This window comes from Pseudomonas azerbaijanorientalis, assembly GCF_019139795.1.
Taxonomy (GTDB): Bacteria; Pseudomonadota; Gammaproteobacteria; order Pseudomonadales; family Pseudomonadaceae; genus Aquipseudomonas; species Aquipseudomonas laurylsulfatiphila.
In genome coordinates this window covers 4,119,840-4,175,896 of sequence record NZ_CP077078.1, presented here as the reverse complement: position 1 = coordinate 4,175,896, position 56,057 = coordinate 4,119,840, and the positions used below count along the sequence as shown (strand labels likewise).

Here is a 56,057-nt window from a genome sequence, read left to right as displayed (position 1 = left end):
GAGAAGTCGACGCCGTTCGGCAGCCCTTGACGCTTGGTACGCAGACGCTCGTCCACGCCGTGCAGGTCATAGAGCATGACGTACGGCTTGGGCAGGTTACGCAGGAAAGTCAGGACTTCGACGAGTTTGGCGCGGGCAACCCAAAGCACCGGCATGCCGGTGCGGGTAGGCTGGGCGGTGAACGCCTCCGGGCCAAAACGGTTGTTCAGTTCGACGACCACATCCTGGTCGTCTGCCTTGTAAGGCGGGATGTACAGAGCACTGCCTGTAGTCATGGTTATTTATCGCTTTCGGTCAACGTAAAGAATGAAGCCAGGTTCTCGTTCTATATAAGAAGCAGATCTGGATCAGACTTCGTCGGGGCTGCGCAGGTTGGTTACCTGAATACGCTGTTCGCGGCGCTTTTCCTTCTCGGAAGGCATCTCGGCGCGATACACGCCTTGATCGCCAACGACCCAGGAAAGTGGGCGACGCTCCTGGCCAATCGACTCCTGCAACAGCATCAGGCCTTGCAGGAAAGCTTCAGGGCGGGGCGGGCAGCCAGGCACGTAGACGTCCACGGGCAGGAACTTGTCCACCCCTTGAACGACGGAGTAGATGTCGTACATGCCACCGGAGTTGGCACACGAACCCATGGAAATAACCCATTTAGGCTCGAGCATTTGCTCGTAGAGACGCTGAATGATCGGCGCCATCTTGATGAAGCAGGTACCGGCGATAACCATGAAATCCGCCTGGCGCGGCGATGCCCGGATAACCTCGGCGCCAAAGCGCGCGATGTCGTGGGGCGCCGTGAAGGCGGTGGTCATTTCCACGTAGCAGCACGAAAGACCGAAGTTATACGGCCACAGGGAGTTCTTGCGCCCCCAGTTGATCGTGCCGTTGAGCACGTCTTCGAGCTTGCCCATGAAAATGTTTTTGTGGACTTGATCTTCTAACGGATCGGAAACGGTTTCCCGCTGGCCAATCGGATACTGCTCGTTAGGAGCATCGGGGTCGATCCTGGTGAGATTGTATTGCATTGCCAAAGCCTCATTGTTTCAGCTTCGCTTGCCGCTTGCGCCGAGCTTCCGGAGCCCAGTCAAGGGCGCCCACTCGGAATAGGTAGACAAGGCCTGCCAACAGAATTGCTATGAAAACGAGAGCTTCGACGAATCCGGTCCAGCCGCTTTCGCGGACGGACACAGACCATGCAAAGAGAAAGAGGGCTTCGATATCGAAGATCACGAAGAGCATCGCGACCAGATAGAATTTGGCTGAGAGCCGCAAGCGGGCGCCACCTGTAGGTAGCATGCCGGACTCGAACGGTTCGTTTTTGCTGCGGCCCCAGGCTTTTGACCCGAGGAGGCTGGAGACGCCCAGCATGAAGGCACAGAGGCCGACGACGCCTAGAAGGAAAATGGCAAAGCCCCAGTTGTGGGCCATGAGTCCTGTCGCTTCGGGCATGCTGGTAATCCTTAACAGAGAGCAAAGGTCTCTGAGCTTGAATAGAAACAAAAGCAGTGACGATATGTCGCAGCAATCAATCCCGCTGATTTTATGGCTAAACACCCGGCAAGTAAAATTCCCATAGCGAAATTATTTATAGGAATAAGGACATAGCGAGCCATAAAGGCCCTGCAGCCCATGCGTTACGGGCATTAGCGGACATTTCGTCAATTATGTTTTGTAGGGAATGTAACGAACATAGTTGCAGCTAAATGATAATCAATATTGTTTGGCTTGGTTTTTAATCTGCTTATCCTTCAGATGCTCGGGAAGTTGTCTTATATGGGCGTTACTGCAAGTAGCGACGGTGAGCGTTTTAGCGGATTTTTCTGACAGTGATAGCGCTCTGGATCAATGTTTCCATGGTCACCAGCATCACCTGTAGGAGCGAGCCCGCTCGCGATGGTGGTCAACGATGACGCAGGAGGCCTGAAAACCCGCGGTGTCCTCAGGTTCATCGCGAGCAGGCTCGCTCCTACAGGGGGGGGCATTGAGTCGCAGGCAAAAAAACGCCCCGAACCAGGCGGTCGGGGCGTCAGATGTGCAGCGTTGCGGTTAGCTTTCTATCGTGTCCGCAGCGGCTGTTTACTCAAGAAGCAGATCAGTGGAACTGTTCTTCTTCAGTCGAACCGGTCAGTGCGGTTACCGAAGACGAGCCACCCTGGATCACGGTGGTCATGTCGTCGAAGTAGCCGGTGCCCACTTCCTGCTGGTGGGCCACGAAGGTGTAACCCTTGGCGGCGTCAGCGAATTCCTGCTCTTGCAGCTTCACGTAGGCAGTCATGTCGTTGCGGGCGTAGTCGTGCGCCAGGTTGAACATGCTGTGCCACATGTTGTGAATGCCGGCCAGGGTGATGAACTGGTGCTTGTAGCCCATGGCGGACAGTTCGCGCTGGAACTTGGCGATGGTCGCGTCGTCCAGGTTTTTCTTCCAGTTGAAGGAAGGCGAGCAGTTGTACGACAGCAGTTGGTCCGGGTATTCCTTCTTGATCGCTTCAGCGAAGCGACGAGCCTCGTCCAGGTCCGGCTTGGCGGTTTCGCACCAGATCAGGTCGGCGTACGGAGCGTAGGCCAGGCCGCGAGCGATGGCCTGGTCCAGACCGGCGCGCACTTTGTAGAAGCCTTCCTGGGTACGTTCGCCGGTTACGAATGGCTGGTCGTACGGGTCGCAGTCGGAAGTCAGCAGGTCAGCGGCGTTGGCGTCGGTACGAGCCAGGATGATGGTCGGAGTACCGGCGACGTCAGCTGCCAGGCGGGCAGCGGTCAGCTTCTGCACGGCTTCCTGGGTAGGAACCAGTACCTTGCCGCCCATGTGGCCGCATTTCTTCACGGAAGCCAGCTGGTCTTCGAAGTGAACGCCGGCGGCGCCTGCTTCGATCATGCTTTTCATCAGCTCGTAGGCGTTCAGTACGCCGCCGAAACCGGCTTCGGCGTCAGCCACGATCGGTGCGAAGTAGTCGATGTAGCCAGCGTCGCCAGGGTTCTTGCCGGCTTTCCACTGGATCTGGTCGGCACGACGGAACGAGTTGTTGATGCGCTTGACCACGGTTGGAACCGAGTCCACCGGGTACAGCGACTGGTCCGGGTACATCGATTCGGCGGAGTTGTTGTCCGCAGCAACCTGCCAGCCCGACAGGTAGATCGCCTGGATACCGGCTTTGACTTGTTGCACAGCCTGGCCGCCGGTCAGGGCGCCCATGCAGTTGACGAAATCTTTCTCAGGACGGAAGGCTGGCTTGGCACCCTGGGTGACCAGGTTCCACAGCTTCTCGGCGCCCATTTTTGCAAAGGTGTGCTCAGGTTGAACCGAGCCACGCAGGCGGACGACGTCAGCAGCGGAGTAAGTGCGTGTCACGCCTTTCCAGCGCGGGTTTTCAGCCCAGTCTTTTTCGAGGGCTGCAATTTGCTGTTCGCGTGTCAGTGCCATGGGAGATAAACCTCGTCGCGTCTTTATGAAAAGTTGTTCTGCGGTGGAAAATTCCTGCGCTCGCTGACCAGAAGCTTAAGCGGTCAAGTCGGATTCGGCGGGGAGGGCGACGGGATGAACGACGGGCTCGAGGGGAAGTGAGCAGGTAAAGGCGAACTGCGGGCGCATTCGGGCGTCGTGGGCCTTGGTACGAACATCAGTGTGGTGCCGGGTTACCTATTACGCTTCCGTCCCTCGGGACAACTTCGTTCCAGTCGACAACCTCGTCAAACACACCTTGTGGGCGGTACAGACACGAAGCGGTTCGCGGGGTAGGTGCGAACGTCGCCTCGAAGGCCCTTGCCAGGGCCCCTGATTAGCGGGAGCGAGGCCATCATGCCTTCGCTTTTTTGGCCCGTCAAACGTTTTGTAGTGCTTTTTTTCAAGCACTACATCTTTGGTCTAATACGACTCGTCAGTCAGTTTTTGGTGATTTAGTCCAAGGTGTCGACTTTCACCCGCAAAGTCATGTCGTTGCGGCTCTGGGTTGAGTAGCTGCGGGTCTGGCCCTGTTTGTCGGCCTGGGTCTGGCCATTGACCCCGGCCAGCAGGATCCACTCACCGAGGTGGCCGGTGACGGTTGTGTCGGTACTTTGTACGTTCACTACATCGGGACGTTCCTGGCTCATGCGGTCACGATTGGTGCTGATCGAGAGGTGAACGATGTCGCCGGTGACGTTTGCGGTGACGTAAAAGCCCTGGGTGACGTTGCGGTATTCGGTCTGGCTGCGCAGGTCGCCATAGCCATCGGTCTGCGAACTGGTCAGGGGCACGCTCTGGCCGACCTGGATCAGCGCCGGTGTGCCTTCGCTGGCCTGCACTTGCTGAATTCCGCCGTCACGGCTGTCGGTGCTGTAGTTGATGATGCGGGTCTGGGCTGGCTTGGCGCCGTTCACCGAATAACCCTGGTCACCCTGGAAGTTGTTGTCGCTGGTGTCGACAGTGATCAGCAGGCGCTTGGGTGTCGTATCGAGTTGGGAAAGAAGGGCCTTAAGTTCGTCGATCTTGCGCTGATCGGCGTTGACGATGAGTTGATTGCCGTAGGCGCTGACCTGTCCATCCTTACCGATGAAGTCCTGCGCCACCGGCAGAAGATCGGCGCTGGTGCGGTAGTTCAGGGGCACGATTTCGGTGGCTGCCATGACCGAAAAACTGCAGGCTACCAGCAGGGTGCTGAGCAGGGGGCGTAGGGACATATCCGTTATCTCCGGCTTTGTGATTTGTGTAGGAGCGAGCTTGCTCGCGATGGTCGTGAACGATAATGCGTGAAGCCTGACACCCCGCGGCGCTCTCAGGTGCATCGCGAGCAAGCTCGCTCCTACAGGTGCATGTGTTGATATTGCCAGTTTGTCGGCCTGTAGTGGCGCTAGTTGAATCCTGGACAGCAAAACGCCCCGGCATCGTGTGATGTCAGGGCGTTTTGTGGTGTTCTTGAGGCTGCTATCGCGAGCAAGCTCGCTCCCACAGGGATCGATGGTGTTGCCAGAATCTTCAGCAACTCACAAATCTATTGTGGGAGCGAGCTTGCTCGCGATGTAGGCGACTCGGTCTCAGGCCGAATGCCGAACCATGTCCACATGCGGAATCCCGGCTTCCAGGAACTCCTCACTGACCAGGTTAAAGCCCAGGCGCTCATAGAACGCCGTGGCTTGTACCTGGGCGCTGAGCATCTGCTGCTTGAGTCCGCGCTCTTCGGCTTCGCCGATGACCGCTTGCATCAGCGCATCGCCGACTTTCAGGCCGCGCCAGTCCTTGAGTACCGACACCCGGCCGACATGTCCATCGGGCAACAGGCGGGCGGTACCGATTGGAAAGTCGCCTTCGTAAGCGAGGAAATGCACTGCATCAATGTCATCGGCGTCCCATTCCAGTTCTGGCGGAACGGATTGCTCGGCAACGAACACCGCTTCACGAATGCGCCGAATCTCGGCGTTGTCCTTTTGCCAGTCTGCGACACGTACGTGAATCTTATTCATCGGCAAACCCCAGGCTTCCTTGCTTGACCAGTTCGCACAACAGGCCGCGGCCGTCTTCATCGCTCAACCATTCGCCGAGGTTGTCGGCGTGCAGCGCGTCGGCGGCGCAGATCATCTTCAGCAGTTCGCGCAGTTTGCCCGGCAGGTAGCGGCTCTGGCCGCTGGCGAACAGCAGCAGGTCGTCATCGACTTCGGACCATGCCAGGCGCGCGCTCGGGTTGCGAATCAGGATCGCGCCTTGCTCCAGGGCGGACATGAAGTCCTCTTCTTCGACGTCTTCCGGACCCACCACCAGTTCCGGGTAGCGTGGCTCGGTCATGAACTGGCCGAACCAGGTCAGCAGCAGGCGCTCGTCGCTCATGTGCTCGGCCAGCAGGCCTTTGAGGCGGTCGAGTGCATCGCGCTGGATCTGGTGAGGATCGGCAGTCGGCAAGGCGTCGGCGTCGGTGTAGCGTTCTTCGTCCGACAGGAACTGGCTGAGGAAGTCAGTGAAGTGGGTCAGCACTTCAGCGGCGCTCGGCGCGCGAAAGCCGACCGAGTAGGTCATGCAGTCATCCACGGCGACGCCGCAGTGGGCCAGGCGCGGCGGCAGGTAGAGCATGTCGCCCGGTTCAAGCACCCATTCATCGGTGGCTTCGAATTCGGAGAGGATGCGCAGGTCGGCGTGGGCCAGCATCGGGCTCTCGGTGTTGCACATCTGGCCGATCTTCCAGTTGCGCTTGCCGTGGCCTTGCAGCAGGAACACGTCGTAGTTGTCGAAGTGCGGACCCACGCTGCCGCCTGGTGCGGCGTAGCTGATCATCACGTCGTCGATGCGCCAGCTCGGCAGGAAGCGGAAATTTTCCAGCAGTTCGCTGACTTCCGGGACGAATTGATCCACGGCCTGAACCAGCAGGGTCCAGTCACGTTCAGGCAGCTTGCTGAATTCATCTTCGGCGAACGGGCCGCGACGCAACTCCCATGGACGCTCGCCATTCTCGATGATCAGGCGCGATTCGACTTCTTCTTCCAGCGCCAGGCCGGCCAGTTCGTCGGCGTCGATCGGGCTTTCGAAATCAGGAATCGCCTGGCGGATCAACAGCGGCTTTTTCTGCCAGTAATCGCGCAGGAATTCCCGTGCCGTGATGCCGCCCAGAAGTTGAAGAGGAATATCAGGATTCATGTGTAACCTATTGAAAAAATGCACTTTTCAGACGGGAATAAAAACGCCCGGCGCGGCCGGGCGTCTTCAAAGGGTCTAGCGATCGATCAGATGCGTCTGGCTTGTTCCACAGCATTGCCGATGTAGTTCGCCGGGGTGAGCAGTTTCAGCTCGGCCTTGGCGGCGGCTGGCATGTCCAGGCCGTCGATGAAAGTCTGCAGCGCTTCAGGGCTGATGCCCTTGCCGCGCGTCAATTCTTTCAGTTTTTCGTACGGGTTTTCGATGTTGTAGCGACGCATTACGGTCTGGATTGGCTCGGCCAATACTTCCCAGCAAGCGTCCAGGTCAGCGGCAATCTTCTGCTCGTTGAGCTCAAGCTTGCTGATGCCCTTGAGGCTGGCTTCGTACGCGATCACGCTGTGGGCGAAGCCGACGCCGAGGTTGCGCAGTACGGTGGAGTCGGTCAGGTCGCGCTGCCAGCGGGAGATCGGCAGCTTGCTCGCCAGGTGCTGGAACAGTGCGTTGGCGATGCCCAGGTTGCCTTCGGAGTTTTCGAAGTCGATCGGGTTGACCTTGTGCGGCATGGTCGACGAACCGATTTCGCCAGCGATGGTGCGCTGTTTGAAGTAACCCAGGGAGATGTAGCCCCAGATGTCGCGGTCGAAGTCGATCAGGATGGTGTTGAAGCGGGCGATCGCGTCGAACAGTTCGGCAATGTAGTCGTGCGGTTCGATCTGCGTGGTGTACGGGTTGAAACCCAGGCCCAGTTCGTCTTCGATGAAGGCGCGGGCATTGGCTTCCCAGTCGATCTCAGGGTAGGCCGACAGGTGGGCGTTGTAGTTGCCGACGGCGCCGTTGATCTTGCCCAGCAGCGGTACGGCAGCGACTTGAGCGATCTGGCGCTCCAGACGGTAAACCACGTTCGCCAGTTCTTTGCCCAGGGTGGTCGGCGAGGCCGGCTGACCGTGGGTGCGCGACAGCATTGGCACGTCGGCGAAGCGGATGGCCAGTTCGCGGATGGCGTTGGCGGTCTGGCGCATCAGCGGCAGCATCACGTCATCACGGCCTTCGCGCAGCATCAGGGCGTGGGACAGGTTGTTGATGTCCTCGCTGGTGCAGGCAAAGTGGATGAACTCGCTGACCTTGGCCAGCTCCGGCAGCTTGGCCGCTTGCTCTTTGAGCAGGTATTCGATGGCCTTGACGTCGTGGTTGGTGGTGCGCTCGATCTCTTTGACGCGCTCGGCGTGCTCCAGAGAGAAGTTTTCCGCCAGGGCGTTGAGCACAGCGTTGGCTTCGGCGGAGAACGCCGGCACTTCGCTGATGGCAGGGTGAGCGGCCAGGCGCTGGAGCCAGCGCACTTCAACCAGAACGCGGGCACGGATCAGGCCGTACTCGCTGAAAATTGGGCGCAGGGCCTGGGTTTTGCCGGCGTAGCGGCCGTCAACAGGGGAAACCGCAGTGAGCGAAGAGAGCTGCATGGGGTGTTCTCGGACAGTCGGGCAACGAAATGGGGCGCGTATCATACATGAAAAAATCCGCCGGTCCGTCGCCAACTGACCGGCGTATTACGCGTATTGCTAAGTTCTGTTCTGTCGATGCGGGTTATTCGTTACGCATCAAGGGGTAAAGCTCTTTGAGCAATTTGCGACGGCTGATCACCAGCTGCCAGCGATGACCGCCCAATTGCCGCCACAGGCGTGCAGAACGGATGCCGGCCAGCAGCAGGGCACGAATTTTCGAGGCGTTGCTCGGTTGTTGCAGGTTGCGCATGTCGCCGTGCACCTGGATACGTTGGCGCAGGGTGCTCAAAGTATCCTGGTACAGCGCGCCGCAGGCGGCGATCACGTTTTCGTGTGCCGGGCCGAAGTGTTCGACCTGGGACTGGATCTGCGGCAACCGCTTGCCGATCACCTCGAGCATGTCCTCGCGCTTGGCCAGTTGGCGCTCAAGACCGAGCATTGCCAGGGCGTAGCGCAGTGGCTCGCGCTGCAGGGTGCTTGGGTCGCGCTCAAGGGCGCCGATCAGGGCGCGATAGCCTTCGCGCAGGTTGATGTCATCGCCGCCATAGACTTCCAGGGTGTCCTTGGGGTCGCGGATCAGCAGGCTGCCGAGCATGCAGCTCAGGCCGGCCTCGTTGGTCTGGCCGCTCTTGGCAATCCTGTCCACCAGCACGGCGGCGAGAAACACGCCGCCCAGTGCTGTCAGTTGCTCCTGAATCGGGTTCATAGGGCCTGGCCCTTGCTCGTCCACGGCTCGGCTACTTCAATCACGCCGCCGCCGAGGCAGATCTCACCGTCGTAGAACACCACGGACTGGCCCGGAGTGACCGCGCGTTGCGGGTCATCGAAGGTCGCGCGATAACCGGTGGCGGTTTTTTCCAGGGTGCAGGGCTGGTCGCTCTGACGATAACGAACCTTGGCGGTCAGCTTGCGTGGCTGGCTCAAGTCGATCGGGTTGACCCAGTAGATATCGGAAGCGAGCAGGGCGCGGGAGAACAGCCACGGGTGGTCATTGCCCTGGCCAACGATCAGCTCGTTGTGCTCCAGGTCCTTGATCAGCACGTACCACGGCTCGTCGCTGGCGTCTTTCAGGCCGCCGATGCCCAGGCCCTGGCGCTGGCCGATGGTGTGATACATCAGGCCATGATGACGGCCGATGATTTCACCTTCGGTGGTCTTGATCTCGCCCGGTTGTGCCGGCAGGTACTGTTTGAGGAAATCGCTGAAACGGCGCTCGCCGATAAAGCAGATCCCGGTGGAGTCCTTCTTCTTCGCGGTTGCCAGCTCGTACTTTTCGGCAATCGCGCGCACTTGCGGTTTTTCCAGCTCGCCGACCGGGAACAGGGTCTTGGCGATCTGTTCGCCGCCGACGGCGTGCAGGAAGTAGCTCTGGTCCTTGTTCGGATCCAGGCCCTTGAGCAGTTCGGTGCGACCATCGATGTCGCGGCGACGCACGTAGTGGCCGGTGGCGATCAGGTCGGCGCCAAGCATCATGGCGTAGTCGAGGAACGCCTTGAACTTGATTTCGCGGTTGCACAGGATGTCCGGGTTCGGCGTGCGTCCGGCCTTGTATTCGGCCAGGAAGTGCTCGAACACATTGTCCCAGTACTCGGCGGCGAAGTTGGCGGTGTGCAGCTTGATGCCGATCTTGTCGCACACGGCCTGGGCGTCCGCCAGGTCATCCATGGCGGTGCAGTATTCCGTTCCATCGTCTTCTTCCCAGTTCTTCATGAACAGGCCTTCCACCTCATAGCCCTGCTCGATCAGCAGGAGGGCGGAAACGGAAGAGTCCACGCCGCCGGACATGCCGACAATGACGCGCTTCTTTTGTGTGTCAGAAGGGGCTGGATCACGCATAGGGATTCAATGAGTGTCTTGAAAAAGGACGCGATTCTAACAGGCCGGAGCCTGCATGGCTAAAGAGAAGGACGGATCAATTCAAGGCCGAAGTGAATGCCTGCCAGATAGTCATCGATGCAGCGCATGATCAGCTCGCTGCGCCAGTTGCCGCGCTGCTCGATTAATTCCTCGCGGGTCAACCACTTGGCGCCGACGATGCCGTCGTCCAGTTGATAATCGGGGTGGTGTTTCAGCGGTTTTGCGATGAAGCAGACCCGCTGGTAGGTTACGCCGTTGCTCGGGGCGGTGTAGAGGTAAATGCCCAGTACGCCGGTCGGTTCGACGTCCCAGCCGGTTTCCTCGAGGGTTTCGCGCACGGCGGCTTCGGTCAGGGTTTCGTTCGGATCCAGGTGGCCGGCGGGCTGGTTGAGCACCACGCGACCGTGCTTGAGTTCTTCGACCATCAGGAAGCGGCCATTGTCTTCGACGATGGTGGCGACGGTGATGTGGGGTTTCCAGTCCATGAGATCTCCTCGAAGTTGAAATGCTGTCCCTGTGGGAGCGGGCTTGCTCGCGAAAGCGGTGGGTCAGTCAATGAAGGTGTTGAATGATAAACCGCTTTCGCGAGCAAGCCCGCTCCCACATTGGTCCGTGTGTCACCGGTAAATTGTGTGAAGGCCAGAAAACACAAACCCCGGCACAGGGCCGGGGTTTGTGGTGCTTCCTTGCAACCTTAAACCAACGCTGCAACCGCCGCGTTGAAGGTTGCGCTTGGGCGCATGGCTTTGCTGATCAGCTCGGCGTCGGCGTGGTAGTAACCGCCGATGTCCACTGGCTTGCCCTGAACGGCGTTGAGTTCGGCAACGATGGTCGCCTCGTTCTCGGTCAGGGTTTTGGCCAGGGTCGCGAACTGCGCTTGCAGTGCAGCGTCTTCGGTCTGGGCGGCCAGGGCTTGAGCCCAGTACAGCGCCAGGTAGAAGTGGCTGCCGCGGTTGTCGATGTTGCCGACTTTGCGCGATGGCGACTTGTTGTTGTCCAGGAACTGGCCGGTGGCCTGGTCCAGGGTCTTGGCCAGTACCAGCGCCTTTGGATTGTCGTAGGTCACGCCCAGGTGTTCCAGGGACGCGGCCAGGGCCAGGAATTCACCCAGCGAATCCCAGCGCAGGAAGTTCTCTTCCAGCAGTTGCTGAACGTGCTTTGGAGCCGAACCGCCGGCGCCGGTTTCGAACAGGCCACCGCCGTTCATCAGCGGCACGATCGACAGCATCTTGGCGCTGGTGCCCAGTTCCATGATAGGGAACAGGTCGGTCAGGTAGTCGCGCAGTACGTTGCCGGTCACCGAGATGGTGTCCTTGCCTTCGCGGGTGCGCTGCAGGGTGAACTTCATGGCGTCGACCGGCGACATGATCTGGATGTCCAGGCCGGCAGTGTCGTGATCCTTCAGGTAGGCCTGAACTTTCTCGATGACCACGCCGTCGTGGGCGCGCATTGGGTCCAGCCAGAAAATCGCCGGAGTGCTGCTGGCGCGAGCACGGTTGACCGCCAGTTTGACCCAGTCCTGGATCGGTGCATCTTTGGTCTGGCACATGCGGAAGATGTCGCCGGCTTCGACCGACTGCTCCAGCAGCAGGTTGCCCTTGCTGTCGGTGACGCGAACAACACCGTCAGCCTTGATCTGGAAGGTCTTGTCGTGGGAGCCGTACTCTTCGGCTTTCTTCGCCATCAGGCCAACGTTCGGCACGCTGCCCATGGTGGTCGGGTCGAATGCGCCGTTGGCTTTGCAATCTTCGATCACGGCCTGGTAGATGGTCGCGTAGCAACGATCCGGGATCACGGCCTTGGTGTCGTGCAGCTGGCCGTCGGTGCCCCACATCTTGCCGGAGTCACGGATCATCGCCGGCATCGAGGCGTCGACGATGACGTCGCTCGGCACGTGCAGGTTGGTGATGCCTTTGTCGGAGTTGACCATCGCCAGGGAAGGGCGAGCGGCGTAGACCGCCTGGATGTCAGCTTCGATGGCCGCTTGCTGTTCGGCAGGCAGGGCCTTGATGCGAGCGTACAGGTCGCCGATGCCGTTGTTCAGGTTGAAGCCGATCTGTGCCAGCACGTCAGCGTGCTTGGCCAGTGCGTCTTTATAGAACTCGGCAACGATCTGGCCGAACATGATCGGGTCGGAGACCTTCATCATGGTGGCTTTCAGGTGAACCGACAGCAGTACGCCTTGTGCCTTGGCGTCTTCGATTTCGGCGGCGATGAAGCGGCGCAGGGCGTTTTTGCTCATGACCGCGCAATCGAGGATCTCACCGGCTTGCACGGTAGTCTTTTCTTTCAGGACGGTGGCGGTGCCGTCTTGAGCGATCAGTTCGATTTTCACGGCGTCAGCGGCGTCGATCAGGGCGGCTTTTTCGCTGCCGTAGAAATCGCCGGTGCTCATGTGCGCGACGTGGGACTTGGAGTCCTTGGCCCAGGCGCCCATTTTGTGCGGGTGCTTGCGCGCGTAGTTCTTGACCGACAGCGGAGCGCGACGGTCGGAGTTGCCTTCACGCAGAACCGGGTTCACGGCGCTGCCCTTGACCTTGTCGTAGCGCGCCTTGGCTTCTTTGTCGGCGTCGCAGGTCACGGTTTCCGGGTAGTCCGGCAGGTTGTAGCCCTGGGCTTGCAGCTCTTTGATCGCGGCTTGCAGTTGTGGAACCGAAGCACTGATGTTCGGCAGCTTGATGATGTTGGCTTCAGGCGTAACGGCCAGGGCGCCCAGTTCGGCGAGGTGGTCGGCTACGGCTTTGTCACCCAGTTGCTCGGGGAAGCTGGCCAGGATGCGCCCTGCAAGAGAGATATCGCGGGTTTCAACGGCGATATCAGCCGAGGCGGTGAAGGCCTCTACGATAGGCAACAGTGAATAGGTGGCGAGGGCAGGAGCTTCGTCGGTGAAGGTATAGATGATCTTCGAGCGGGTGGGCATATTCGGATTAACTCTCTCTTCTTTGCTAAAGCGTGCGCAGAAACTCGAGGGCGCCGGGTAAGCGCGTTCGTTCAAAGTCATCCATGAGCCGAATATCGAGGTTTCGTTGCTGTGATGTTGGGTGCATCAGTGGGGCGTCAAGCAGTCGGGCTGCGGTAACAGACCGACTAATCCGGCGTAAACACTCGTCGTAGAGCTGTTCAGACCGTCGTGACCCTTTAGTCAGCGGCGGCATTATACATAGGTAGCTGGCAATCTGCCGATGGTTCATATGCAACCAATGTCGTCCATTGGTCTAAAGGTCGCAGGGGCGAGGAGGGCGTAAGGTCATTCGTCGTGCTTGAGTTTGGCGTTTTTCCCTTTGCTTTCAGGCTTGTAGGCCGCTGGTTGTGCGGGTTTGCGGCATATGGATAGAACATAGGGTTTGCGCGCCGATTCAACTGGGTTACGCTCGAACCAAGCCAGATGTTCAATCCAATCAATGGAGTTCAGCATGGGTTACAAGAAGATTCAGGTTCCAGCCGTCGGCGACAAAATCACCGTCAATGCAGACCATTCTCTCAATGTTCCTAATAACCCGATCATCCCCTTCATCGAAGGCGACGGCATTGGCGTCGACATCAGCCCGGTCATGATCAAGGTTGTCGATGCTGCAGTTAAGAAGGCTTATGGTGGCGAGCGCAAGATTTCCTGGATGGAGGTGTACGCCGGGGAAAAAGCGACTCAGGTCTACGACCAGGATACCTGGCTGCCTCAGGAAACCCTGGACGCGGTCAAGGATTACGTGGTTTCCATCAAGGGCCCGCTGACCACTCCGGTCGGTGGCGGCATCCGTTCGCTGAACGTGGCCCTGCGTCAGCAGCTCGACCTGTACGTCTGCCTGCGCCCGGTGCGCTGGTTCGAAGGCGTGCCCAGCCCGGTCAAGAAGCCGGGCGATGTCGACATGACCATCTTCCGCGAGAACTCCGAAGACATCTACGCCGGCATCGAGTGGAAGGCCGGTACGCCGGAAGCCACCAAGGTTATCAAGTTTCTTAAAGAAGAAATGGGCGTCACCAAGATCCGTTTCGACGAGAACTGCGGTATCGGTGTCAAGCCGGTTTCGCTGCAAGGCACCAAGCGTCTGGCGCGCAAGGCCCTGCAATATGTGGTCGACAACGATCGCGACTCGCTGACCATCGTGCACAAAGGCAACATCATGAAGTTCACCGAAGGTGCCTTCAAGGAATGGGCCTACGAAGTGGCGGCTGAAGAATTCGGTGCGACCCTGCTCGACGGCGGTCCGTGGATGCAGTTCAAGAACCCGAAAACCGGCAAGAACGTCATCGTCAAGGATGCCATCGCCGACGCCATGCTCCAGCAGATCCTGCTGCGCCCGGCCGAATACGATGTGATTGCGACCCTGAACCTGAACGGTGATTACCTCTCCGACGCCCTGGCGGCGGAAGTGGGCGGTATCGGTATTGCACCAGGGGCCAACCTGTCCGACACCGTGGCCATGTTCGAAGCCACCCACGGTACGGCGCCGAAGTACGCCGGCAAGGACCAGGTCAACCCGGGTTCGCTGATCCTCTCCGCTGAAATGATGTTGCGCCACATGGGCTGGACCGAAGCGGCCGACCTGATCATCAAGGGCACCAATGGCGCGATTTCCGCCAAGACCGTGACCTATGATTTCGAGCGTCTGATGGAAGGGGCGAAACTGGTGTCGTCTTCCGGTTTCGGTGATGCGCTGATCTCGCACATGTAAGAACACGCAGGTACACAAAAACCGCCTGATTCAAGAAGTTGAGTCGGGCGGTTTTTTTATGACTGGATGACGCGGCGGTATTAAACCGAAACGGTCTGCTCAGGTGACGGTGTCGCGGTTTTCGAGGCGTCCACCGGGTTACCGATGTTGACCGCGTGAAGGCCTTTGGGCCCCTGGATGATCTCGAATACGACAGCTTGCCCGGCTTTCAGGGTTTTATAACCTTCCATTTTTATGGCCGAGTAGTGGGCAAACAGATCCTCTGTCTTGCCTTCCTCGTTGATGAATCCGTAACCCTTGGCGTTGTTGAACCACTTCACCTTGCCGACTGCCATACCCAACTCCCTCTGCAACAGACTCCATCACTGGAGTATCATCCACTACATCCGCAGTCGAACCTGTAAATAAGTTTGACTCCGCGGACCTTTTTTACCCACTGTGGGCTCTATTGGTTGTAACACCCTTTTGCCGATAGTCAAGCTGACCGGCAGTCGGAGTTGAAATCGCTGATAGCCGCCCCCACCACTGTATTTGAACAACTGACGAACCTTTCTTTCCATGCATGCAATCAGCCAGATTCGACTAACATTCAATCAGGATCGCCCTGATTTACACGACGACGATTCCGCAGGCATTGCTGTTCAGGAGGCAAAGCCTGCTCTACAGGCGCCGCCAATGTACAAGGTGGTTTTGTTCAATGATGACTACACACCGATGGATTTCGTCGTCGAAGTGCTCGAGGTGTTTTTTAACCTGAATCGCGAGCTGGCGACCAAGGTCATGCTGGCCGTCCATACAGAAGGACGGGCAGTATGTGGAGTGTTTACCCGCGACATCGCGGAGACCAAGGCCATGCAGGTCAACCAGTACGCCAGGGAAAGCCAGCATCCGCTACTCTGTGAAATCGAGAAGGACGGTTAATCGCCGACCACTTGGGTATGAGGTGAAGCTATGTTAAACCGCGAGCTCGAAGTCACCCTCAATCTTGCCTTCAAGGAAGCCCGTTCGAAGCGTCATGAGTTCATGACCGTCGAACACCTCCTGCTGGCCCTATTGGACAATGAGGCTGCCGCCACCGTTCTGCGCGCGTGCGGCGCAAACCTCGACAAACTCAAGCATGACCTGCAGGAGTTCATCGACTCCACCACGCCATTGATCCCCGTGCATGACGAGGATCGCGAAACTCAGCCAACCCTGGGCTTCCAGCGTGTACTGCAACGTGCTGTGTTTCACGTACAGAGCTCGGGCAAACGCGAAGTGACTGGTGCCAACGTGCTGGTCGCGATCTTCAGTGAGCAAGAGAGTCAGGCGGTGTTCCTGCTGAAACAGCAGAGCGTTGCCCGCATAGATGTCGTCAACTACATCGCCCATGGCATTTCCAAGGTGCCGGGGCATGGCGATCACTCTGAAGGTGAGCAAGATATGCAGGACGACGAGGGCGGTGAGTCTTCTTCCTCGGGCAATCCCCTGGATGCTTATGCCAGCAACCTCAACGAACTCGCGCGCCAGGGTCGTATCGATCCCTTGGTGGGGCGTGAGCTGGAAGTCGAGCGTGTCGCACAGATCCTGGCGCGTCGACGCAAGAACAACCCGCTGCTGGTGGGCGAGGCGGGGGTGGGTAAAACCGCGATCGCCGAAGGCCTGGCCAAGCGCATTGTTGACAACCAGGTGCCGGACCTGCTGGCCAACAGCGTGGTTTACTCCCTCGACCTGGGTGCCTTGCTGGCCGGTACCAAATACCGTGGCGATTTCGAGAAGCGCTTCAAGGCGTTGCTCAATGAGCTGAAGAAACGGCCGCAGGCGATCCTGTTCATCGACGAGATCCACACCATCATTGGTGCGGGTGCTGCGTCCGGTGGCGTCATGGATGCCTCGAACCTGCTCAAGCCGCTGCTGTCCTCGGGTGATATCCGTTGCATCGGATCGACCACCTTCCAGGAATTTCGCGGCATCTTCGAGAAGGACCGTGCCTTGGCCCGGCGTTTCCAGAAGGTCGATGTGTCGGAGCCTTCGGTTGAAGACACCATCGGCATTCTGCGCGGCCTGAAGGGGCGTTTCGAAAGCCATCACAATATCGAATACAGCGATGAAGCCCTGCGCGCGGCTGCCGAACTGGCTTCGCGTTACATCAACGATCGTCACATGCCGGACAAGGCGATCGATGTGATCGACGAGGCGGGTGCTTACCAGCGCCTGCAACCGGTCGAGATGCGAGTCAAGCGCATCGAAGTGCCTCAGGTCGAAGACATCGTCGCGAAAATCGCGCGGATTCCGCCAAAACACGTCACCAGCTCCGACAAGGAACTGCTGCGTAACCTCGAGCGTGACCTGAAGTTGACCGTATTTGGTCAGGATGCCGCGATCGACTCGCTGGCAACCGCGATCAAGCTGTCCCGTGCCGGCCTCAAGTCCCCTGACAAGCCTGTCGGTTCGTTCCTGTTCGCAGGGCCTACCGGTGTCGGTAAAACCGAAGCGGCGCGTCAGTTGGCCAAGGCGCTGGGGGTCGAGCTGATTCGCTTCGACATGTCCGAGTACATGGAGCGCCACACCGTATCTCGCCTGATCGGTGCGCCTCCGGGTTATGTCGGGTTCGACCAGGGCGGTCTGCTGACCGAAGCCATCACCAAGCAACCACACTGCGTGCTGTTGCTCGATGAAATCGAGAAAGCGCATCCGGAAGTCTTCAACCTGCTGCTGCAGGTCATGGACCACGGTACCTTGACCGATAACAACGGGCGCAAGGCGGATTTCCGTAACGTGATCGTCATCATGACGACCAACGCCGGTGCCGAGACAGCTGCTCGTGCTTCGATCGGTTTCACCTTCCAGGACCACTCGTCCGATGCGATGGAAGTGATCAAGAAGAGCTTCACGCCGGAATTCCGCAACCGTCTGGACACCATTATCCAGTTTGGTCGCCTCAGTCATGAGGTCATCAAGAGCGTGGTGGACAAGTTCCTTACCGAACTTCAGGCGCAGCTGGAAGACAAGCGAGTGTTGCTGGAAGTCACCGATGCGGCCCGCAGCTGGCTGGCCGAAGGTGGCTACGACGCGGCGATGGGTGCTCGCCCAATGGCTCGCCTGATCCAGGACAAGATCAAGCGTCCACTGGCGGAGGAGATTCTCTTTGGCGAACTGGCCGAACATGGCGGTGTGGTGCACATCGACATCAAGGATGGCGAGCTGACCTTCGAGTTCGAGACCACGGCCGAGATGGCCTGACGTTAAACCGCCACAAAGCAAAAAGGCGTCGAAAGGCGCCTTTTTGTTGTCTGTAGGTCATGCACAAATCCAGTGTGGGAGCGGGCTTGCTCGCGAAAGCGTCGGCATATCCAGCATCCCTGTGTCAGACAGATCGCATTCGCGAGCAAGCCCGCTCCCACAGGGTTTGGTGTGAAGGCAGCTAAATCGCGCACAAACAAAAACGCCCGGCATAAGCCGGGCGTCTTGTATTGACCAGATTAGCGGGCGCGGTAAGTGATGCGCCCTTTGCTCAAGTCATAGGGAGTCAGCTCTACGCGCACTTTGTCGCCGGTAAGAATACGGATGTAGTTCTTGCGCATCTTGCCGGAGATGTGCGCGGTTACGACGTGCCCATTTTCCAACTCCACACGAAACATGGTGTTGGGCAGGGTGTCGACGACAGTGCCTTCCATTTCGAAGCTGTCTTCTTTCGACATGCAGTAAAGCCCTCGGTGTCCAATGAATGGCCCGGTGCAACTGCGCCAGGCAAAAGCGGCGTGCATTGTGCCCGAAAAGAGGGGTTTAAGCCAAGGGGTTTAGGGGCGTCTCTAGTTTAGAACCACCCAGCGCTGATTAATCAGCAACTCAATAGGGCGATATTGAGTCTTGTAATTCATTTTTTTGCAGTTTTTGATCCAGTAGCCGAGGTAGACCGCCTCCAGCCCCAGTCGCCTGGCCTCGGCGATTTGCCACAGGATTGCATAGCGCCCAAGGCTGCGACGCTCTTCGGCTGGCTCGTAGAAGGTGTAGACCGCCGAAAGACCGTTCGGCAGCAAATCGGTGACGGCGACGGCCAGCAGCTGGCCGTTCAGGCGAAACTCATAAAACCTTGAAAACGGCAGGTCTCGCACCAGGAAGGTCGAAAACTGGTCGCGACTTGGCGGGTACATGTCGCCATCGGCGTGACGCTGTTCGATGTAGCGCTGGTAAAGCTCGAAGTACTCTTCGTTGAAGCGGGGCTTGGCCGGGCGCACCTGCAAGTCCGCGTTGCGCTTGAAGATTCGTTTCTGTTGCCGGTTGGGCGTGAACTGCCCCACGGGGATGCGCGCCGGAACGCAGGCATTGCAATTCTGGCAATGCGGCCGGTAGAGATGATCGCCACTGCGACGAAACCCCATCTCCGACAGGTCTGCATAGACATGCACATCCATGGGCTGGCTAGGGTCGAGGAACAGGGTTGTGGCCTGCTCATCGGGCAGATAACTGCAAGAGTGCGGCTGAGTGGCATAGAACTTCAAACGCGCCAACTCGGTCATGATCAACCCTCGGGATAATGCTTTTGAATAAGTGTAAGCCACGCGCGCAAATGTCGCTCAGCAAACCCAGGTGGCATGGTTGGGTTGGTCCAGATATCCGGCCAGATAGCTGGCAAACTCACGGCGGGGGATGGCCCGGGCTCCGAGGCTGTGCAGGTGATCGGTCGGCATCTGGCAATCAATCAGTACAAACCCCGAGTCTTTCAGATGTCGGACCAGGGTGGCAAAGCCGAATTTCGAGGCGTTGTCAGCGCGACTGAACATGGACTCGCCAAAAAACAACCGGCCCATCGCCAGGCCATACAGGCCGCCGACCAGTTCCTCCCCGTCCCACACTTCCACCGAGTGCGCGTGACCACGCCTGTGCAGTTCGATGTAGGCCTCTTGCATCGCTTCGGTGATCCAGGTGCCGTCGGCGTAATCCCGGGGAGCCGCACAAGCGCGGATGACGGCGGCGAAGTCCTGGTCGAAGGTCACTTGATAGCGTTGCTGGCGCAGCAGTTTGTTCAGGCTGCGCGAGACGTGCAATTCGTCGGGAAACAGAACCGTGCGCGGGTCCGGAGACCACCAGAGAATCGGCTGGCCTTCGGAAAACCATGGGAAGCAGCCGTGGCGATAAGCCGAGATCAGCCGATCGGCGGACAGGTCACCACCGGCAGCCAGCAGCCCGTTGGGGTCGCGCATGGCCTTTTCCAGCGGTGGGAAATGCAAGGTGTTGCGTTGTAACCAAGTCAGCATGGCATCCGGGCTTGCAGAAGGGGAGGGCAGTGGCGGGCGTTTGCCCGCCGTAAAGTTTGCCTTCAAACGGCAGGAATGTCGTCGAGGTATTTTTCGGCGTCCAGCGCCGCCATGCAACCGGCCCCGGCAGACGTAACGGCCTGGCGATAAACATGATCGGCCACGTCGCCGGCGGCAAACACACCTGCAATCGCCGTGGCGGTAGCATCGCCTTCGCTGCCGCCCTTGACCAGCAGATACCCGTCGCGCATTTCCAGTTGCCCGATGAACAGGTCAGTGTTGGGTTTGTGGCCGATGGCGATAAACACCCCGGTCAGCGGCAGCTCTGTGGTTTCACCCGTTTGGCTGTCCCGCAGACGGGCCCCGGTCACGCCACTGGCATCGCCGAGCACTTCGTCCAGATTCTGGTTCCAATGCAGGCGAATATTGCCGTTGGCGGCTTTTTCGAAGAGTTTGTCTTGGAGGATTTTCTCCGAGCGCAGTTTGTCGCGTCGATGGATCAGGTGCACTTCCTTGGCGATGTTCGACAGGTACAAGGCTTCCTCGACCGCCGTGTTGCCGCCGCCGACCACCGCGACCACCTGGTTGCGATAGAAGAACCCGTCACAGGTCGCGCACGCCGACACCCCTTTGCCAGCAAAGGCTTCCTCCGACGGCAGGCCCAGGTATTGCGCGCTGGCGCCCGTGGCAATGATCAGGGCGTCGCAGGTGTAGGTGCCGCCATCGCCAATCAGCTCGAATGGCCGTTGTTGCAACTTGGCGGTATGGATGTGGTCGTAAACGATCTCGGTGGCAAAGCGCTCGGCGTGTTTTTGCATGCGCTCCATCAGCACGGGGCCGGTCAGGCCTTCTACGTCGCCTGGCCAGTTATCGACTTCGACGGTGGTGGTGAGCTGGCCACCTGCCTGTATGCCGGTGATGACAACGGGCTTGAGGTTGGCGCGGGCGGCATAAACGGCTGCGCTGTAACCGGCAGGGCCGGAGCCCAGGACAATCAGGCGGGAATGCTTCGCTTCGCTCATAAAAACACCTCATAAGCCTTTGTCACAAAAGACAATGCATGCTCAAATTGAATAGCATGTCATGTGCTGTTGACTATGCTACACCCAAGGGTCTCAAGCATGGCGTCGTGCGTACAAACCCGTACAATGCCCTGCGTGTTACATATATTCAGTGCGCACCGTGTTTATAAAAGCCGGGACGCAGTGTTAAAAGTAGTCCCGGTTACCTGTGTTAACTTTTTTACCTGCCTGGATTGGGCGGTTTTTTAGACATTCAACAGATGGACGCGCCATTGGCGCAGGAAAAGAAGCGTTTTGAAGAAATCCACCGCAGCACCTAAACCAGCCGTCGTACCGCTCTGGCGCCAGCACTTGCACTACCGACTCAAGGAAGGTGCGCTGATCGCCATCGGTGCCCTGTGCCTGTTCCTGATGATGGCCTTGCTGACCTATGGCAAGGATGATCCGGGCTGGAGCCATAACAGCAAGATCGACGACGTGCAGAATTTCGGCGGGCCCGCGGGCTCCTACAGCGCCGATATCCTGTTCATGGTGCTGGGTTACTTCGCCTACATTTTCCCGTTGCTGCTGGCGGTCAAGGCGTACCAGATCTTCCGTCAGCGTCACGAGCCTTGGCAGTGGAGCGGCTGGCTATTCTCCTGGCGCCTGATCGGCCTGGTGTTCCTGGTGCTGTCGGGTGCCGCGCTGGCCCATATCCATTTTCATGCCGCGACCGGTCTGCCGGCAGGTGCGGGCGGGGCGCTGGGCGAAAGCCTCGGCGAACTGGCGAGGAACGCCCTGAATATCCAGGGCAGTACGCTGCTGTTCATCGCGTTGTTCCTGTTCGGTCTTACGGTGTTTACCGACCTGTCGTGGTTCAAGGTGATGGACATCACCGGCAAGATCACCCTCGACCTGTTCGAACTGTTCCAGGGCGCGGCCAATCGCTGGTGGGCGGCCCGTACCGAACGCAAACAGCTGGTCGCCCAGCTGCGTGAAGTCGATGACCGTATGGATGAAGTGGTTGCGCCGACAGTCACCGACAAGCGCGAACAGGCCAAGGTCAAGGAGCGGTTGATCGAGCGTGAGCAGGCCCTGAGCAAGCACATGTCCGAGCGCGAGAAGCAGGTGCCGCCGGTGATTGCGCCCGCGCCGCCAAAACCTGCCGCGCCGAGCAAACGCGTGGAAAAAGAGAAGCAGGCGCCACTGTTCGTCGACAGCGCCGTTGAAGGCACCTTGCCGCCGATCTCGATTCTTGATCCCGCGGAAAAGAAACAGCTCAATTACTCGCCCGAATCCCTGGCGGCGGTCGGTCACCTGCTGGAAATCAAGCTCAAGGAGTTCGGCGTCGAAGTGACCGTGGACTCGATCCACCCGGGTCCGGTGATTACCCGTTACGAAATCCAGCCCGCCGCTGGCGTCAAGGTCAGCCGCATCGCCAACCTGGCCAAAGACCTGGCCCGTTCCCTGGCCGTGACCAGCGTGCGCGTGGTGGAAGTGATTCCGGGCAAGACCACGGTCGGTATCGAGATTCCCAACGAAGACCGGCAGATCGTGCGTTTCTCCGAGGTATTGTCGACCCCCGAGTACGACAACTTCAAATCCCCGGTCACCCTGGCCCTGGGCCACGACATCGGCGGCAAACCGGTCATCACCGACCTGGCGAAGATGCCGCACCTGCTGGTGGCCGGTACCACCGGTTCCGGTAAGTCGGTGGGCGTGAATGCGATGATCCTGTCGATCCTGTTCAAGTCTGGCCCGGAAGACGCCAAGCTGATCATGATCGACCCGAAAATGTTGGAACTGTCGATCTACGAAGGCATTCCGCACCTGCTGTGCCCTGTGGTCACCGACATGAAGGACGCCGCCAACGCCCTGCGCTGGAGCGTTGCCGAGATGGAGCGTCGCTACAAGCTGATGGCCAAGATGGGTGTGCGAAACCTGTCGGGCTTCAACGCCAAGGTCAAGGAAGCCCAGGACGCCGGCGAGCCGTTGAGCGATCCGCTGTACAAGCGCGAAAGCATCCACGACGAAGCGCCGCTCCTGCAAAAGCTGCCGACCATTGTGGTGGTGGTCGACGAATTCGCCGACATGATGATGATCGTCGGCAAGAAGGTTGAAGAACTGATCGCGCGTATCGCCCAGAAGGCGCGTGCGGCCGGCATTCACTTGATCCTCGCGACCCAGCGTCCGTCGGTGGATGTGATCACCGGTCTGATCAAGGCCAACATCCCGACCCGCATGGCGTTCCAGGTATCGAGCAAGATCGACTCGCGGACCATCATCGACCAGGGTGGCGCCGAACAACTGCTGGGCCACGGTGACATGCTGTACATGCCGCCGGGCACCAGTCTGCCGATTCGTGTTCACGGTGCCTTCGTGTCCGACGATGAGGTTCACCGCGTGGTGGAGGCCTGGAAGCTGCGGGGCGCGCCGGAATACAACGACGACATCCTCAATGGCGTCGAAGAGGCGGGCAGCGGCTTCGAAGGCAGCAGCGGGGGCGGCGACGGTGACGATCCCGAGGCCGACGCGCTGTACGACGAAGCGGTCCAGTTCGTGCTGGAAAGCCGTCGCGCCTCCATTTCCGCGGTTCAGCGCAAGCTCAAGATCGGCTACAACCGCGCCGCGCGCATGATCGAAGCCATGGAAATGGCCGGGGTCGTGACGTCCATGAACACCAACGGTTCGCGTGAAGTCCTGGCCCCAGGCCCGGTGCGTGACTGACACGAATATGAAAGGGTGGCGCCCTTTGGCGCCGCTCGCAATCCCACGAATGTTATGAGGACTCCCATGCGTCTGATCCGCATGCTGTTGCTGCCGGTACTGGCTTTGACCACGCTCCAGGCTAACGCCGATGACAAGGATGTGGCACGCCTGACCCAACTGCTGGAAAAATCCCAGACCCTGACTGCGCGTTTTTCGCAACTGACCCTTGATGGCACCGGCACCCAGTTGCAGGAAACCTCCGGCGACATGTCCCTGCAGCGCCCGGGCCTGTTCTACTGGCACACCGATGCACCGGCCGAACAGACCATGGTGTCCGATGGCAAGAAGGTCACCCTGTGGGATCCGGACCTGGAACAGGCCACCATCAAGAACCTCGACCAGCGCCTGACCCAGACCCCGGCCTTGCTGCTGTCCGGTGACGTGTCCAAGATCAGCCAGAGCTTCGACATCAGCGCCAAGGAAGCCGGCGGCGTGATCGACTTCACCCTGAAGCCGAAGACCAAGGACACCCTGTTCGACAGCCTGCGCCTGTCGTTCCGCAATGGTCTGGTCAACGACATGCAACTGATCGACAGCGTGGGCCAGCGCACCAATATCCTGTTCACCGGGGTGAAGGCCAACGAGCCGATCCCGGCGTCCAAGTTCAAGTTCGACATCCCTAAAGGGGCGGACGTGATCCAGGAATAAAACGCAGAACCCCTGTAGGAGCGAGCCTGCTCGCGATGGACTCAAGGACCCCGCTGGGTGTCAGGCTGCCAGCGTTATCGTTAACGTCCATCGCGAGCAGGCTCGCTCCTACAAGGGATAGAGAATCAGTGAGGTTTTGTAGATAGTCATGGACCTGTTTCGCAGCACCCCCATCGCCCAGCCCCTGGCCGCTCGCCTGCGCGCGGCCAACCTGGACGAGTACGTCGGTCAGGAACACGTGCTCGCTCGCGGCAAGCCCTTGCGCGAAGCGCTGGAGCAGGGTGCCCTGCATTCGATGATTTTCTGGGGGCCGCCGGGCGTGGGCAAAACCACCCTGGCGCGACTGCTCGCGGAAGTCTCGGATGCGCACTTCGAAACGGTCTCGGCGGTGCTGGCCGGGGTCAAGGAGATCCGTCAGGCGGTGGAAATCGCCAAGCAGCAGGCCGCGCAGTACGGCCGCCGCACCATACTGTTCGTCGACGAAGTGCATCGTTTCAACAAGTCCCAGCAGGACGCGTTCCTGCCCTATGTCGAAGACGGCACGCTGATTTTCATCGGCGCGACCACGGAAAATCCTTCGTTCGAACTCAACAACGCCTTGCTGTCCCGCGCCCGCGTCTACGTGCTCAAGAGCCTCGACGAAGCGGCCCTGCGCAAACTGGTGCAGCGCGCGCTGACCGAAGAGCGGGGCCTGGGCAAGCGCAACCTGACCCTCAGCGATGAAGGTTTCCAGATGCTGCTGTCGGCCGCGGACGGCGATGGTCGACGCCTGCTCAACCTCCTGGAAAACGCCTCGGACCTGGCCGAAGACAACAGCGAAATCGGCACCGAGCTCCTGCAGAGCCTGCTCGGCGACACCCGTCGACGCTTCGACAAGGGTGGCGAAGCCTTCTACGACCAGATATCCGCGCTGCACAAATCGGTGCGCGGCTCCAACCCAGATGGCGCGCTGTACTGGTTCGCGCGCATGATCGATGGCGGTTGCGACCCGCTGTACCTGGCCCGGCGCGTGGTGCGCATGGCCAGCGAAGACATCGGCAACGCCGACCCGCGCGCCCTGAGCCTGTGCCTGGCGGCCTGGGAAGTGCAGGAGCGTCTCGGCAGCCCCGAAGGCGAACTGGCGGTGGCCCAGGCCATCACCTACCTGGCCTGCGCGCCAAAAAGCAACGCGGTGTACATGGGCTTCAAGACCGCACTGCGCGCCGCCGCCGAACATGGCTCGCTGGAAGTGCCGCTGCACCTGCGCAACGCGCCGACCAAGCTTATGAAGCAATTGGGCTATGGCGACGAATACCGCTATGCCCACGACGAGCCGGATGCTTACGCCGCCGGGGAAGACTATTTCCCCGAAGAACTCGACCCGATTCCGTTCTATCAGCCGGTGCCCCGTGGCCTGGAGTTGAAGATCGGCGAAAAACTCAACCACCTGGCAAAACTCGACCGTTTAAGCCCCCGGCAGCGGAGAAAATAGTGCTTCCCTTGATCGTTGCGGTTTCCGTCGGCGGGATGGCCGGCACGCTGTTGCGCTTTGCCACGGGCAACTGGATCAACGCGAATTGGCCGCGGCACTTCTATACCGCGACGCTGGCCGTTAATATCGTGGGCTGTTTGCTGATCGGCGTTCTATACGGTCTGTTTTTGATACGCCCGGAGGTGCCCATCGAGGTGCGCGCCGGGTTGATGGTCGGCTTCCTCGGGGGGCTGACGACTTTTTCATCCTTTTCACTGGATACGGTGCGCCTGCTGGAAAGCGGGCAAGTGCCGCTGGCCCTGGGCTATGCGGCGCTCAGCGTATTCGGCGGGCTGCTTGCCACCTGGGCCGGCCTGTCCTTGACCAAACTTTGATAAACGAGAAACCGACATGCTCGATTCCAAACTGTTACGTAGCAACCTTCAGGACGTAGCGGACCGCCTGGCATCCCGTGGCTTTGTGCTGGATGTTGCGCGCATCGAAGCGCTGGAAGAACAGCGCAAGACCGTCCAGACCCGCACCGAAGCACTGCAGGCTGAACGTAACGCGCGCTCCAAATCCATCGGTCAGGCCAAGCAGCGTGGCGAAGACATCGCGCCGCTGATGGCGGATGTCGAGCGCATGGCGGGCGAATTGAGCGCCGGTAAAGTCGAACTGGACGCGATCCAGACCGAACTGGACTCGATCCTGCTGGGCATTCCCAACCTGCCGCACGAATCCGTGCCGGTTGGCGAAGACGAAGACGGCAACGTCGAAGTGCGCCGTTGGGGGACCCCGACTGCCTTCGATTTCCCGGTTCAGGACCACGTGGCCCTGGGTGAGAAGTTCGGCTGGCTGGACTTCGAAACCGCCGCCAAGCTGTCCGGCGCCCGTTTCGCCCTGCTGCGTGGCCCTATCGCCCGTCTGCATCGTGCCCTGGCGCAGTTCATGATCAACCTGCACGTCACCGAGCACGGCTACGAAGAGGCCTACACGCCTTACCTGGTCCAGGCCCCGGCGCTGCAAGGTACCGGTCAGCTGCCGAAGTTCGAAGAAGACCTGTTCAAGATCGCCCGCGAAGGCGAAGCCGACCTGTACCTGATCCCGACCGCCGAAGTGTCGCTGACCAACATCGTCGCCGGTGAAATCGTCGATTCGAAACTGCTGCCGATCAAGTTCGTCGCCCACACGCCGTGCTTTCGCAGTGAAGCCGGCGCATCGGGTCGTGATACCCGCGGCATGATCCGTCAGCACCAGTTCGACAAGGTTGAAATGGTGCAGATCGTCGAGCCGTCGAAGTCGATGGAAGCGCTGGAAGGGCTGACCGCCAACGCCGAGAAAGTCCTGCAACTGCTGGAACTGCCTTACCGCACCCTGGCGCTGTGCACCGGCGACATGGGCTTCAGCGCGGTCAAGACCTACGACCTGGAAGTGTGGATCCCGAGCCAGGACAAGTACCGCGAAATCTCTTCGTGCTCCAACTGTGGCGACTTCCAGGCCCGCCGCATGCAGGCGCGCTTCCGCAACCCGGAAACCGGCAAGCCGGAACTGGTACACACCCTGAACGGCTCCGGCCTGGCAGTGGGTCGCACCCTGGTGGCGGTGCTGGAGAACTATCAGCAGGCCGACGGTTCGATCCGTGTGCCCGAGGTTCTCAAGCCGTACATGGGTGGTCTTGAGGTCATCGGCTAAATGAAATATCTGCCGCTGTTTCACAACCTTCGCGGCAGTCGTGTGTTGGTCGTCGGCGGGGGGGAAATTGCCTTGCGCAAATCCCGCCTGCTGGCCGATGCCGGTGCGCAGCTGCGGGTGGTTGCACCTGAAATCGAAGCGCAACTGCGCGAACTGGTTGCCGGCAGCGGTGGCGAGTGCCTCTTGCGTGGCTACGCCGAGGCGGATCTGGACGGTTGCGGGCTGATCATTGCCGCCACCGACGACGAAGCGCTCAACGCACAAGTCTCCGCCGATGCCCATCGGCGTTGCGTGCCGGTCAACGTGGTGGACGCGCCGGCCCTGTGCAGCGTGATCTTCCCGGCCATCGTCGACCGCTCGCCGCTGATCATTGCCGTGTCCAGCGGTGGCGATGCGCCGGTGCTGGCACGCTTGATCCGCGCCAAGATCGAAACCTGGATTCCTTCCACCTACGGTCAACTGGCCGGTCTGGCGGCGCGTTTTCGTCACCAGGTCAAAGGTCTGTTTCCGGATGTGCAGCAGCGTAGGGCATTCTGGGAGGATGTTTTCCAGGGCCCGGTTGCCGATCGGCAACTGGCCGGGCAGGGTGCTGAAGCCGAGCGTTTGCTCCAGGCGAAAATCGATGGTGAAGCTCCTGTTGCGACCGGTGAAGTCTATCTGGTGGGCGCAGGGCCAGGTGATCCCGATCTGCTGACGTTCAAGGCACTGCGTCTGATGCAGCAAGCCGACGTGGTGCTGTACGACCGTCTGGTGGCGCCGGCGATTCTCGAACTGTGCCGTCGCGACGCCGAGCGGGTTTACGTCGGCAAGCGCCGTTCCGATCACGCGGTGCCGCAGGACCAGATCAACCAGCAATTGGTGGACCTGGCCAAACAGGGCAAGCGTGTAGTGCGACTGAAGGGCGGCGATCCGTTCATCTTCGGTCGTGGCGGTGAAGAGATCGAAGAACTGGCGGCCCATGGCATCCCGTTCCAGGTCGTGCCGGGGATCACGGCGGCCAGTGGTTGTGCGGCTTATGCCGGGATTCCGCTGACCCACCGCGATTACGCGCAATCGGTGCGCTTTGTCACCGGGCACCTGAAGGACGGCTCAACCGATTTGCCGTGGGCCGATCTGGTCGCTCCGGCACAGACGCTGGTGTTCTACATGGGCCTGGTGGGCTTGCCGATCATCTGCGAGCAGTTGATCAAGCATGGTCGCGGTGCTGATACCCCTGCGGCGTTGATCCAGCAGGGCACAACGGTCAATCAGCGGGTGTTTACCGGAACCCTGGCCGACTTGCCACAATTGGTGGCGGAGCATGAAGTGCATGCGCCGACGCTGGTGATCGTCGGTGAAGTGGTGCAACTGCGCGAGAAACTGGCGTGGTTCGAAGGGGCTCAGGGGCAGGTCTGAAGTCCGAGTTGCCCCCATTCGCGAGCAAGCCCGCTCCCACATTGGATTCGTGAACGACACAAATCCCTGTGGGAGCGGGCTTGCTCGCGAAGAGGCCCTCACATCCACCGCAAAGCTCAGCTCAGACACAGGCCTTGCGCCAAACCCCTTTCCCGCTCAACCGCTCCCTGTCATGGGCCAGGGTAAAGTCCTGCGCCGGCCCCTTGGGCACCACACCCGTCGGGTTGATGGTGCGATGGCTTGCGTAGTAGTGGTGCTTGATGTGTTCAAAATCCACCGTCTCGGCAATCCCCGGCCACTGGTAGATCTCCCGCAGCCAGTTCGACAGGTTCGGATAATCCGCAATCCGCCGCAGGTTGCACTTGAAGTGCCCGTAGTACACCGCATCGAAGCGAATCAGCGTGGTGAACAGGCGGATGTCCGCTTCGGTCAGGTATTCGCCAGCCAGATAGCGGTTGGCGCCCAGCAGCAGCTCCAGGCGGTCCAGTTCGGCAAACACCTCATCGAAGGCTTGTTCGTAAGCCTGTTGCGAGGTGGCAAACCCGGCGCGGTACACGCCATTGTTCACCGCCGGATAAATCCGCTCGTTCAACGCATCGATCTCACCGCGCAGCGGCGCCGGGTAGAAGTCCAGGTCGTTACCGGTCAGATCGTCGAAGGCGCCATTGAACATGCGGATGATTTCCGATGATTCGTTGTTGACGATGCGTTTGTGCTGTTTGTCCCACAGCACCGGCACGGTGACCCGGCCGGTGTAGTTAGCGGTATCGGCGGTGTAGCGCTGGTGCATGAAGTCGAAGTGATCGAGCTTGTCGCCGGTGGAGCCCAGGGCTTTGTCGAAGGTCCAGCCGTTTTCCAGCATCAGCCAACTGACCACCGAAACGTCGATCAGGCTTTCGAGGCCTTTGAGTTTGCGCAGGATCAGGGTGCGATGGGCCCACGGACAGGCCAGGGACACGTACAGGTGATAGCGACCGGGTTCTGCGGCAAAACCGCCGACGCCGCTCGGTCCCGGCTTGCCATCTGCGGTCAGCCAGTGGCGACGCTGCGCCTGCTCACGCTGGAACGCGCCGTCCTTGCTGCTTTCGTACCACTTGTCCTGCCAGCGGCCATCGACTAACAAACCCATGTTCAAGACTCCAGAAGCCAATATTCTTTGGAGTCGAGTCTATTCCCATGGGTTCGAACAAAAAGCGCAAAGATCGGGCGCGAATGATCGGTTAAATCGATTTGTTGCGCGCGGCCCAGTATTGTTCGGCGGTTTCAAAGGCCTGTTCGCGGCTCTGGCCGAGTCCTCGCAGGGCCAGGGCCATGGTCGAGATCAGGGCCATTTGCGGGTAACTGTCGACCACGTCGCCACGCCACACCGCTTTCAAATGCTCGGGATCGAGCGAGGCGGGTTTGACGTGACGCTGCGCCGACAACTGCGGCCATTCCTCGTCCCAACTTTCGCCGTCAGTGGTGCCGTACAGATGGCTGTCGGCGTCCGGGTTGATCTCGATCTCGCCGCCATCGCCCTTGATCACGATCGCGGTATCGCCGAGCAAGCCGCTGGCATCGCGATGCACGGCCTGATAGCCGGGGTGGAAAATGCTCTGCAGGCCGCAACGCGCACCCAGCGGATTGAGAATCCGCGCCAGCGAGTGGATCGGCGAGCGCAGACCGAGGGTGTTGCGCAGGTCGATCATCCGTTGCAGCTGCGGTGCCCAGTCCACCAGCGGCATGAAGGCCAGGCCGCCGTTATCCAGTGCCGAGCCGACCTGTTGCCAGTTGCGGCACAGCGGGATGTTCAACTCACCCAGCAGTTGCTCGCTGTACAGGCGACCGGCCGTGTGGGCGCCGCCGCCATGCATGAAAATCCGCACGCCGTTTTGCGCCAGGCACTTGGCCGCCAACAGGTACCACGGCAAGTGCCGTTTCTTGCCGGCGTAGGTCGGCCAGTCCAGATCCACCGCCAGCGCCGGAGGGTTCAGGCGTTCGCGCAAGGCTTCGGTGAACCCGGCCATTTCCTCGGCGCTTTCTTCCTTGTGCCGCAACAGCATCAGGAATGCGCCGAGCTGGGTTTGCTCGATCTTTTCATCGAGCACCATGCCCATGGCTTCGCGGGCTTCGACCCGGGTCAGGTCACGGGCGCCGCGCTTGCCTTTGCCAAGGATCCGCACGAACTGGGCGAACGGATGCTCGGCGGGCGTTTCGAGGGTCAGTGCTGGGTAATCGGTCATAAGCAATTCGTCGGTTTGGGCAGGCCCGCCAGCTTCGCGGCGAGTTTGGCGGGGGTGCCTTTGAACAGTCGGTTCAGGTGCAGGCTGTTGCCTTTTTCCGGGCCGAGTTTCAATGCGGTGTACTTGATCAACGGGCGGGTGGCCGGTGACAACTGGAACTCGGCGTAGAAACTGCGCAGCAGGTCGAGGACTTCCCAGTGTTCGGGCGTCAACTCGATATCTTCGGCAGCCGCCAGGGCACTGGCCACATCGGCAGACCAGTCATTCAGTTCGACCAGGAAGCCGTCCTTGTCCAGCTCGATGGCGCGGGCACCGACCGTCAATGCATTCATAGCCAACTGTTGACCTTGTCATAGTGAATCGACATTTCGACGAAGGCCGGGTAATCGATCGCCTGGGCCCAGTCCGGAACCACCAGCGCACGGGCCTGGGCATCTTCGGCCAGGACGAACAGTTTCAGGCCACGGGTGCTGAGTGCCGTGAACGGCGCGGTGCCTGGCTGCAACGCATAGGCGGCATCGCCGGACAGCAGCAAGCCGTCGTTGGCGCCGATCACGCGCAGGCAACTGGTCAGGCGTTCGTCGCCGAACGGGGAGTGAGACAACACATGCAAAGTCGACATCAGAGGGTGATCACCTGGTCGTAACGGTCAATGAGGGCGGTGATTTCGTGGGCGGCCAACACCTGGGCTTCTTCCAGCGACAGGCCGCTCGGGTCGAGGCCGCGCCGGGCGATGCTGTCGCCACAGGCGAACAGTTCCTCGACACCGAACATCGGCAGGGCTTGCAGGTTGGCGCTCAGGTCTTTTTGTTGCAAGGCCCTGGCGTTCTGGCTGGCGGCGAGCTGGAACACGCCGTCATCGAGAAACAACAGGCCAATCGGCAGATCGAAGGCACCGCCGGCCAGCACGATATCCAGCGCTTCCCGCGCGCCCGGGCCGGACCATGGCGACTGGCGGCTGATGATCAATATGGATTTGGCCATGTCATGCGCCTCCGAAACAGATCAGGCGGTCGGCATCCTGCGCCGCGTCATGCAATTGGCCGAGGCCGGACAATTCCCACGGCGCACCGACGGCAACGGCCTCGCGCTGATAGCGCCGGGCTTCTTCTTCATTCAAGACGCCACGACGCAGGGCGGCGGCGATGCACACCACGCCATCGAGTTGATGGTCGCTGACAAAGGCGCGCCATTGCTTGGGCAAGTCCGCTTCATCCTGGGGCGTGACCACGCTGGCGGACGCGTTGTAGACACCGTCCTGATAGAAAAACAGCCGGACGATCTCATGCCCGCCGGCCAGCGCCGCTTGGGCGAATAGCAGGGCGCGGCGCGAGGAGGGCGCATGGGCGGCGGAAAACACGGCGATGGCGAACTTCATGACAGACTCGATCAGCGAAACTGCGGCCATGATAAAGCTTTATCGGCGGGGCGGCCAAAGTGATGTTGTCTGTACGGGCCTCTTCGCGGGCAAGCCCGCTCCCACAGTGATCTATGCCATGCCAACGATTGCGGTATGACCACAAAACCTGTGGGAGCGGGCTTGCTCGCGAAGAGGCCCGCACAGACAACACAAGACTCAGCGCGGCATGTACCCCAACTGCCAGCGCCGCGGGATCTTCAATGACAATACCCCGAGCGCGGCAGCCAGCAGGCCACTGGCAAACAACGCCTTGAGTCCCAGGTGATGTTCCAGCACGGCACCGAGTACCGCACCGGCGAACATGCCGGTCCATGGGATCAGTTGCACGCGCCAGCCGTTACGGCGCTCGCCGAGCATCCAGCGGCCCAGTCCGCGGCCGAAACGCGACAGGGCTCCGGTAACGTAAGTCAGGCCCACCGGCAGGCCGTTCACTTCTTCCACCGCGGCGTTGAGCATGCCCATTGCAATGATCGCCGCCAGCAGGGCCGGCAGTTGCGCCTCATAAGGCCAGGCTGCGGCAGCGCACAGCAGGGTGGCGATGCACAACAGCAGCGGCAGGGCCCGGCGGCGACCCAGGCGACTGACGATAATGCCCAGCGCGTTGCCGACGATGAAGGTGGCAACGAGTATCACCAGGCGCAGGGTCAAGCCAAGGTCGCCAGTGCTGATGGCGACAGCCATCCGGGTGGTGTTGCCGCTCATGAACGAGACGAAGTCGCCGCTGGCCATGAAGCCGATGGCGTCGGTCATGCCGGCGAGTACCGAGAGCATGGCCACCAGGCTCAGGCCTATGCGCCCGCGCCATTTCTGCGTGTGCAAGTGACCGGGGCTGGCGTGGGTCCTGGCGGTGTTGGGCAGCATGGGCGACGGTATCCTTGAACAGTGCTTAGGGTTTTATCCCATTCAACTCGCAATACTCGAGCCAGTCCATGCCTGCCATTTCCGCGACTTCCCGGTGCACTTCCAGGCGCTGCGCTTCGTAGTCCTCGGCCGTAGCAGCCGTCAGTTGCAGCGTCAGCTCCCAGGCGAACAATCCTTGTCGTTCCGCCTCGGCTTCGAAGGCTTCGTGCAAGCGTTCGTCGCGGTACTGCGCCGAAGTTTCACCCTTGGCCTGGGCCTGCAACGGGTTGAGGTTGTCGAGGTCGTAGCGCAACTCGGGGCGTTCGTCGAGAAACCGCTTCAGTGCCTGTTCATGTTGCTGCTCGGTTGCCGCCATGGTCGCTCCTTGAGAACGAATTACGAGGATTGCTTCTTGCTGGCCTTGGCTGCTGCCGCCAGGCATTCGAGGGCAAACTGCTCGGTGTAGGTCATCTGGATTGGCGTGGTTTCGCCTTTGACGGTTCTTTCGCCGTCGAGGATGTAGCGAATCCGCTTGTCGGTGACGCCGATTCGCTTGGCGATCCAGGACGGCGTCTGCCCGATCTGGCTGATCAGCTTGTCGGCATATTCAGTGCTCGGTTTGTAGAACTCGGCATTAGGTGTCATCAGATTTCCAGTCAGGGGTGCGATGGGGCGTTATTGGCGCGACAGGGTGCGCGAATCGTTGTGCGCTGTCGCGGTATAAATGCAGTAAAGCAGAACGATACGGGCTGCCGGGGTGATAAAGTCCGCTTTTTCCCGATGAGTGAATGCAATGCGAATTCTGATGGTGGCGCTGGCCGTGACGTTGCTGGCCGGATGCGCCAGCTCGGCGATGAACGACGCCCGCACCAAAGCCCCGTACAAGACCCTGAACTCGGAAAAACCGGGAAAGGACGTCGCCCAGTGCGTGCAGTTTTCCTGGCAGGACGAGGCTGTGTTCGGCGTTGATGCCGCCGCCTATCTGGAACCTGGCGAGAAGGGCGGCACGACCGTTTATACCCGTTCGGCGGAGTCCTTCGTCGACGTGACCAGCGATGCCTCGGGCACGGTGTTGAGCTACTACGCACAGAAGGATGATTTCGTGGCCAAGCGCCGGTTGGCGGCGTTGGCGACTTGCCTCTGATCTGACGCTGTACCCCTGTAGGAGCGAGCTTGCTCGCGATGGTCGTCAACGAAAACGCTGGGTGCCTGACACCCCGCGGCGTTCCGGTTTTTTTCGCGAGCGAGCTCGCTCCTACAGGGGGGCGGTATGGATCAATAGCTCAGGCGCTTCTGGAAGAAAAAGTGCTTGTGGCCTGGCGGGTAATCGGCAATGTGCCCGATCTCGCTGTAGCCGCATTTCTTGTAGAACTCCGGCGCCTGGAATTCGAAGGTTTCCAGCCACAGACCGACGCATTCCTTTTCGCGCGCAAGGTCTTCGGCCATCTGCATCAACCTGGTGCCCATGCCTTGTCCCCGGGCCTGTTCCGGCACCGCCAGCAAGTCTATGAACAACCACTGATAAAACAACCGGGCGTAAACGCCGCCGACGATTTCGTCGTTGTCGTCGCGTATCAGCAATGCGATATGTTCCGGTGGCGGGCTTGCAGACTTCGAGGCGTTGTAGGCGCGCAACGGCACGAGGATCGCCTCGCGCTCTTCGGTGCTGGGGTTGTGCTTGCGTTCGATACGCAGGTTCATGGCTATATCCTTATGGCAGTGAAGCCGCAGCCTATCCCGGTTGCAGCGATTGTTCCATCCCCGGAAAAGTTGAACCGTCGCCAACGCACAGCTGTCATTCCTTAAGACGCGTCACTCCAGACGCCGCTGATGAGGACAACGCCCCGTGAACATTTTTGAAGCCTTGCGCGAAAGCCACGAACGCCAACGGACCTATGCCAAGGCGCTGATCCGTACCAGCGGCGATACGCCTGAGCGGGTCGAGGCGTACAAGCAACTCAAGTCAGAATTGCAGGCTCACGCCACGGCCGAAGAGCGGCATTTCTACATTCCGCTGATGAAGTTCGACAACGGGGTCGACCTCAGCCGTCATGGCATCGCCGAACATCACGAAATGGACGAAATGATGGAGGCGCTCGATGACACCGAAATGTCCAGCCCGGCCTGGCTGGTGACCGCGAAGAAGCTCTCGGAGAAGGTGCATCACCACCTCGAGGAAGAAGAGCAGAAGTTCTTCCAGATGGCCGGCAAGCTGCTCGACGACAAACAGAAAGAGTCGTTGGCCGGGCAATACGAGAAGGAGTACAAGGCGCAACTTGCTTGAGGAGGCAGGTTTTCACCTAACATGTGCACTCTCTGACAAATAACAGGACGCGTTGTCATGTCGAACACAGCCGAGCGGGTCAACATCCTGGAGTCCCAGGTGTTGTCCCACGACTGGTACCTGCTGAAGAAAATCACCTTCGATTACCAACGCAACAACGGCGAGTGGCAACGCCAGACGCGTGAGGTCTACGACCGTGGCAACGGCGCGGCGATTCTCTTGTACAACCGCGAAAAGAAAACCGTGGTACTGACCCGGCAATTTCGCCTGCCGGTGTTCGTCAACGGTCACGACGGGCTGTTGATCGAAGTGGCGGCGGGGTTGCTGGAAGGCGCGGCGCCTGAAGACCGCATCCGCGATGAAGCGGAGGAGGAGACGGGTTACCGCGTGCACCATGTGCAGAAGGTGTTCGAAGCGTTCATGAGCCCCGGTTCGGTGACGGAAAAACTGCACTTCTTCATTGCCGAATACGACGCCAGGTCGAAAGTCAGCGACGGTGGCGGGCTGGAGGCGGAAACCGAAGAACTGGAAGTGCTGGAGTGGGCGTTCGACGATGCACTCGAAGCGTTCTACCGTGGCGAGATCTGCGACGCCAAGACCATCATGCTGCTGCAGTATGCGGCGATGAAAAACCTTTTCAATCAATCCTGATCTCCCCGTAGGAGCTGCCGCAGGCTGCGATCTTTTGATCTTTTAAATGCAAGATCAAAAGATCGCAGCCTGCGGCAGCTCCTACAAGGTCAAAAGCCGGGCAGGCGCGCGGTGCCGGGCGTTTGCCCGCCTTCAAGGGTGAGCAACAACGCCTTCGCTTCCAGCCCGCCGGCAAACCCGGTGAGCTTGCCCGACGCACCAATCACCCGATGACACGGCGCCACGATCGAAATCGGGTTCTTGCCATTCGCCGCACCCACCGCCCTGACCGCCGCCGGGTTGCCGATCTGTTCGGCGATCTGGCTGTAGCTGCGGGTCTCGCCGAACGGGATGGTCAGCAGCGCCGCCCAGACCTTTTTCTGAAATTGCGTGCCGGCAAAGTCCAGTTCCAGTTCGAAGCGATCGCGGGTGCCGGAAAAATATTCGCTTAGTTGCGTGGCGGTGCGCATCAGGATCGGATTGTCCGGCGCCTCGCTCATCGGGCCGAGGCGCACCCGCCCGGGTTTGTCGTTTTCCCAGAGGATGGCTGCCAGTCGCGAACCGTTCGCCACCAGCTTCAACTGGCCGACCGGTGAAGCCACGGTGATGCAGGTATAGGTCATGCCAGGGCTCGCGGGAAATTGCTGAACAAGCGTTAAGGATACTGTGTCGACGAGGAGGCGCAATACGTAATCCCGACCATACTTGCTCACTGATTTTGAAGCGTTCCCCTGATTAATAACAAGAAGAGACCGACTCATGATGTACGAACCTTTTGCCAAATCGCTGATTGCGACCTCATTGGCTCTCAGCTGCCTGACTGCTCACGCCGCCTCCGTGGCCCCGGCGACGGGGGAAAACGGCATGGTGGTCACCGCCCAGCACCTGGCCAGCCATGTGGGCGTGGATGTGCTCAAGAACGGCGGCAACGCGGTCGATGCAGCGGTCGCGGTCGGCTATGCGCTGGCGGTGGTGTACCCCGCGGCAGGCAACCTCGGCGGCGGCGGTTTCATGACCATTCAGTTGGCGGACGGGCGCAAGACCTTCCTAGACTTCCGTGAAAAAGCGCCGCTGGCCGCCACCGCCAACATGTACCTGGACAAGGACGGCAACGTCGTTCCCGATCTCAGTACCCGTGGCCACCTGGCCGTGGGTGTGCCGGGCACCGTTTCGGGCATGGAACTGGCGCTGTCCAAGTACGGCACCAAGCCGCGCAAGGAAATCATCGCTCCGGCCATCAAGCTGGCCGAAGACGGTTTCGTACTGGAGCAGGGCGACGTCGATCTGCTGGACTACGCCACCGACATGTTCAAGAAGGACATCAAGGATTCCGGCTCGATCTTCCTCAGTAACGGCGAGCCGATGCAGGTCGGCCAGAAGCTGGTGCAAAAGGACCTGAGCAAAACCCTGCGGGAAATCTCCGAGAAAGGCGCCGACGGCTTCTATAAGGGCTGGGTGGCCGACGCCATCGTCACCTCCAGCCAGGCCAACAAGGGCATCATCACCCAGGCCGACCTCGACAAATACAAGACCCGCGAACTGGCGCCCATCGAGTGCGACTACCGTGGCTACCACGTGGTCTCGGCACCGCCACCGAGCTCCGGCGGCGTGGTGATCTGCCAGATCATGAACATCCTCGAAGGCTATCCAATGAAGGATCTGGGCTATCACTCGGCCCAGGGCATGCACTATCAGATCGAAGCCATGCGCCACGCCTATGTGGACCGCAACAGTTACCTGGGCGACCCGGATTTCGTGAAGAACCCGATTGCCCACCTGCTGGATAAAAACTACGCGACCAAGCTTCGCGAAGCGATCAAACCACAAAAAGCCGCGGTGTCGAGTGAGCTCAAGCCCGGCGTAGCGCCCCATGAAGGCAACAACACCACGCATTACTCCATCGTCGACAAGTGGGGCAACGCGGTGTCGGTGACCTACACCCTCAACGACTGGTTCGGCGCGGGCGTGATGGCGAGCAAGACCGGGGTCATCCTCAACGATGAAATGGACGACTTCACCTCGAAAATCGGCGTGCCGAACATGTACGGCCTGGTGCAGGGCGAGGCCAACGCCATCGCACCCGGCAAGGCGCCGCTGTCGTCCATGAGCCCGACCATCGTCACCAAGGACGGCAAAGTGGTGATGGTGGTCGGCACTCCGGGTGGCAGCCGCATCATCACCGCGACCTTGCTGACCATGCTCAACGTGATCGACTACGGCATGAACATCCAGGAAGCGGTGGATGCACCGCGTTTCCACCAGCAGTGGCTGCCGGAGGAGACCAACCTGGAAGCCTTCACCACCAGCCCGGACACGGTGAAGATCCTCGAAAGCTGGGGGCACAAGTTTGCCGGTCCACAGGACGCCAACCACCTGGCGGCGATCCTCGTCGGTGCGCCGTCCCTGGGTGGCAAGCCGGTGGGCAAGAACCGTTTCTACGGGGCGAACGACCCACGGCGTAACACCGGGTTGTCGCTGGGTTACTGAGGGTTTCGTCCGGAGGGGGACGGGCTTATGTTCGTCCCCTGAACCATCGACCGTTCAAGGAAGGAAATCATGACCACTGCGTTGTTAATCATCGACGTCCAGCAGGCTTTGTGTTCCGGTGAGTACGAGTGTTTCGAGATCGGACGAGTCATCGACACCATCAATGACCTGTCTGCCCGAGCGCGCAAGGCTGGCGTGGCCGTGGTGCTGATCCAGCACGAAGAAACGGGCAGCCCGCTGGCGCATGATGTTCCCGGCTGGCAACTGGCCGCAGGGCTGCAAACCTCGCCCAAGGATCATCGCGTGCGCAAGACCACCCCGGATTCGTTCTACAAGACCCACCTGCAAAATCTTTTGCCGGTGCAGGACTTCGAGCGCCTGGTCATCTGCGGCTTGCAAACCGATTACTGCATCAATACCACCGTGCGCCAGGCCCTGAAACTGGGCTATGACGTGGTGCTGGCGAGCGATGCACATTCCACCGTCGACAACGGCAACCAGACCGCCGAAGACATCATCGCCGAACACAACAAGGACCTTGCAAAGCTGACCGGTTCCGTGGCGCGGATCGATGTGATGCCGGCGCAAGAAATCAGCTTCTGAACCCACCCCATTTCCCTGTGGGAGCGGGCTTGCTCGCGAAGGCGTCGCTACAGTCAATATTGATGTTGACTGGTACACCGCTTTCGCGAGCAAGCCCGCTCCCACAGTGATTTTGGTTGCTCGCAGATATTGCGTACACCCACTAACCCTGTGGGAGCGGGCTTGCTCGCGATGAGGCCGGCACATTCAACATTGATGCTGGCTGACCCACCGCCTTCGCGAGCAGGCTCGCTCCCACAGTAATCCCGGTTGCTCGCAGATGTTGCGTACACCCACTAACCCTGTGGGAGCGGGCTTGCCCGCGATGAGGCCGGCACATTCAACATTGATGCTGGCTGACCTACCGCCTTCGCGAGCAGGCTCGCTCCCACAGTAATCCCGGTTGCTCGCAGATGTTGCGTACACCCACTAACCCTGTGGGAGCGAGCCTGCTCGCGAAGGCGTCATTCCAGCCACCGTTGATGTCAGCTGACCCACAGCTCCCACAGGGCCCTACACCGCTCCGAAAATCTCCATCAGCTCGTTGAGGAACGCACTCACCAGGTCCTTCTGACGAGATGAATGCCGCACCGCTGCATGAAAGCTCACCTCATAACGCAGCAGATCCGGGTTCAGCGGGTGCAATTGCCCCAGCTGTTCATGCCGGGTCGCGTAGTGCTGTGGCAGAAACCCCAGGTGCTGGCCGGACAGGATCAGCAGGGCGGCGCCGTCCATGCTGTCGGTGAGCACGGTCAGGCGTTCGATGGAGGTGGGGGCCGGCATCTCCGGCAGCGGATGGCTCGGCCAGACCCAGTCAAAGCCGCTGACATCTTCGCGGGTCAGTGCGCCGACCTTGCCGAACAGGGGATGCGAGGGCGCGCAGTAGGCAATCTGGGTTTCCGGGAACAGCGGGAAATAATCGATGCTGGGCAAGCGGTGCCAGAAGTAACCAATGGCCAGGTCGATATGGCCGTTGATGATTTTCTCTTCCAGCAGGGACGACGACAGCTCGGTGAAATGGAAGTACAGCCCCTCGTGCCGAGCCCGCAAACGGGCAATGGCCAGACCAATTTTCTTGTTCGCCACCGGATCGATTTGCCCCAGCAGGCCGATGTTGATGCTGCCCGAGACTTTGCGGTTGATGTGCTGCACCTCGACCCGGAATCCTTCGGCCGCCGCCAGCAAGCGTCGGGCCGCCTCGATGAACTGCGTGCCTTTGGGCGTGACGGAAAACCCGCCACGCCCGCGCTCGCACAGACGGAAACCGACCCGGGTTTCCAGCGTCGCCAATTGCGCGCTGATCGTCGGTTGCGTGGTGTTGAGGGCGGTTTGCGCCGCCGAGATGCCGCCCGCTTCGACGACGGTCAGAAATACCCGGATCAGACGCAGATCCAGCTCCGTTACAGTTCCCAGCATGGGGGCTCCCGGTTCTCGATTACATAGGCGCTGATCTATGTGAACAGTGTGCCTGCGATATTTTACTGCCCGAACTCACGCCCTACATTGCCGTGAAACCAGCGTCATCGTCAGATTTTTCTGGAGTTTCACCCGATCTGGACGTCGTAGCGAGCGCTGTAACCACAAAAACAACAAACACCAGCATAGGAACAATCGTATGTCAGGTTCCCCAGTGTCTGCGCGCGCCGCCGAGGCGAGTGGCGGATTGGCCATCGAAGGCCACTCCATCGATTACATTCCGGAAAACGAACGCCACGCCAAACTCGGCAGCCAGGGGCCGTTCTGGTTTCTGGGCAACTTCCACTTCTTCACCATCTCCATCGGCTTTGTCGGCCCCAGCCTCGGCTTGTCCGCACTGTGGACCATGCTCGCCGGTGCCCTGGGCATCATGTTCGGCACCATTTTCATGGCGTTCCACGGCTCCCAGGGCCCGGAAATGGGCCTGCCGCAGATGATCCAGTCCCGCGCCCAGTTCGGCTATCGCGGGGTGATCCTGGCGTTGATGGCGACGATGTTCGTGTTCGTCGGATTCAACGTGGTGAACATCTCGCTGATCATGAACGGCCTGGAACATGTGTTCGGCATCGACCCGACCATCGTCGCCGTCGCCGTGGTGCTGATCGGTGCGCTGTTGTCGATCTACGGCCACGACCTGATGCACAAGGCGTTCAAGTGGGCCTTGCTGGCGACCTTGCCGCTGTACGCCCTGGTGACCATCGCCCTGATGTTCGGTGCGGGTCAGGAAGGTGTCACGCCGGCGACCGATCTGGGTTTCAACTGGGTGGCCTTCGCCACGCTGTTCGCCATCGGTGCCAGCTACAACATTTCCTATGCGCCCTACGTGTCCGACTATTCCCGTTACCTGCCGAAAAACACCAGCCGGGTGAAATTGATCGCGGCGGTGTTCATCGGTGCCTCGTTGTCCGGCAGCTGGATGATCGGCCTAGGCGCCTGGCTGGCGCAGCAGTTGAAAGCCGCGGATGCACTGGTGGCGTTGAATCAGGTCGGTTCTTCCATGGTGCCGGGGTTGGGCAATCTGCTGGTGATCGTCTCGGTGGCGGGCTTCCTGCCGATCATCGCGCTCAACACCTACAGCGCCATGCTGACGCTGCTGACCGGTGTCGACTCGATCAGGAAAATCACCCCGACACCCCGCGCCCGCGTGCTGTCGATCAGTGTGATCAGCGTGATTCTGTTGACCTGCGTGCTGTCGATCAAAGGGGACGGCATCGCGCTGTTGAACACCTTCCTGGTGCTGTTGCTGTACTTCCTCGTGCCGTGGACCGCCGTCAACCTGGTGGACTACTTCTTCGTACGCAAGGGCCGCTATGCGATCCCGCATTTCTTCACGCCGAAGGGCATCTATGGCGCCTGGCAATTTCGCGGCATTGTCTCGTACCTGATCGGCTTTGCCGCGATGGTGCCGTTCTTCTACATCTTCGATGCCGCCGCCGGTAAAGAAGTTTTCGTCGGCCCGCTGGCGCGGGTGCTCGAAGGCGTGGACATCGCCTGGCTGGTGGGCCTGGTGGTCTCGGGGCTGACCTATTACCTGCTCAGCCGCTCGATTGATTTGGCCGCCGAACGCCGGGTAATCGATGCACTGAGCGAGAGCGACATCGTCGCCATGACCCATTCATCTGCGGAGGCAGGGCGTTGAACAACGCAAAAAATACCCTGGTCGCCTGCTGCCAACTGGCACCGAAAATAGGTGACCTGGCCTACAACCGCACGCTCACCGAGCGCGCGATTCGCCAGGCGGCGTACCAGGGCGCGCAAGTCGTCGTGCTGCCTGAGCTGGTGCAGAGCGGCTATCTGTTTGCCGACCGCGACGAAGCGCTGACCCTGGCGGAAACCGTTGACGGTCCGACCTTGCAGTTATGGCAGGCCCTGGCCCGTGAGCTGAACCTGGTGATCGTCGGCGGCTTCTGCGAACGCCTGCCCGGCGATGAACTGGCCAACAGCGCGGCGATGATCGACGCCAATGGCCTGCGCGCGGTGTACCGCAAGGCGCATCTGTGGGATGCCGAAAAGGACATCTTCACCGCTGGCGATACGCCGCCGCCGGTGGTCGAAACGTCGTATGGACGGCTCGGCATGCTGATCTGCTACGACCTGGAATTCCCCGAGTGGGTGCGACTGCCGGCACTGGCTGGCGCCGATCTGTTGTGTGCGCCGGTCAACTGGCCCGACGGTCCGCGGCCGCAGACCGAGCGCCCGGCGGAAGTCTTGCGGGTGCAGGCCAATGCCTCGGTGAACCGCATGTTCATTGCAGCATGCGATCGCTATGGCCATGAACGCGGGGTCGGCTGGGTGCAAGGGTCGGTCATAGTCGACGCTGACGGTTATCCCTTGGCCGGGCCGGCGGAGCAGGGCGGCGAGCAACTCCTGCTGGCGACGCTGAACCTCGCCGAAGCGCGCAACAAGCGCATCAGCGCCCGCAACGACCTGCATCAGGACCGCCGGCCACAGCTGTATGGGTTGCACAGCACTTTGTAACCGATGATGTCATTGCGTGCTGGACGCCCGTCAGGGGCCTATGGCATCGTCGAAACGAAAGGCCATGCAGTGAACGGGATCGCAATGATGGGGGCGGGAAATAAAGTCGACGGTGACGCAACGATGGTCACGCTCAAGGCGTTCAATCATTGCGTACTGCACCTTGGTCGGCTGGCGCGGGAGAGCGGGGCGTCGCGATTCATCGCCGATGGCCTGCAGGCATTCGGTCAACTGGTGCCTTTCGCCTCTGCCTGGTGGGGCGAAATGTCTGCGCCAGGTCCTGACGTGCCCATGCAAAGCTGGATGCATGGCAGCATCAATCTTCCTGAATCCTTTGCCTGCGAATGGCATCCGGTGGCGGCCAACGATCAGTTCTCCTACGCCACGCTCAATCGTCCCGGTGAAGTGGTGCGCGACAAGGGTTTCACCGACCCTTGCGAGGCAGTCAATGATTTCGCCCGGCGCTTCGATCTCTATCACTTGATGAGCATCACCTACGAATTGCCCGAAAGCGGCCTGATGTTTTTCGTCTGCCTCTACCGGGGTGAGGATGAACAGGCGTTCGAGGAGAGCGAAGCCGAGCTGTTTTTGGCGTTCTGCGATCACCTGTTCCAGCTGTGGCGGTTTCAAGTGCAGGACATGATTCGCTTCGACAGCGAAAACGGCGCGAGTGATTTTGGCATCGCGCGTATGGACGGCAGTCTGCTCTATGTGGGGGCCAGGTTGTGTGTTGCCATCCAGCGCGAACTGCCCGGCTGGAGCGGTTCCACGCTGCCGCCTGAGGTGATCGCGCAATTGTCCAAAGCTCCCTGTGTGATCCGTCTGGGCCGTTGCGCCCTGACCCTCAGTCCCAACGCCGAGCACGTCATCCTGTCCCTCGAAGCACCCTCGGGCGGGGACGGCCTGGCACCTCGGGAGCGCACGGCAGCGATGCTGTTCGCCGCCGGCCATTCCTACAAGGAAATCGCCAGAATGCTCGCCTTGAGCCCGTCTACCGTGCGCACCTACCTGCGTAACTGCTACTTGCAGCTCGGTGTGAAAAGCAAGGTGGAACTGGGCTCGGTCCTGCGTTCGCCGGGCGCGCTGACGGAGTCCGTGCGCCGGGATTAATCCCAGCCGTTTCAATTATTTGCCTGACCCCTCCTCATTTGCAGAGGTCCATTCGAACGCTGCGCCCTATAGGGTAGGCCCTGTCTATACAAGGGCTTGTGCAGCCGTTCGGGCCGCTTCAAAACAATAAGAACAGGGGTGAGGCATTTGAGACTTTCCAGGCTTTTTGTCGCCATTGCGGCGACCACGACATTTTCCGGCATGGCGTTGGCGGCGACACCCGCCGACACGGTCATGCGCAATGGCTACGTCTACACGGTCGATGGCCAGAATTCCGTGCAGCAGGCCATCGCCATTTCGGGCGGCAAGATCGTCTACGTCGGGAGCGATGCCGGGGTCGACGGCTACATCGGCAAGCAAACCCAACTGATCGACCTGGCCGGGCGCATGCTGATGCCAGGCTTCGTCGATGCGCACATGCACCCGGGGGATGGCGGTCGCGCCATGACGCTGTGCGATCTCAAATACCAGACCATGACCCGTGCGCAGTTTCAGGCGAGCATCCAGGCCTGCCTCGATGCTGAGAAGGACAAGGGCCCGGACGTGTGGCTGGAAGTCGGCAGCTGGGACCGCATGGGCATGACCGGGCTTGACGGCGACGCCGACAAGTCGACCCTGGACGCGCTCAAGACCAAGCGTCCGATCCAGGTGCGCTCTACCGATTTTCACACCGTGCTGACCAACTCTCGCGGCCTGGAGCTGGCCGGGATCAACAAGAACACCGCCGACCCCGAAGACGGCAAGTACCGACGTGACAGCGCCGGCAATCCGAACGGCATCTGCGAGGACGGCGCCGCCGAGTCGTTGGCTGCCATGGTGCCGCCCGCCACCGATGCAGAAAAACTCAACCAGACCCGTGCGGCCCTCGACGCCCTGCGCCAACAGGGCATCACCAGTTTCTTCGATGCCCTGTCGGGACCGGAAAGCGCCAAGGCCTTCACCAACCTGCAAAAATCCGGCGAACTGACCGCCCGGGCCTTGCTGGCGATCAAGCTGGACCCGGCCGCCGCTGCCGCCGACCCGGTCAAAACCATCGCCGAGGCCAAGGCCCTGGCCAACACCTACGACCAGGGCGAAGTGCATGTCGCGCCGGGCGTGAACATGCGCCACGTCAAACTGTTCATGGACGGCATCATCAATGCCCCGGCGGACACCGGCGCCATGTTGACCCCGTATCTGCACAACAGCGGCACCGAACAGGCGCCGAAGTGGACGCCGGGCAAGAACCTGGGCGAATTGTACTTCCCGCCGCAGGTGCTCAATCCGCTGTTGCTGCAAGCGGTCAAGGCCGGTTTCGATCCGCACCTGCACGCCACCGGCGAGCGCGCGGTGCGCGATGCACTGGATAGCGTCGCCTACGTGCGCAAGGAACTGCCCGGTCAGGACTTGCGCCCGGCCATCGCGCACGCCGAGTCGGTCGACCCTGCCGACTACCCACGCTTCAAGGCACTGGACGTCACGGCCACCATGTCGTTCCAGTGGGCGCAGCAGGCACCGTCCACGGTCGACGGCACCAGCGATCACCTCGGCGCCGAGCGATTCGAACGCATGGAGCCCTCGGGCAGCATCGCCCATGCCGGTGGCCGTGTGGCGTTTGGCAGCGACTGGCCGGTCGATCCCCTCGATGAGTTCCTGGCGCTGAAAGTCGGTGTTACCCGCTCCGGCGACCCCACCAATCCGCATAGCTATGGACCCAAATATGCCGGGCGACTCAACAACGATCCGGCCATGTCGCGAGCCGAAGTGCTGCGCAGCATCACCCTCAATGCCGCCCAACAGCTGAAGCTGGATGCGGTGCTGGGTTCGGTCGAAGTCGGCAAGTTCGCTGACCTGATCGTGCTCGACAAGAACTTCATGCAGGTGCCCGAGGAGGAACTGGGCCGCAATGGCGTGCTGCTGACGCTGGTCGGCGGCAAGGTCGTGTGGGCCAAGGCGCCGTTCCTGGGGCTTGCGCCGAATGTGGTTTCCCAGGCTGTTACTTCCCGATCCGCCCAATAAAAATCAGAGAGCGTTCCGATGCGATTGATTCCAAACCTGTTGGCCGCCGCACTGGCCTTGTCCTCGGTGCAGGCGATGGCCGCCGCTGACCTGGTGTTGTTCAACGGCAAGGTCTTTACCGCCGAACCCGGCCAGGCGCTGGTGCAAGCTGTTGCGGTGCAAGACGGCAAGATTCTGAAAGTCGGCAGTGATGCCGAAATCAACGCCCTGGCCGATGCCGACACCCAGCGCATCGACCTGGCGGGCAAGGTGTTGATGCCAGGCATGATCGACACCCACAGCCACCCGGTGGTGGGGGCGTTCGACAGCATGAAGGCCAACCTGCTGGACGAAGTCAAACCGCTGCCCGTACTTGAGCAGTGGTTGATTGAAGAGGACAAGGCCGGGCGTGCCCGGGCTGGCGACGTGATCAGCGTCGCCGGGGTCAGTTCGGCCTATTGGGAAAAAAGCCGTGAACTGGGAAAGGTATTCAATCAGGGACGCTGGGCCGATCAGCCCATCGTCTTCAGCGGCATCGACGGCCACACCGGTTGGGCCAACAACGCGATGCTCAAGCGTCTGAACATCGATGCTGCCCTGGTCAAGAGCCTGCCGGAGACAGAGCGCGGTTACGTCGGCCATGAAGCGGACTTCACGCCGAACGGCTACTTTGCCGAATCCCGCTGGGACGTGGTACGCAGCGCGATTCCCGCGCCCAGCCAGGAGACCATGCTCAAGGCCGCGAAAGAAGCGGTGCGGGTCAACAACCAGTTCGGCATCACTGCGTGGATGGACGCCGCGGCGAACGGCGGCAGTGAAGACTCACTGTTCGATTTCCATGCCACCGCAGAATCCGTCGGCGTCCTGCCGCTGTACAAGGCGCTGGCGCAGAACGGCGAACTCAGCGCCCACGTTGCCGCGTTGATGGTCACCAACCCGAAGAGCAAACCGGCCGACCTGGAAGTGATCGCCACGGTGATGAAGCAGTTCGAGGGCGTGCCTAACCTGACGTTCCCCGGCATCAAGGTCTTTGTCGACGGCATTCTCGAGTTCCCGGGGCAAACCGCTGCGGTCATCGTGCCGTACAAGAACAGCCACAAGGACGGACAACTGCTGACCGACCCGGCGCACTTCGGTGAACTGGTGGTGGCGGCGGAAAAACGCGGCTGGATCGTGCACATGCACGCCGTGGGCGACCGCGCGGTGCGTGAGGCGCTCAATGGCGTGGCCTATGCGCGCAAGCTCAGCCCGAAGCCGGTGCCGCACAGCATCGCGCACCTGCAACTGGTCAATCCCAAGGAGTTTCCACGCTTCAAGCAGCTCGGCGTGATCGCCTCGATGCAACTGCTGTGGGCCACCGGCGAGTCCTACACCGTCGAACTGGTCAAACCCTACATCAGCGCCTTTGCCTACGGTTACCAGTATCCCGCGCGGTCCCTGCATGACGCTGGCGCAACGATTGCCGGTGGCAGCGACTGGCCGGTATCGAGTGCCAATCCGTTCAACGCCATTGCCCAGGCCAGCACCCGCAAGGGTCCGTTGGGTGTACTCAATGCCAAGGAAAGCATCGACCGCAAGACCATGTTCTATGCCTACACCCTCAATGCGGCGAAAACCCTGGGCCTGGACAAGCAGATCGGTTCGCTGGCACCGGGCAAGCAGGCTGACCTGATCATCCTCGACCGCGACGTGTTCAAGGTCAGCGATGACGACCTGTTCGAAACCAAAGTCCTGAACACCTTCTTCGCCGGCAAGCAGGTCTACGCCCCCGCGTCCTGACCTGCGAACACCCGACATAAGCAAACACCGCCAGCCCCTCGTAGCGCGAGGGGCCTGGCATCGCCATGCCTGAAATTCCCCGTACGCCATAACAACAAGAGAACTGTATGAACGCACTTTCAGCATTGACCCTCGCCGCACTGGCATTGGCCCCCCTGAGCAGCCACGCCCTGGCCCTCAACGATGACTTCAGCCTTGACATGACCCTGGGCGTGGTCAGCGACTACCGTACCCGTGGCATCTCGCAAACCCTGGGTGATCCGGCCGTGCAGGGCGGGGCAACGCTGCTGCACAGCAGTGGCCTGTACATCGGCGCCTGGACCTCCAATGTGGATTTCGGTGGCGGCTTCGATACCCGGCAGGAGCTTGAGTACTACGCGGGTTACTACTGGCAGGCGAGCGAGGCCATCAGCCTGGACCTGGGCTACATCAAGTACGACTACCCGAAAAGCTCCGAATTCAACCTCAGTGAGGTGTACGCCATTGTCGATCTGTATGGCGTCAAGCTCGGTGCCTATTACTCAAAGGACACACCGAACTTTTTCGGCGAGGACCAGGACACCCTGTACACCTACCTGGGTTACAAAATCGATCTGCCGGCTGAAGTCGGCCTGGAGCTGCGCTTTGGACGCAACGATGTGAAAGACCCCGCGTTCTGGTCCGCCAGTGGCGATAACCGCGAGTCTTACTACGAGTGGGAGGCCAAGCTGACACGCGACTTCGTCGGCGTGACCTGGGGCCTGAGCTACGTCGACACGGACTTGTCGAAAAGCGAGTGCAGCAGTTGGTATGGCTATGACGACCTGTGTTCGGCGACCCTTGTAGCCAGTGCAACCAAGACCTTTTAGATTCCGTCCCTGACAACAAAAACAGTTCCACAAAGGAAACACTTTCATGAGTGCTCAACGCAGTCCCCTGATCGAGACCCGCTCGATCGATTTCATTCCCGAGGCCGAGCGTCACGGCAGCCTCTACAGCCAGTTCACCCTGTGGCTTGGCGCCAACCTGCAAATCACCGCCATCGTCACCGGCGCCCTCGCCGTGGTACTGGGCGGCGATGTGTTCTGGTCGCTGATCGGCTTGCTGATCGGGCAAGTGCTCGGCGGCGCCGTGGTGGCGCTGCACGCGGCGCAAGGGCCCAAGCTCGGGCTGCCGCAGATGATCTCCAGCCGCGTGCAGTTCGGGGTGTATGGCGCGGCGATCCCGATTGTCCTGGTGTGCCTGATGTACCTCGGTTTCAGCGCCACCGGCGCGGTGCTGTCGGGGCAGGCGATTGCTCAGTTGATCAGTGTCAGCGACAGCGCCGGCATCCTGATTTTCGCGGCGTGCATCGCGTTCCTGACGATCTTCGGCTATCGGGTGATTCACTTGGTCGGGCGGGTGACCAGCGTGCTGGGCATCATCGCCTTCGCCTACCTGTTCACCCGGTTGATGACCCTCAACGACATCAGCCTGCTGCTCGACAACCGTCATTTCAGCTGGAGCACGTTCCTGCTGGCGGTGTCGCTCTCGGCGTCCTGGCAGATCGCTTTCGGCCCTTATGTGGCGGACTACTCGCGCTACCTGCCGAGCAAGACGTCGTCGTGGAAAACCTTCGCCGCTGTCGGTCTCGGCACGGTGCTGGGGGCCCAAGCTTCGATGGTGCTCGGGGTGTTCGCCGCCGCATTGGCCGGAGCGAATTTCCGTGGGCACGAAGTGGCGACCATTGTCGGTCTGGGCAGTAGCGGTGTGATCGCGTCCTTGCTGTACCTGAGCATTGTGTTCGGCAAGGTCACGGTGTCCACCCTCAACGCCTACGGCAGCTTCATGTGCATTGCCACCATCATCAGTGGCTTCCGTCGCCGCCTGGAAATCAGCGCCCGCCAGCGCATGCTGTTTGTGCTGCTGATCGTCGCGGCGTCCACCGCACTGGCGTTGGCGGGGCAGTACTCGTTCCTCAACTCGTTCAAGTACTTCATCCTGTTCCTGCTGACGTTCTTCACCCCGTGGAGCGCGATCAACCTGGTGGACTACTACTTCATCAACAAGGAACGCTACGACATCCCGGCGCTGTCCGACCCGAACGGCCGCTACGGTCGCTGGAACGTGCTGGGGATCAGCGTGTACGTGATCGGCGTGTTGATCCAGCTGCCCTTTGTCGACACCCATTTCTACTCCGGGCCGATGGTTGCGCAACTGGGCGGCGTTGACATTTCCTGGATCGTCGGCTTGTTGGTGCCGGGGGTGATTTATTACGCGCTGGCCAAGCCGTCGATGGGTGCTGTGATGGTTGAGCGGGGTTAACCCCGCATTTGTGGCGAGGGGGCTTTTGTGGTGAGGGGGCGGCTTGTCGGATCGCCGCACCGCCCCGTTGGACTGCGCAGCAGGCCCATCTTTTAGGGCCGCTTCGCAGCCCAACGGGGGCAAGCCCCCTCGCCACAGGGACCGGCGTTGACTAGCGTTCGGGGAGTTTCCAGCGCTCACGCAACTGCTCGTACTGTGCTTCAGGCAGTTGCACCAGCACCGGGGATTTGCCCGGGTCCAGCCAATCCAGCAGCCGCTCGATATCCACCGGGTCCATGGCCGTACAGCCACGGGTCGGCGCCGTGGGGCCGCGCCAGATGTGGAAGAAAATGCACGAACCGGCAGCGGGAGAGGCCGGGGTGTTGTGCTGGATGAAAATGCCCTGGCGGTATAAGTCATCGTTGCGGCGCATGCGTTCGGAACTGCTCCAGTCCTTGGCGACCAGCGTGCCGTCGACCAGTTCGTTGTAGCGAGTCGATTGGCTGTCATCTACGCATTCGATGGTCGGTGTCAGCGACAGATAGGGCAGGCGGGTATCGGCCGAAGGCGCGTAGCCAAACGCCGTGCCCAGCTTGAACATGCCAGCTGGCGCCTTGCCGTCGCTTTCCTGTTTGACCGGTCCTCCAGGTTGCCCGTTGTCGAGCAGCCCCTTGCCCCAGCCCATGCCGTTCTTGCCGAGAACGACTGCAAAGCGCGCTTCGAATTTGCGCAAGGTCTGCCCGTGCCGTTCATAGCGCTGGGCAGTACCCCGAATGTCATTCCAGCCTTTACTGGTGACCACTATCAGTTGGTCGCTGCCGTCGAGTCCCTGGGCCATGGCGGCCAGCGGAAAAAACGCCATCAACAGGGCCTTGAGCAGAGGGTTCATGGCGTCAACGGCGTGATGGGGAAGTCCATGACGTCCGGCTTCGGCGGATTGCCGCTGTACGTGAAGTGCCACCACTCGGCCGAATACCCTACAAAGCCTTCCTTGGCCATGGCACGGGTCAGTCGCTGGCGATTGGCCTTGGCCGTGGCGTTGATCAGCGCCGAGTCGGTATGTGCCCGCTCATCGAAGCAGTCGAACCCGGTGCCCATGTCGAGCGCGCCGTCGTGCCAGCGCTCGCCGTAAGGCGCCGTGCAATCCGCCGGTTTCACCGAAGGCGTCCAGGTGTCGGCGGGCAGGGCGTCGGGGCCGGTCAGGGTCAGGTCGACGGTGTTGCCCCGGGAGTGATTGGACACCCGGGCCACATACCCCAGGCGCCAGAAGTCCTGCTTGTCGACCCGCGGATAGAACTCGGTCTTGAGCGGGTCGCCGGGTTCGCTGGCGAAGCGGCCCATGTCCGCCACCGCGCGGGTCGGGCGATAGCAGTCGAATACCTTCAAGCCGTAGCCTTCGGCTTTCAGTGCGCTTTGCACTCGGGCCAACGCCTTCGCCGCGTCCTGCGATAGCAGGCACTCCGCCGCCTGGTAGCCGTCGAGCGGGTGCCCGGTGAAATTGTGTGCGCTGGCGTAGCGGATGTCCTGCACGATGCCCGGGTCGACGCTGCGCACATACAGCATGTGCCCGGGTTTCGAGTCGTCGGCCATGCACGGCAGGGCAAGGCTCAGGCACAGCAACAACAGACAGGGTGAACGCGGCATCGGGAACGGCTCCATGCATGACCAGTCACTCCATCATGGCTGGAAACCGCCGGCACCTCCATGAAGTTGTTGATCGGCGTGATAGGACGAGCGCACCAGCGGCCCGGACGCCACGTTCTTGAAGCCCATGCGCGTGCCTTCTTCGGCGAACCAGGCAAAGGTGTCCGGGTGCACGAAGCGCTGCACCGGCAGGTGACTGCGCGAGGGCTGCAGATACTGGCCGAGGGTCAGCATGTCGATGTCGTGCTCGCGCATGCGCTGCATGACTTCGATGACTTCCTCGTCGGTTTCGCCCAGGCCCAGCATCAGGCCGGATTTGGTCGGTACGTGGGGCACGGCGAGCTTGAACTTCTGCAGCAGGTCCAGTGACCACTCGAAGTCCGAACCGGGGCGCGCGGCCTTGTACAGGCGCGGTACGGTTTCCAGATTGTGGTTGAACACATCCGGCGGCTCAGTGGCGGTGATCGCCAGGGCCACGTCCATGCGTCCGCGATAATCCGGCACCAGGGTCTCCAGCTGCACACCGGGTGACAGCTTGCGGATCTCGCGCAGGCAATCGACAAAGTGTTGGGCGCCGCCATCGCGCAAATCGTCGCGATCCACCGAGGTGATCACCACGTACTTCAGGCGCAGCTCGGCAATCGCCACGGCCAGGTTCATCGGCTCGTTGGTGTCCAGCGGCTTGGGCCGGCCATGGCCGACATCACAGAACGGGCAGCGCCGGGTGCAGATGTCGCCCATGATCATGAAGGTCGCGGTGCCACCGGAAAAACACTCGCCGAGGTTCGGGCACGAGGCTTCTTCGCAGACGCTGTGCAGCTTGTGCTTGCGCAACAGTTGCTTGATCCGCTCGACCTCGGGAGAGATTGGCATGCGCACGCGGATCCAGTCGGGTTTGCGCGGGAATTCATCCGTGGGAATGATCTTCACCGGAATCCGCGCGACCTTGTCCGCGCCGCGCAGTTTGGTGCCGACTTCCACCTTGGCCGGGTGGTTGCCGGTCGATTCGACAATGGCGTTCATGGTGTTTTCCTTGTGCAACAGGGTACTGAACCTGTGGGAGCGAGCTTGCTCGCGATGAGGCCATTACATTCAGCATTGATGTTGAATGAAAGTCCGCCATCGCGAGCAAGCTCGCTCCCACAGGTTTTTTCCCACAGGGTTTTGTGTTGTGTGCTTAGTCGCGATAGACCGGGAAGTCCGCGCACAGGGCGGCCGCCTGGTGGGCGACATTGGCTTCGATGTCGGCATCGCCCAGGTGATCGAGGATGTCGCAGATCCACCCGGCCAGGGCGATGCTTTGCGCTTCCTTGAAACCACGGCTGGTGATCGCCGGCGTACCGATGCGCAGGCCGGAGGTCACGAATGGCGATTGCGGATCATTGGGCACGGCGTTCTTGTTCACGGTGATGCCGGCACGCCCGAGGGCGGCGTCGGCGTCCTTGCCGGTCAGACCCTGGCGGATCAGGCTGACCAGGAACAGGTGGTTGTCGGTACCGCCGGACACCACGTCATAACCGCGCTCGATAAACACCTGCGCCATGGCCTGGGCATTGCGGATCACCTGCGCCTGATAAGTCTTGAATGCCGGCTCCAGCGCTTCCTTGAAGCACACGGCCTTGGCCGCGATCACGTGCATCAGCGGGCCACCCTGGCCGCCGGGGAACACGGCGGCGTTGAGCTTCTTCTCCAGCTCCGGGTTGGCCTTGGCCAGAATCAGACCGCCACGGGGGCCGCGCAGGGTCTTGTGCGTGGTGGTGGTGACCACGTCGGCGTAGGGCAGCGGGTTCGGGTACAGCCCCGTGGCCACCAGCCCGGCGACGTGGGCCATGTCGACGAAGAAGTACGCACCGACCTTGTCCGCAATCTGACGAAAGCGCGGGAAGTCCAGGGTCTTCGAATAGGCCGAGAAGCCGGCGATGATCATCTTCGGCTTGTGCTCCAGTGCCAGACGCTCGACTTCGTCGTAATCGATCAGGCCGGTGGCGGTGTCGATGCCGTACTGCACCGCGTTGTACAGCTTGCCGGAAAAACTCACCTTGGCGCCGTGGGTCAGGTGGCCGCCGTGGGCCAGGCTCATGCCGAGCACGGTGTCGCCCGCTTGCAGCAACGCCAGATAAACCGCGGCGTTGGCCTGGCTGCCGGAGTGCGGCTGGACGTTGGCGTAGTCGGCGCCGAACAGCTGCCTGGCGCGGTCGATGGCCAGTTGTTCGACCACATCGACGTGCTCGCAGCCGCCGTAGTAACGCTTGCCCGGATACCCTTCGGCGTACTTGTTGGTCAGGCCGCTGCCCTGGGCCTGCATCACCCGCTGGCTGGTGTAGTTTTCCGAGGCGATCAGTTCGATATGGTGTTCCTGCCGCGCATCCTCGGCGTTCATCGCCGCCAGCAGTTCGTCGTCGTAGCCTTTGATCTGGTCGTGTTTGCTGAACATGGTGTGGTCCTTTTTCCGGATTCGTGGGGGGCTTCAAGCGTCGGCGTGTTCGGCGGTCAGGCGTGCATAGGCGTCTTGATCGAGCAAGTCGCTCAACGCCTCGACATCGACCGGTTTGAAGCGAAAGAACCAGCCTTCGCCCAACGGGTCTTCGTTGACCAGTTCCGGGCTGCTCTCCAGCGTGTCGTTGACCTCGACCACCTCACCGTCCAGCGGCATGCCGATGCTGCTGGCGGCTTTCACCGACTCCAGTACCGACACTTCAGCGCCGGCACCGAAGGCGCCCAGTTCAGGCACCTGAACGAACACCACATCCCCCAGCGCCTGCTGGGCAAACGCCGTGATGCCGACGGTGACCAGGCCATTGCTCTCAAGGCGCAACCATTCGTGATCGACGGTAAAACGCAATTGGCTCATATCAACTCCTTATTGTTTTAAGGCTCGTGGCGGGGCGACGAGCGGGGTTGGAGGAGTGATAGCAAGGGCGGTGCCAAGGTTTATTAGTTCTTTTAAATCAATGGTTTGAAGTGTTTTTGCAAGAAGGGGGATGACAAGTGCTGTATTGAAATCAATACGGGCAAGCAAAGCCCCGGACGCAAGCGCCGTGATTGCTGGCAGGCAAGTGGTTGTCTTGATTTCGCTACGCCGTATCGATTTTCAGACAGAGAATCCGGCAACAACACTGATCCCCCTGTGGGAGCGGGCTTGCTCGCGAAGGCGCCCTGTCAGGCAACACTGATGGTGAATGAAACACCGCATTCGCGAGCAAGCCCGCTCCCACATTTTGACCGAGTCAGTCTTACGGTTTGCTGGGAATCCCATACTTGCGCAGGCGAATCGCGATGGCGCTATGGGACGTCTGCAACCGCGCAGCGAGCAACCGACTGGACGGATAGCTGCGATAAAGCTGTTCCAGCAGGTTCTTTTCAAAGTCGCCAACAGCCTCTTCCAGGCTGCCCACTTCACCGTCGTTTTGCCGCTCGACGGCGGTGCGGGCGATGTCGAGGTCGTCGATGTCCACCAACGGATTCTCGCAGATCGCCGCCGCGCGAAAGATCACGTTTTGCAGTTGCCGCACGTTGCCCGGCCAGCGGTTGCCGAGCAGGGCGCTGAAGGTGCTCGGTGCCAGGCGACAGGCCGGTCGCTGGATCTGCGCGCAGGCCTGTTGCATGAAGTGATTGGCCATCAGCAGGATGTCGTGACCGCGCTCGCGCAGCGGCGGCACTTGCAGGTTGAGCACGTTGAGGCGGTAGAACAGGTCTTCGCGGAAACGTCCTTCGGCGACCATTTTTTCCAGGTCGCGGTGGGTCGCGCTGAGTACCCGCACATTGACCCGCACTTCCTTGTCGCCCCCCACCCGACGGAAGCAACCATCGCTCAAGAAACGCAGCAACTTGGCTTGCAGGTAAGGCGACATTTCCCCCACTTCATCGAGGAAGACCGTGCCTTGGTCGGCCAGTTCCAACAGGCCGAGCTTGCCGCCCCGTTGCGCGCCGGTGAAGGCGCCGGGGGCGTAGCCGAACAGCTCGCTTTCAGCGAGGCTCTCCGGCAGTGCCGCGCAGTTCAGGGCCAGGAATGGCGCGTCATGGCGCGGGCTGACGGCATGGCAGGCACGGGCCACC

56 protein-coding genes (2 of these 56 cut by a window edge) are annotated in these 56,057 nt (G+C 60.7%); 21 read left to right on the top strand and 35 right to left on the bottom strand.

Going from position 1 to position 56,057, the window contains the following annotated elements:
• The 12 genes from nuoC to KSS91_RS18515 form a co-directional block, all read right to left on the bottom strand.
• Positions 1-275, bottom strand: partial view of an NADH-quinone oxidoreductase subunit C/D gene (nuoC, locus tag KSS91_RS18570; protein ID WP_008020717.1) — the 5' portion only. It extends 1,510 nt beyond the left edge of the window; the window shows 275 of its 1,785 coding nt (coding positions 1-275); the start codon lies at positions 273-275; the stop codon falls past the left edge of the window.
• A gap of 72 nt (positions 276-347) precedes the next feature.
• Positions 348-1,022, bottom strand: coding sequence for a NuoB/complex I 20 kDa subunit family protein (locus KSS91_RS18565; RefSeq protein ID WP_007970441.1), 675 nt, complete (start codon positions 1,020-1,022; stop codon positions 348-350).
• A gap of 10 nt (positions 1,023-1,032) precedes the next feature.
• Positions 1,033-1,446: an NADH-quinone oxidoreductase subunit A gene (locus tag KSS91_RS18560; RefSeq protein ID WP_003223812.1), complete on the bottom strand. Its 414-nt coding sequence runs from the start codon at positions 1,444-1,446 to the stop codon at positions 1,033-1,035.
• A gap of 643 nt (positions 1,447-2,089) precedes the next feature.
• Positions 2,090-3,415, bottom strand: coding sequence for an isocitrate lyase (aceA, locus tag KSS91_RS18555; protein ID WP_007970439.1), 1,326 nt, complete (start codon positions 3,413-3,415; stop codon positions 2,090-2,092).
• A 473-nt stretch (positions 3,416-3,888) separates the two neighbouring features.
• Positions 3,889-4,650 carry a secretin N-terminal domain-containing protein gene (locus KSS91_RS18550; protein WP_217835704.1) on the bottom strand — a complete coding sequence of 254 codons (762 nt, stop codon included), beginning with the start codon at positions 4,648-4,650 and terminating at the stop codon, positions 3,889-3,891.
• A gap of 354 nt (positions 4,651-5,004) precedes the next feature.
• On the bottom strand, positions 5,005-5,430 hold the full coding sequence (locus KSS91_RS18545; RefSeq protein WP_217835703.1) for a GNAT family N-acetyltransferase: 426 nt from the start codon (positions 5,428-5,430) through the stop codon (positions 5,005-5,007).
• On the bottom strand, positions 5,423-6,592 hold the full coding sequence (locus KSS91_RS18540; protein ID WP_007972092.1) for a ribosomal protein uL16 3-hydroxylase: 1,170 nt from the start codon (positions 6,590-6,592) through the stop codon (positions 5,423-5,425). Before KSS91_RS18540 ends, KSS91_RS18545 begins: the two co-directional genes overlap by 8 nt.
• Positions 6,593-6,678: 86 nt before the next feature.
• Entirely contained in the window at positions 6,679-8,049 is a 1,371-nt protein-coding gene (gene purB, locus KSS91_RS18535) for an adenylosuccinate lyase (RefSeq protein ID WP_015094389.1), read from the bottom strand.
• A gap of 124 nt (positions 8,050-8,173) precedes the next feature.
• Positions 8,174-8,797 carry a high frequency lysogenization protein HflD gene (gene hflD / locus KSS91_RS18530; RefSeq protein WP_015094390.1) on the bottom strand — a complete coding sequence of 208 codons (624 nt, stop codon included), beginning with the start codon at positions 8,795-8,797 and terminating at the stop codon, positions 8,174-8,176.
• On the bottom strand, positions 8,794-9,927 hold the full coding sequence (gene mnmA, locus KSS91_RS18525) for a tRNA 2-thiouridine(34) synthase MnmA (RefSeq protein WP_007972086.1): 1,134 nt from the start codon (positions 9,925-9,927) through the stop codon (positions 8,794-8,796). Before mnmA ends, hflD begins: the two co-directional genes overlap by 4 nt.
• Before the next feature lie 59 nt (positions 9,928-9,986).
• Complete coding sequence (locus KSS91_RS18520) at positions 9,987-10,433, bottom strand: NUDIX hydrolase (RefSeq protein WP_217835702.1); 447 nt, start codon at positions 10,431-10,433, stop codon at positions 9,987-9,989.
• Positions 10,434-10,642: 209 nt separating this feature from the next.
• Positions 10,643-12,868, bottom strand: coding sequence for an NADP-dependent isocitrate dehydrogenase (locus KSS91_RS18515; RefSeq protein ID WP_217835701.1), 2,226 nt, complete (start codon positions 12,866-12,868; stop codon positions 10,643-10,645).
• A 493-nt stretch (positions 12,869-13,361) separates the two neighbouring features.
• Between KSS91_RS18515 and icd the strand changes: the two genes are divergently transcribed.
• Positions 13,362-14,618 (top strand): NADP-dependent isocitrate dehydrogenase, encoded by a 1,257-nt coding sequence (gene icd / locus KSS91_RS18510; RefSeq protein WP_007972065.1) that lies wholly within the window; start codon positions 13,362-13,364, stop codon positions 14,616-14,618.
• 80 nt (positions 14,619-14,698) lie between these two features.
• Here icd and cspD read toward each other — a convergent pair whose 3' ends face one another.
• Positions 14,699-14,953 (bottom strand): cold shock domain-containing protein CspD, encoded by a 255-nt coding sequence (gene cspD / locus KSS91_RS18505; RefSeq protein WP_015094393.1) that lies wholly within the window; start codon positions 14,951-14,953, stop codon positions 14,699-14,701.
• Between the two features lie 223 nt (positions 14,954-15,176).
• On the opposite strand from cspD, the gene clpS reads away from it, so the two are divergent.
• Both clpS and clpA read left to right on the top strand, forming a co-directional pair.
• A complete protein-coding gene (gene clpS, locus KSS91_RS18500) occupies positions 15,177-15,539 on the top strand; it encodes an ATP-dependent Clp protease adapter ClpS (RefSeq protein ID WP_015094394.1) in 363 nt (120 codons plus the stop codon).
• 30 nt (positions 15,540-15,569) lie between these two features.
• Positions 15,570-17,840, top strand: a complete 2,271-nt coding sequence (gene clpA / locus KSS91_RS18495) for an ATP-dependent Clp protease ATP-binding subunit ClpA (protein WP_007972069.1) — start codon at positions 15,570-15,572, stop codon at positions 17,838-17,840.
• 239 nt (positions 17,841-18,079) lie between these two features.
• On the opposite strand, the gene infA is transcribed toward clpA, so the two are convergent.
• The 4 genes from infA to trxB form a co-directional block, all read right to left on the bottom strand.
• A complete protein-coding gene (gene infA, locus KSS91_RS18490) occupies positions 18,080-18,298 on the bottom strand; it encodes a translation initiation factor IF-1 (RefSeq protein ID WP_002553999.1) in 219 nt (72 codons plus the stop codon).
• A 111-nt stretch (positions 18,299-18,409) separates the two neighbouring features.
• Positions 18,410-19,117: an arginyltransferase gene (locus KSS91_RS18485; protein WP_015094395.1), complete on the bottom strand. Its 708-nt coding sequence runs from the start codon at positions 19,115-19,117 to the stop codon at positions 18,410-18,412.
• Between the two features lie 57 nt (positions 19,118-19,174).
• Positions 19,175-19,855, bottom strand: coding sequence for a leucyl/phenylalanyl-tRNA--protein transferase (gene aat / locus KSS91_RS18480; RefSeq protein WP_217835700.1), 681 nt, complete (start codon positions 19,853-19,855; stop codon positions 19,175-19,177).
• A gap of 62 nt (positions 19,856-19,917) precedes the next feature.
• On the bottom strand, positions 19,918-20,877 hold the full coding sequence (trxB, locus tag KSS91_RS18475) for a thioredoxin-disulfide reductase (RefSeq protein ID WP_217835699.1): 960 nt from the start codon (positions 20,875-20,877) through the stop codon (positions 19,918-19,920).
• A gap of 294 nt (positions 20,878-21,171) precedes the next feature.
• Here trxB and KSS91_RS18470 point away from each other — a divergent pair, with 294 nt between their 5' ends.
• The 6 genes from KSS91_RS18470 (at position 21,172) to cysG (ending at position 28,810) form a co-directional block, all read left to right on the top strand.
• On the top strand, positions 21,172-23,583 hold the full coding sequence (locus KSS91_RS18470) for a DNA translocase FtsK (protein WP_015094398.1): 2,412 nt from the start codon (positions 21,172-21,174) through the stop codon (positions 23,581-23,583).
• Between the two features lie 66 nt (positions 23,584-23,649).
• Positions 23,650-24,273: an outer membrane lipoprotein periplasmic chaperone LolA gene (lolA, locus tag KSS91_RS18465; protein WP_015094399.1), complete on the top strand. Its 624-nt coding sequence runs from the start codon at positions 23,650-23,652 to the stop codon at positions 24,271-24,273.
• A gap of 148 nt (positions 24,274-24,421) precedes the next feature.
• Complete coding sequence (locus tag KSS91_RS18460; RefSeq protein ID WP_015094400.1) at positions 24,422-25,744, top strand: replication-associated recombination protein A; 1,323 nt, start codon at positions 24,422-24,424, stop codon at positions 25,742-25,744.
• Positions 25,744-26,118, top strand: a complete 375-nt coding sequence (gene crcB / locus KSS91_RS18455; RefSeq protein ID WP_008049383.1) for a fluoride efflux transporter CrcB — start codon at positions 25,744-25,746, stop codon at positions 26,116-26,118. The genes KSS91_RS18460 and crcB overlap by 1 nt, the downstream gene beginning before the upstream one ends.
• A gap of 16 nt (positions 26,119-26,134) precedes the next feature.
• On the top strand, positions 26,135-27,415 hold the full coding sequence (serS, locus tag KSS91_RS18450; protein ID WP_015094401.1) for a serine--tRNA ligase: 1,281 nt from the start codon (positions 26,135-26,137) through the stop codon (positions 27,413-27,415).
• On the top strand, positions 27,416-28,810 hold the full coding sequence (gene cysG, locus KSS91_RS18445) for a siroheme synthase CysG (RefSeq protein WP_217835698.1): 1,395 nt from the start codon (positions 27,416-27,418) through the stop codon (positions 28,808-28,810).
• Between the two features lie 121 nt (positions 28,811-28,931).
• Here cysG and KSS91_RS18440 read toward each other — a convergent pair whose 3' ends face one another.
• The 9 genes from KSS91_RS18440 to KSS91_RS18400 all read right to left on the bottom strand — a co-directional run bounded on the left by KSS91_RS18440 (position 28,932) and on the right by KSS91_RS18400 (position 33,937).
• Complete coding sequence (locus KSS91_RS18440) at positions 28,932-29,939, bottom strand: glutathione S-transferase family protein (RefSeq protein ID WP_217835697.1); 1,008 nt, start codon at positions 29,937-29,939, stop codon at positions 28,932-28,934.
• 91 nt (positions 29,940-30,030) lie between these two features.
• Complete coding sequence (locus KSS91_RS18435) at positions 30,031-31,032, bottom strand: glycosyl transferase family protein (RefSeq protein ID WP_217835696.1); 1,002 nt, start codon at positions 31,030-31,032, stop codon at positions 30,031-30,033.
• Positions 31,029-31,364, bottom strand: coding sequence for a TusE/DsrC/DsvC family sulfur relay protein (locus KSS91_RS18430; protein ID WP_104447769.1), 336 nt, complete (start codon positions 31,362-31,364; stop codon positions 31,029-31,031). The genes KSS91_RS18435 and KSS91_RS18430 overlap by 4 nt, the downstream gene beginning before the upstream one ends.
• A complete protein-coding gene (gene tusB, locus KSS91_RS18425; RefSeq protein WP_217835695.1) occupies positions 31,361-31,654 on the bottom strand; it encodes a sulfurtransferase complex subunit TusB in 294 nt (97 codons plus the stop codon). The genes KSS91_RS18430 and tusB overlap by 4 nt, the downstream gene beginning before the upstream one ends.
• Positions 31,654-32,016, bottom strand: coding sequence for a sulfurtransferase complex subunit TusC (gene tusC, locus KSS91_RS18420; protein WP_217835694.1), 363 nt, complete (start codon positions 32,014-32,016; stop codon positions 31,654-31,656). Before tusC ends, tusB begins: the two co-directional genes overlap by 1 nt.
• 1 nt (position 32,017) lies before the next feature.
• On the bottom strand, positions 32,018-32,410 hold the full coding sequence (gene tusD, locus KSS91_RS18415) for a sulfurtransferase complex subunit TusD (protein ID WP_007977064.1): 393 nt from the start codon (positions 32,408-32,410) through the stop codon (positions 32,018-32,020).
• A 198-nt stretch (positions 32,411-32,608) separates the two neighbouring features.
• Complete coding sequence (locus tag KSS91_RS18410) at positions 32,609-33,313, bottom strand: YoaK family protein (protein ID WP_015094409.1); 705 nt, start codon at positions 33,311-33,313, stop codon at positions 32,609-32,611.
• Between the two features lie 25 nt (positions 33,314-33,338).
• Positions 33,339-33,668: a DUF6388 family protein gene (locus tag KSS91_RS18405; protein ID WP_217835693.1), complete on the bottom strand. Its 330-nt coding sequence runs from the start codon at positions 33,666-33,668 to the stop codon at positions 33,339-33,341.
• 20 nt (positions 33,669-33,688) lie between these two features.
• Entirely contained in the window at positions 33,689-33,937 is a 249-nt protein-coding gene (locus KSS91_RS18400) for a hypothetical protein (RefSeq protein ID WP_008015571.1), read from the bottom strand.
• A gap of 148 nt (positions 33,938-34,085) precedes the next feature.
• Between KSS91_RS18400 and KSS91_RS18395 the strand changes: the two genes are divergently transcribed.
• Positions 34,086-34,436, top strand: coding sequence for a hypothetical protein (locus KSS91_RS18395; RefSeq protein ID WP_217835692.1), 351 nt, complete (start codon positions 34,086-34,088; stop codon positions 34,434-34,436).
• Between the two features lie 131 nt (positions 34,437-34,567).
• Here the strand turns inward: KSS91_RS18395 and KSS91_RS18390 are convergent, their stop codons facing one another.
• Complete coding sequence (locus KSS91_RS18390) at positions 34,568-34,993, bottom strand: GNAT family N-acetyltransferase (protein WP_102673988.1); 426 nt, start codon at positions 34,991-34,993, stop codon at positions 34,568-34,570.
• A 145-nt stretch (positions 34,994-35,138) separates the two neighbouring features.
• On the opposite strand from KSS91_RS18390, the gene KSS91_RS18385 reads away from it, so the two are divergent.
• Positions 35,139-35,576, top strand: coding sequence for a hemerythrin domain-containing protein (locus tag KSS91_RS18385; protein WP_217835691.1), 438 nt, complete (start codon positions 35,139-35,141; stop codon positions 35,574-35,576).
• 57 nt (positions 35,577-35,633) lie between these two features.
• Positions 35,634-36,227: an NUDIX domain-containing protein gene (locus KSS91_RS18380; RefSeq protein ID WP_217835690.1), complete on the top strand. Its 594-nt coding sequence runs from the start codon at positions 35,634-35,636 to the stop codon at positions 36,225-36,227.
• 89 nt (positions 36,228-36,316) lie between these two features.
• Here KSS91_RS18380 and KSS91_RS18375 read toward each other — a convergent pair whose 3' ends face one another.
• On the bottom strand, positions 36,317-36,829 hold the full coding sequence (locus KSS91_RS18375; RefSeq protein ID WP_217835689.1) for a methylated-DNA--[protein]-cysteine S-methyltransferase: 513 nt from the start codon (positions 36,827-36,829) through the stop codon (positions 36,317-36,319).
• Between the two features lie 136 nt (positions 36,830-36,965).
• On the opposite strand from KSS91_RS18375, the gene ggt reads away from it, so the two are divergent.
• Together ggt and KSS91_RS18365 are read left to right on the top strand one after the other, a co-directional pair.
• Positions 36,966-38,693 (top strand): gamma-glutamyltransferase, encoded by a 1,728-nt coding sequence (gene ggt, locus KSS91_RS18370; RefSeq protein ID WP_217835688.1) that lies wholly within the window; start codon positions 36,966-36,968, stop codon positions 38,691-38,693.
• A 69-nt stretch (positions 38,694-38,762) separates the two neighbouring features.
• Positions 38,763-39,296, top strand: a complete 534-nt coding sequence (locus KSS91_RS18365) for a cysteine hydrolase family protein (protein ID WP_217835687.1) — start codon at positions 38,763-38,765, stop codon at positions 39,294-39,296.
• Positions 39,297-39,788: 492 nt separating this feature from the next.
• On the opposite strand, the gene KSS91_RS18360 is transcribed toward KSS91_RS18365, so the two are convergent.
• Entirely contained in the window at positions 39,789-40,691 is a 903-nt protein-coding gene (locus tag KSS91_RS18360; RefSeq protein ID WP_217835686.1) for a LysR family transcriptional regulator, read from the bottom strand.
• Positions 40,692-40,890: 199 nt separating this feature from the next.
• Here KSS91_RS18360 and KSS91_RS18355 point away from each other — a divergent pair, with 199 nt between their 5' ends.
• The 7 genes from KSS91_RS18355 (at position 40,891) to KSS91_RS18325 (ending at position 50,378) form a co-directional block, all read left to right on the top strand.
• A complete protein-coding gene (locus KSS91_RS18355) occupies positions 40,891-42,390 on the top strand; it encodes a purine-cytosine permease family protein (protein WP_217835685.1) in 1,500 nt (499 codons plus the stop codon).
• The gene (locus KSS91_RS18350) at positions 42,387-43,229 is read left to right on the top strand and encodes a nitrilase family protein (RefSeq protein WP_217835684.1); all 843 of its coding nucleotides are present in this window, start codon (positions 42,387-42,389) and stop codon (positions 43,227-43,229) included. Before KSS91_RS18355 ends, KSS91_RS18350 begins: the two co-directional genes overlap by 4 nt.
• A gap of 87 nt (positions 43,230-43,316) precedes the next feature.
• Positions 43,317-44,339 carry a helix-turn-helix transcriptional regulator gene (locus tag KSS91_RS18345; RefSeq protein WP_217838445.1) on the top strand — a complete coding sequence of 341 codons (1,023 nt, stop codon included), beginning with the start codon at positions 43,317-43,319 and terminating at the stop codon, positions 44,337-44,339.
• 201 nt (positions 44,340-44,540) lie between these two features.
• Entirely contained in the window at positions 44,541-46,337 is a 1,797-nt protein-coding gene (locus KSS91_RS18340) for an amidohydrolase (protein WP_217838444.1), read from the top strand.
• Between the two features lie 18 nt (positions 46,338-46,355).
• Positions 46,356-48,095: an amidohydrolase gene (locus KSS91_RS18335; protein WP_217835683.1), complete on the top strand. Its 1,740-nt coding sequence runs from the start codon at positions 46,356-46,358 to the stop codon at positions 48,093-48,095.
• A 107-nt stretch (positions 48,096-48,202) separates the two neighbouring features.
• Positions 48,203-48,943 carry a TorF family putative porin gene (locus KSS91_RS18330; protein ID WP_217835682.1) on the top strand — a complete coding sequence of 247 codons (741 nt, stop codon included), beginning with the start codon at positions 48,203-48,205 and terminating at the stop codon, positions 48,941-48,943.
• 46 nt (positions 48,944-48,989) lie between these two features.
• The gene (locus tag KSS91_RS18325) at positions 48,990-50,378 is read left to right on the top strand and encodes a purine-cytosine permease family protein (protein WP_217835681.1); all 1,389 of its coding nucleotides are present in this window, start codon (positions 48,990-48,992) and stop codon (positions 50,376-50,378) included.
• Between the two features lie 151 nt (positions 50,379-50,529).
• On the opposite strand, the gene KSS91_RS18320 is transcribed toward KSS91_RS18325, so the two are convergent.
• The 6 genes from KSS91_RS18320 to gcsR all read right to left on the bottom strand — a co-directional run.
• Positions 50,530-51,246, bottom strand: coding sequence for a L,D-transpeptidase family protein (locus KSS91_RS18320; protein WP_217835680.1), 717 nt, complete (start codon positions 51,244-51,246; stop codon positions 50,530-50,532).
• Complete coding sequence (locus tag KSS91_RS18315; RefSeq protein ID WP_217835679.1) at positions 51,243-52,001, bottom strand: M15 family metallopeptidase; 759 nt, start codon at positions 51,999-52,001, stop codon at positions 51,243-51,245. Before KSS91_RS18315 ends, KSS91_RS18320 begins: the two co-directional genes overlap by 4 nt.
• 33 nt (positions 52,002-52,034) lie before the next feature.
• Entirely contained in the window at positions 52,035-53,024 is a 990-nt protein-coding gene (gene lipA / locus KSS91_RS18310; RefSeq protein WP_217835678.1) for a lipoyl synthase, read from the bottom strand.
• A gap of 154 nt (positions 53,025-53,178) precedes the next feature.
• Complete coding sequence (gene glyA / locus KSS91_RS18305) at positions 53,179-54,435, bottom strand: serine hydroxymethyltransferase (RefSeq protein ID WP_217835677.1); 1,257 nt, start codon at positions 54,433-54,435, stop codon at positions 53,179-53,181.
• A gap of 33 nt (positions 54,436-54,468) precedes the next feature.
• Complete coding sequence (gene gcvH, locus KSS91_RS18300) at positions 54,469-54,852, bottom strand: glycine cleavage system protein GcvH (RefSeq protein WP_015094430.1); 384 nt, start codon at positions 54,850-54,852, stop codon at positions 54,469-54,471.
• Between the two features lie 382 nt (positions 54,853-55,234).
• Positions 55,235-56,057, bottom strand: the 3' portion of a protein-coding gene (gene gcsR, locus KSS91_RS18295; RefSeq protein ID WP_217835676.1) for a transcriptional regulator GcsR. The gene runs 686 nt beyond the window's last position; the window shows 823 of its 1,509 coding nt (coding positions 687-1,509); its start codon lies off the right edge, out of view; its stop codon occupies positions 55,235-55,237.

Coding starts and splice junctions, on each gene's coding strand:
- KSS91_RS18565 (WP_007970441.1), bottom strand. CDS start 1,022: ATGCAATACAATCTCACCAGGATCGACCCCGATGCTCCTAACGAGCAG.
- KSS91_RS18560 (WP_003223812.1), bottom strand. CDS start 1,446: ATGCCCGAAGCGACAGGACTCATGGCCCACAACTGGGGCTTTGCCATT.
- aceA (WP_007970439.1), bottom strand. CDS start 3,415: ATGGCACTGACACGCGAACAGCAAATTGCAGCCCTCGAAAAAGACTGG.
- KSS91_RS18550 (WP_217835704.1), bottom strand. CDS start 4,650: ATGTCCCTACGCCCCCTGCTCAGCACCCTGCTGGTAGCCTGCAGTTTT.
- KSS91_RS18545 (WP_217835703.1), bottom strand. CDS start 5,430: ATGAATAAGATTCACGTACGTGTCGCAGACTGGCAAAAGGACAACGCC.
- KSS91_RS18540 (WP_007972092.1), bottom strand. CDS start 6,592: ATGAATCCTGATATTCCTCTTCAACTTCTGGGCGGCATCACGGCACGG.
- purB (WP_015094389.1), bottom strand. CDS start 8,049: ATGCAGCTCTCTTCGCTCACTGCGGTTTCCCCTGTTGACGGCCGCTAC.
- hflD (WP_015094390.1), bottom strand. CDS start 8,797: ATGAACCCGATTCAGGAGCAACTGACAGCACTGGGCGGCGTGTTTCTC.
- mnmA (WP_007972086.1), bottom strand. CDS start 9,927: ATGCGTGATCCAGCCCCTTCTGACACACAAAAGAAGCGCGTCATTGTC.
- KSS91_RS18520 (WP_217835702.1), bottom strand. CDS start 10,433: ATGGACTGGAAACCCCACATCACCGTCGCCACCATCGTCGAAGACAAT.
- KSS91_RS18515 (WP_217835701.1), bottom strand. CDS start 12,868: ATGCCCACCCGCTCGAAGATCATCTATACCTTCACCGACGAAGCTCCT.
- icd (WP_007972065.1), top strand. CDS start 13,362: ATGGGTTACAAGAAGATTCAGGTTCCAGCCGTCGGCGACAAAATCACC.
- cspD (WP_015094393.1), bottom strand. CDS start 14,953: ATGGCAGTCGGCAAGGTGAAGTGGTTCAACAACGCCAAGGGTTACGGA.
- clpS (WP_015094394.1), top strand. CDS start 15,177: ATGCATGCAATCAGCCAGATTCGACTAACATTCAATCAGGATCGCCCT.
- clpA (WP_007972069.1), top strand. CDS start 15,570: ATGTTAAACCGCGAGCTCGAAGTCACCCTCAATCTTGCCTTCAAGGAA.
- infA (WP_002553999.1), bottom strand. CDS start 18,298: ATGTCGAAAGAAGACAGCTTCGAAATGGAAGGCACTGTCGTCGACACC.
- KSS91_RS18485 (WP_015094395.1), bottom strand. CDS start 19,117: ATGACCGAGTTGGCGCGTTTGAAGTTCTATGCCACTCAGCCGCACTCT.
- aat (WP_217835700.1), bottom strand. CDS start 19,855: ATGCTGACTTGGTTACAACGCAACACCTTGCATTTCCCACCGCTGGAA.
- trxB (WP_217835699.1), bottom strand. CDS start 20,877: ATGAGCGAAGCGAAGCATTCCCGCCTGATTGTCCTGGGCTCCGGCCCT.
- lolA (WP_015094399.1), top strand. CDS start 23,650: ATGCGTCTGATCCGCATGCTGTTGCTGCCGGTACTGGCTTTGACCACG.
- KSS91_RS18460 (WP_015094400.1), top strand. CDS start 24,422: ATGGACCTGTTTCGCAGCACCCCCATCGCCCAGCCCCTGGCCGCTCGC.
- serS (WP_015094401.1), top strand. CDS start 26,135: ATGCTCGATTCCAAACTGTTACGTAGCAACCTTCAGGACGTAGCGGAC.
- cysG (WP_217835698.1), top strand. CDS start 27,416: ATGAAATATCTGCCGCTGTTTCACAACCTTCGCGGCAGTCGTGTGTTG.
- KSS91_RS18440 (WP_217835697.1), bottom strand. CDS start 29,939: ATGGGTTTGTTAGTCGATGGCCGCTGGCAGGACAAGTGGTACGAAAGC.
- KSS91_RS18435 (WP_217835696.1), bottom strand. CDS start 31,032: ATGACCGATTACCCAGCACTGACCCTCGAAACGCCCGCCGAGCATCCG.
- KSS91_RS18430 (WP_104447769.1), bottom strand. CDS start 31,364: ATGAATGCATTGACGGTCGGTGCCCGCGCCATCGAGCTGGACAAGGAC.
- tusB (WP_217835695.1), bottom strand. CDS start 31,654: ATGTCGACTTTGCATGTGTTGTCTCACTCCCCGTTCGGCGACGAACGC.
- tusC (WP_217835694.1), bottom strand. CDS start 32,016: ATGGCCAAATCCATATTGATCATCAGCCGCCAGTCGCCATGGTCCGGC.
- tusD (WP_007977064.1), bottom strand. CDS start 32,410: ATGAAGTTCGCCATCGCCGTGTTTTCCGCCGCCCATGCGCCCTCCTCG.
- KSS91_RS18410 (WP_015094409.1), bottom strand. CDS start 33,313: ATGCTGCCCAACACCGCCAGGACCCACGCCAGCCCCGGTCACTTGCAC.
- KSS91_RS18405 (WP_217835693.1), bottom strand. CDS start 33,668: ATGGCGGCAACCGAGCAGCAACATGAACAGGCACTGAAGCGGTTTCTC.
- KSS91_RS18400 (WP_008015571.1), bottom strand. CDS start 33,937: ATGACACCTAATGCCGAGTTCTACAAACCGAGCACTGAATATGCCGAC.
- KSS91_RS18395 (WP_217835692.1), top strand. CDS start 34,086: ATGCGAATTCTGATGGTGGCGCTGGCCGTGACGTTGCTGGCCGGATGC.
- KSS91_RS18390 (WP_102673988.1), bottom strand. CDS start 34,993: ATGAACCTGCGTATCGAACGCAAGCACAACCCCAGCACCGAAGAGCGC.
- KSS91_RS18380 (WP_217835690.1), top strand. CDS start 35,634: ATGTCGAACACAGCCGAGCGGGTCAACATCCTGGAGTCCCAGGTGTTG.
- KSS91_RS18375 (WP_217835689.1), bottom strand. CDS start 36,829: ATGACCTATACCTGCATCACCGTGGCTTCACCGGTCGGCCAGTTGAAG.
- ggt (WP_217835688.1), top strand. CDS start 36,966: ATGATGTACGAACCTTTTGCCAAATCGCTGATTGCGACCTCATTGGCT.
- KSS91_RS18365 (WP_217835687.1), top strand. CDS start 38,763: ATGACCACTGCGTTGTTAATCATCGACGTCCAGCAGGCTTTGTGTTCC.
- KSS91_RS18360 (WP_217835686.1), bottom strand. CDS start 40,691: ATGCTGGGAACTGTAACGGAGCTGGATCTGCGTCTGATCCGGGTATTT.
- KSS91_RS18355 (WP_217835685.1), top strand. CDS start 40,891: ATGTCAGGTTCCCCAGTGTCTGCGCGCGCCGCCGAGGCGAGTGGCGGA.
- KSS91_RS18345 (WP_217838445.1), top strand. CDS start 43,317: ATGGGGGCGGGAAATAAAGTCGACGGTGACGCAACGATGGTCACGCTC.
- KSS91_RS18340 (WP_217838444.1), top strand. CDS start 44,541: ATGGCGTTGGCGGCGACACCCGCCGACACGGTCATGCGCAATGGCTAC.
- KSS91_RS18335 (WP_217835683.1), top strand. CDS start 46,356: ATGCGATTGATTCCAAACCTGTTGGCCGCCGCACTGGCCTTGTCCTCG.
- KSS91_RS18330 (WP_217835682.1), top strand. CDS start 48,203: ATGAACGCACTTTCAGCATTGACCCTCGCCGCACTGGCATTGGCCCCC.
- KSS91_RS18325 (WP_217835681.1), top strand. CDS start 48,990: ATGAGTGCTCAACGCAGTCCCCTGATCGAGACCCGCTCGATCGATTTC.
- KSS91_RS18320 (WP_217835680.1), bottom strand. CDS start 51,246: ATGAACCCTCTGCTCAAGGCCCTGTTGATGGCGTTTTTTCCGCTGGCC.
- KSS91_RS18315 (WP_217835679.1), bottom strand. CDS start 52,001: ATGCCGCGTTCACCCTGTCTGTTGTTGCTGTGCCTGAGCCTTGCCCTG.
- lipA (WP_217835678.1), bottom strand. CDS start 53,024: ATGAACGCCATTGTCGAATCGACCGGCAACCACCCGGCCAAGGTGGAA.
- glyA (WP_217835677.1), bottom strand. CDS start 54,435: ATGTTCAGCAAACACGACCAGATCAAAGGCTACGACGACGAACTGCTG.
- gcvH (WP_015094430.1), bottom strand. CDS start 54,852: ATGAGCCAATTGCGTTTTACCGTCGATCACGAATGGTTGCGCCTTGAG.